Raw genomic sequence first — 57,671 nt, forward strand, 5'->3', positions numbered from 1 at the left:
TCGCTGAGCGTGATGTTCGACCACGATTTCGGCTCGGGCCTGACGCTGAGTTCCAATGCGCGCTACAGCAAGACCAATAGCGATTTCGGTTATGCCTATATTTCGTCCACGCCGACCAACGGTTCGACCATCGCCAGCCGCTCCTATTTCGGCAACGATACCGAGACCGAAAATTTCCTGATCGACACCCGACTGCAATACGACACGACGCTGGAAAGCGTCGAGAGCCGCAGCCTCGTCGGCGTTTTTTATAACGACTACTCGTCCGGCAGCAAAAACTACTTCGGCGCTGCGCCCGGCATCAACTGGATGAACCCCGTCTATACCGGCGCGCCCTCCTCGGTGCCGCTCTTCTCCAACTCGCTGACGGACCAGAAGACCAAGTCGATCTACCTGCAACAGGACCTGACCTTCTTCGACCGGCTGATCGTCAGCGCCGGCCTGCGCAACGACTGGATCGACACCGACCAGACCAACCGGCTGAACGGCACGACGGCGAGCGGCGACATCAGCGAACTGACCAAGCGCATCGGCGTATCCTACAAGGTCACCAATGAGATCGCGCCCTATATCAGCTATGCCGAATCGGTGGTGCCGGCATCGGGCCTCACCGTTGAACCGGAGCGCGGCGAACAGATCGAACTTGGCATCAAATACCGGCCGGAGGCTTTCCCCGCCCTGTTTACCGCCTCGATCTATGACCTGAAGAAAAACAACATCACCGTCACCAGCCCGATCACCAGCCTGCCCACCACCATCGGCGAAGTCCGCGTGCGCGGCCTCGATCTGGAAGCCAAGGCGGAAGTCACCGACAATCTCAGCCTGACAGCAGCCTATTCCTATCTCAACGCGGAAATCACAGAAAACGGCACGGGCGGCAATGTTGGCAACCGGCCGCAATTCGTGCCGGAACATCAGGCCTCGCTGTGGGTCAACTACACGCTTGAAGGCAACGACCACTTCGGCGACACGACCTTCGGCCTCGGCGGCCGCTACACCGGCTCCTATTATTTCGACAATGCCAACAAGGTCTCGACCGGCAGCAGCATCACCGTGGATGCGGCAGTAAGCTACAAAATCCAGGAAACCGCCTCGCTGGATGTCAACGTTTCCAACCTCTTCAACGAAAAACACGTTGCTTATGGTGGTTTCGGCGCTGATTTCTACAATCCCGGCCGGGCGTTTTCCGTTACGCTGCGCAAGACGTGGTAAACATCGAGATTAGCAATATTTTTCAATGCATTGCATAATTCTTCTAATGTTCAACGTCATCCTCGGGCTTGTCCCGAGGATCTAACCACATCTCATCAAGTCAGAAGGCAGCAGATCCTCGGGACAAGCCCGAGGATGACGTAGAGCGAGGCTTGTGGAATTGCGCCGAACCGCTGCGCATAGACGGCAAGGCGCGCCGGTTCACAGCAGCCTGTGCATGCGCCGCCAGGCGGCTGGCGTATCGCCCACCGAGTGGCGAAAGGCCTTGGTCAGATGGGCCTGATCCGAAAAACCCAGCTGCGCGGCGATATCGGCCACGGTCAGATCGCCCTCCAGCAGAAGTTTCTGGGCGGCATTGATCCGCCGCTCCAGCTGCCATTGCAGCGGCGTTTTACCCGTGGTCTGGCGAAACACGGTGGCGAACCAGCTTTCGGAAAGCCCGACAATATCGGCCATTTCGGCAACTGTCATGCGGTCGTCACCGCGCTTTTCGACCCGGGCGAGCAGCCTGTTCATCTGTGCCTGCGTCAGCCTGCCATTGGCCTGCTCGGGCGTCGGACCGGGAATGTCCAGCAGTCCAGCTACGATGCCGCCGACCAGGCTTTCGGCATAAAGCGGATGTTTCGAAGGCTCGGCCAGTTCATCGACAAGCAGGCCTGCCAGCGTTTCCACCGCGCCGATATCCTGTATCTCGACCGGACGGCGCAGCGCCGTCATGGCTGCCGAACCACCGACCGCCGGCGACAGGAAGCGCAAAAGCCGGTCTTTGTGGATATGCAGGTTGAGGTGCGAAAAGCGATGCGTGGCACTACTGCTCGTCCACATCGGCACGCCGGCCGGCACATAGACCGCCCGCGTCATTGGCCGTGAATGCTGCGAAAGCTCGCCATCGCGGTTGGAAATCCGGATCCGTGACGAGACATCGTTGAAGAAAATCATGATGCGGGGATCGGCGGCCAGATAATAACCCTTTGCCCCCATCTGGCTTTCGGCCTCCCAGAACGCGCTGACCAGCCCGTCAAACTGGCGCCATTTGACCGGCGCGGTAACGCTGATCCCTTCCGTGTGCCAGGTCATGGAATGCCAGAAACTCAATGCGGTTACCGTCCGGTTGTCGAGCCGAGGTTGGGGACGCGGGAAACGGCAAACGCCGCAACAGACATCGCGCCCACGCCAATAACATGACTTATCAATTCATGTTAATAGCAAAGATCGTTATAAAGAGAAACATTCACTTGCGCGGCACTTCTGGAACCTCCGCCCGCACTGCCCGTTAAATCCATGACAGGACCTCAACACGGGAGATGAACATGGATCGCAAGAAGGAAGCGGGCGATTTCGCCGACAAGAAACGCGAAGAACAGGGCCACGGCGTCATCGTTGCCGGGCCGGATGCGCACGAAAATGAAAAAGGCGGCAAGGCCCCCTCGGGCAAGGCCGAAAAACCAGGCGCTGACCGGCCGGTTTCATCATCCGACCGCCGCTGACAGTTTTTTTGACCCCGACCGCCGCCAGCCACGCATCCCCTCTTATGCGTCATCATTGGCTCACCCCGAGGACAACGCAGCGTCTGGATAGCTTTGGCAGAGTCAAAAAAAACCTCCCCGATCGCTCGGGGAGGTTTTGCTTTATTGAGTGGTCGCCTTTCCGCTCAGACGAGATCGAAACGGTCGGCGTTCATCACCTTCGTCCAGGCGGCAATGAAGTCGCGGACGAATTTTTCCCTGCTATCGTCCTGCGCATAGACTTCCGCATAGGCGCGCAGGATGGAGTTGGAGCCAATTACGAGATCGACTCGGGTCGCCGTATATCTGGCCGCTCCGGTCCTGCGGTCACGAATCTCGTAGAGATTGTTGCCGGTCGGAACCCAGGAATAGGCCATATCCGTCAGCGTCGTGAAGAAGTCCGTCGTTAGTGCACCCGGTGTCTGGGTGAACACACCATGCGCCGCACCGCCATAATTGGCGCCGATGACGCGCAGGCCGCCGATGAGGACGGTTAGTTCCGGCGCTGTGAGGCCGAGTAGCTGCGCCCGGTCGAGCAGCAGTTCTTCGGGGCTGACAACATAGTCCTTCTTGACCCAGTTGCGGAAACCATCCGCCAGCGGCTCAAGCGGGGCGAAGCTGTCGGCATCCGTCTGCTCGGCGGAAGCATCGCCACGACCGGCCGCAAAGGGCACGGCGATATCGAAACCGGCCGCTTTCGCCGCCTGTTCCACACCGTAATTGCCGGCCAGAACGATCACATCGGCGATGCTTGCGCCGGTTTCACGGGCAATCGGCTCGAGAACCGAAAGCACACGGGAAAGACGGGCGGGCTCGTTGCCTTCCCAGTCCTTCTGCGGTGCTAGGCGAATGCGGGCGCCATTGGCGCCGCCGCGCTTGTCCGAACCGCGGAAGGTGCGGGCGCTGTCCCATGCGGTCGCAACCAGATCTGCAACCGGCAGGCCGGAAGCGGCGATCTTCGCCTGAACGGCAGCCACATTGTAGCTCGTGGAACCCTCAGGCACCGGGTCCTGCCAGATCAGGTCTTCAGCCGGAACATCCGGGCCGATGTAACGGGACTTCGGCCCCATATCGCGATGCGTCAGCTTGAACCAGGCACGGGCAAAAACGTCAGAGAAGTGGTCCTGATCGTCCTTGAACCTCAGCGAAATCTCGCGGTAGATCGGATCGACCTTCAGGGCCATATCGGCATCAGTCATCATCGGGATGGTGCGGATCGAGGCATCCTCGACGTCGACAGGCTTGTCTTCTTCGGCGATGGTGATCGGCGCCCATTGCGATGCACCGGCAGGGCTGTGCGTCAATGTCCATTCATGCTTGAACAGCATGTCGAAGAAGCCGTTGTCCCACTTGGTCGGCTCGCTCGTCCAGGCGCCTTCGATGCCCGACACCACGGTGTCACGGCCAATGCCGCGGCCCTTGGTGTTGATCCAGCCAAGACCCTGATATTCCGGGCCTGCGGCTTCCGGATCGGGGCTGAGGTTGGCTGCGCTGCCATTGCCGTGCGATTTGCCGATGGTGTGGCCGCCAGCCGTCAGGGCAACGGTTTCCTCGTCGTCCATGCCCATGCGGGCGAAGGTCTCGCGCATCTGCGCCGCCGTCGCCAGCGGATCGGACTTGCCGTTCACACCTTCCGGATTGACGTAGATGAGGCCCATCTGCACGGCGGCAAGCGGGTTTTCCAGCGTCTCGGGCTTGCTCACGTCGCCGTAACGGCCATCGCTCGGCGCCAGCCATTCCTTTTCGTCACCCCAATAGGTGTCCTTTTCCGGCGCCCAGATATCTTCACGGCCGAAAGCAAAGCCATAGGTCTTCAGACCGGCAACGTCATAGGCGATGGTGCCGGCGAGCGCGATGAGGTCGGCCCAGGAAAGCTTGTTGCCGTATTTCTTCTTGATCGGCCACAGCAGACGACGGCCCTTGTCGGTGTTGACGTTATCCGGCCAGGAGTTGAGCGGTGCAAAACGCTGGTTGCCGGTGTTGGCGCCGCCACGTCCGTCCGTCACGCGGTAAGAGCCGGCAGCGTGCCAGGTGACGCGGGCCATCATGCCGACATAGCTGCCCCAGTCAGCCGGCCACCATTCCTGGCTATCGGTCATCAGGGCGCGCAGATCGGCCTTCAGGGCCTCGACGTCAAGCGTCTTCAGCGCTTCGCGGTAGTTGAAGGAGGTGCCGAGCGGATTGGTCTTGGTGTCGTGCTGATGCAAAATGTCGAGGTTCAGCGCGTTCGGCCACCATTCGGTCACCGATTTACCAGAGGCCGTATTGCCTCCATGCATGACGGGACACTTGCCAGCCGGTTTTGAAGTTGCGTCCATTTCGCCCTCCGATGGGTTTAGCAATTAAACGAAATAATCAATTCGACATGTGCAGCCTGTTGGGGCCAGCCCGCGGCAGGTTTCAGGAAACCATGCAGCGACGCTGGTGATCTTTCACAGCTACAGCTTCTTTCTGTCATGAAGATGACTAACAGCCGGGTTCCATAATTTCCAATTGTATATTCTAAAGGCTGCGATATGCTGAGCTTATGATTGGCCTCTCCATGAAACATCTCCGTTATTTCGACGCGCTCGCCAAGATCGGCCATTTCGGCCGGGCGGCGGAGGCATGTGCGATTTCCCAACCAGCACTTTCTCTGCAGATCCGCGAGCTGGAAGAGCTGATCGGCGCGCCGCTTGTCGAACGCGGCAGCCGCCAGATCCGGCTGACGGCGCTTGGTGAGGAATTCGCCGAACGCACCCGTTCGATCCTTCGCTCCGTGGATGAGTTGCAGGATCTGGCACGGGCACGGCATGGCCCGCTCAGCGGCCGCCTGCGCATCGGCGTCATCCCGACCGTCGCACCTTATCTTTTACCACAGGTCATCAAGACGCTCACCCGACATTATCCCGGACTGGAGACCCGCCCACGTGAGGCGGTGACGCAGAAACTCATCGAGGACCTGCTGGAGGCAAAGCTGGACATGGCGATCGTCGCCCTGCCCGTCTCGGAACCCTCGCTCGAAGAGGTTCCGCTGTTTTCGGAGGAATTCATTCTGGTCCGGCCGATGGAGGATGCAGGCCTGCCGGTGCCGAGCGCCGGCAAGCTGGGTGAAATGCGCCTGTTGCTGCTGGAGGAAGGCCATTGCTTCCGCAACCAGGCGCTTTCCTTCTGCAGCACCACGAATGCGCCGCCGCGCGTGCTGATGGAGGGCAGTTCGCTCTCGACGCTCGTGCAGATGGTCGGCGCCGGCATCGGCGTCACGCTCATTCCGCAAATGGCGGTGGATATGGAAACCCGCCAATCTACCGTCTCGGTCTTCCGGCTGGCAGAACCACGGCCGTCGCGCACCATCGGCATGGTCTGGCGCAAGAGCAATCCGCTTTCGGCACAGTTCGCCCATATTTCTGAGATCGTGCGCGAATGCGGTCTTGAGAAACTTGGCCTATCTCCGTAAAGGCGGCGGCCGGATTGCCGCGCGCCCAAGCTACGGTAAGGGCGGCTGATCCTATCGCGAAGCGGCCTTTGCTTGCTTATCCGTCCATTCGGGCGGTGCGCCGAACTTGTCGGCCACCATGCCCTGCAAACCCCGTGAGCGGCCATAGGCGTCGCATTCGGCGTATTTCGGTTTTCCGCCCAAGGCAGACCGGATTCGGTGCGCCGAAGGAATAGAAAGGTTCAGCCCATCAGAGACCTTGCCCGTCACCAGAATGCGCGCGAAATAATTGGAGAAATCGTCGGCGAGGCCATAAGCGTCGCCTATTTCTGAAACGCGGGGATTGTCGGTGATGGAATTCGCGCCCTTGGACCAGACGGCAGCCGCCCGCTGGACACCGACGTTATCGACGGCTTCCGCCTCGACAGCCAGACCACCGAGCCCGACGGGCAGGCGTGGCACGCTGACCGGCAGGACAAAGCTGCTGCCGAGCGAAACCGCCGTGGAGACCCCCGCCATGGTCTTATTTGTGGGAACCAGATCGGTGATGACCGTGCGGACGGTCATATCCGCTGGCTGGCCATGGGCGGCGATCCGGTATTTATCGCTGAGCGCCACGCAGATGGCTCGATCCAGCGCATTTGAGACGAGTACGCGGTCTTTTTCCGACGGGACACGCGAAGAGGCGGTGAAGGAAAAGGTGGTGGGCACAATGGCGACGGTTTTGACGGCAGCCAGCCCCTTGGCGTCAACGAAAGTCCGGGTCTTGGTGAATTTTCCCTTGGCCGGGCTGAGTTGTGCGTAGGATGTCAGCGTGCCACCTTCCTGCAGCGGCACGGAGGTACAGCCTGACATAATGAGAGCGAAGGGCAAAGCGGCGAAGGAGGCGCTGCGGCTGCGCACAACTCTGCTGCCGCTGGCCGTGACGAACGGATTCCGCTGGTGTTTCATTGCATGTGCTCCGGTTGGAAAGATTTCCTGTGCCCCGCACGCTACGACAGCTAAAATTGCGGCAGCATTACAATCGCAGTCCGCAGGCGCTGCAAAAATGGCGATCAGAAGCAGAGCCGGAATGTGCTTCCGAAGGCGGAGCTTTCCAGAAGGATACGTCCATTGTGGTCAGCGACGATCTGCTTGACGAGACTGAGACCCAGACCTGCTCCCGTGCTTCGCGGCGTCACGCGATAAAATGGCTCGAATATCCGCTCCTGCTGGTCTTCCGCTATGCCCTGCCCTTCATCGGAAATCGCAATTTCACCGTTTGCGAGAACCGAAACATGGATCATCCCTCTGTTTCCGCCATGGTCGATGGCGTTGCGCACGATATTACTGACGGCGCGCGGCAGGGCGAAGGGGTTGCCCTGCATCTCGTAGCGCGCGATCTGCGTGTCGAAGGAAATATCGTAACCCACAGACAGCGCCAGCGGCGCAAGATCGGCAACGACTGTACGGGCGATTTCGACGAGATCGACCGTCTCCCATCGGTCATGCACCTGATCGTTCCGCTCCACGGCCAGAAGCTGCTCGGCGGTTTCGCCGAGCCGTGCGACATCCTCCATCAGCCGCTGCCGGTCCGGCCCTTCCGGCAGGCCCTCTATCCGGGTCTGCATGATGGCGATCGGTGTCCTTAGCTCATGCGCCGCATCGATGAGAAACCGTTGCCGCGCCCGGAACTGCTGCTCTAGCCGTTCGAGGATGCTGTTGAAGGATACGATCAGCGGCACGACTTCCCGCGGCACGTCCTCGACGGGCAGCTTCGAGCCCGCCCGGCGCGGGTCGATCTCCGGTGCTTTCCGGACGACGGAACTGAGACCGGCGAGCGCTTGGCGCACGATGCGCGGCACGGAAAAGAACACCGCAGGCAGGATAACCGCCAGCAGCGGAACATAGATCGGATAGGTGCCGAGAAGAAGCGTCAGAAACGACGCGCTGATATGGGAGGTTCCGCCGAACATGACCCTCAGCGGGCCAGATGCCGTATCGAGACTTTCAGACAGCGCGACCTCGGATATGCCGGCACCGCCGCGAATATCAGCGTCCACCATCAGATGGGCGTAACGCGATAGCTCGGCATAGACCGCCGGCACAGCGCCATAGGTCACGGACCGGCCATCCAGCGTCGAGGCAACGAACCAGAGTTCTTCATTCTCCGCCTTGAGGGCCTTGAGCGCCGGCCCCTCGGTGATGACGAGCCCTTTCTGCGGATCGAGCGAAAGCGAGCCGTCGAGTGTCGAAGACAGATCCTCCCAAAGCCCGATATTGGGAGAGACCCGCATCACCCCGTAAATGCAGAGGCCGACGATGACGACCGCGATCATGGCGGAGACGACAATGCTGAGCTGCCAGCTCAGTTTCCACCACAGGGACGGATTGGGCTTGCCCTGCGCTTTCATGCCTCTTCCTTCAGCAGATAACCGATGCCGCGAATATTATGTACGCTCACCCCGGCCGAGGCGTCGATCAGGCGTTTGCGCAGTCGCGATATATGCGCATCGAGCGCATTGGACTGGATTTCCTCCTCGTAATTATAGACGTCCGCCTCAAGCGTAGAGCGCAGTACGGACTTGCCTTTTCGTTTGGCCAGCGCGACGAGTATCATGAGTTCGCGCCTTGGCAGATCGAACGGCACCGCATTGATCGTGACGCTGAGGTGAAGCGGATCGATCACGATCCGGCCGACGGTAACCTGCGTGGGCGCGACGCTTGCCGGCCGCCGCAAAACCGCGCGCACCCGTGCCAAAAGCTCCCCGACCAGAAACGGCTTGCCCAGATAGTCGTCGGCCCCGCCGTCCAGTCCTGCAATACGCTCCTCCGGTTCGTTCATCGCCGTCAACAAAATGATCGGCGTATCGATGCCGGCGCGGCGCAATTTCGGGATGAAAGTAAGCCCTTCACCGTCCGGCAGACGGCGATCGAGCAGGATGGCGTCATAGACATGCTGGCGCGTCAGCTCCATCGCATCGCCAAGCCACATCGTATGGTCGATGACGATGCCCTGCTTGCCGAGCGTTACCGACAGCGCATCCGCCATTTCCTTTTCATCTTCGATCAACAGAAGTCTCATTCGTCACCGTCCCTTCGCCATCTGTTGTCTGCCAGAAAGGTTGCGGCAGTATTGCGGCGAAGACGGTGCGGCAGGGTAATGCTGCTGCAATTATGGCCGCCTATCCAGATGCCATCAGCCTGCAAAAGGCGACGTGACCGTTCGGTGAGCGGCGACGGAAAGAGGTTTGCCTGGAAGGATTGCATTATGTGGGTGAAGAGAACCATCAAGGCCGGGATCGCGCTTGCGGGTTGCGCGCTCGTCGTGACTGCCCTCGACCCGGCGCGCGGCAACGTCGATGCGAATGAGCGCGTCAAGGGAATTGTCGAGGCCAGCACCCTCAGCCCGGCCGGCATTCCCTTCGAACTGACGGCGGCAGAAACGGCGAAGATCGGCACGCGCCTGATGGTGGAGAAGCTCAGCATCAGCGGCGAACTCCAGCCGATCAGCCGTGTTGTGATCCGCGCTCGCGAGGCCGGGAAAATTCTGGAGATGAACGTCCGGGATGGACAGGCGGTGCGGGCCGGTGATGTGCTGGTGCGCTTTGAAACTGAGGACTTGCAGTCGGCGCTGCTGCAACGGCAAAGCGACCGAGATGCGGCCGAGGCCGAGCTGACGCTGGCGATGCAGGCCCTGACGAGAACGGAACAGCTTGCCGTCAAAAACATCGCGTCGGCAGAACAGCTGGATAAGGCGAAAAGCGATGTCGTGGTGAAAACCGCAAGGGTTCAAAGCCTTTCGGCACAGACGGATATCGCCCGCCTTGCACTGAGCAATGCGGAAATCCGCGCGCCTTTCAGTGGCACGGTCACCCGCCGGCTGGCCGAGGCCGACGCGCGCGTCAGTGCCGATGGCGAGCTTCTCACACTGGTCGATACCAGCGTGCTGGAAGCGAAGGTTCTGGTCGCCACCCGCGATATTCCCCGTGTAAACCTTGGCCAGACGGCGGAACTGGAGATTGACGGCCTCGGTGGCCAGACCGTCAAAAGCACAATCGAGCGTATCAGCCCGGTTGCCGAGGATGGCACACGTTTTGTCGCCGTCTATCTGCGGCTTGCCAATCGCGACGGCCGGCTGTGGGGCGGAATGTTTGCCAGCGGATCTATCCTCGTGCGCGAAAAAAACGATGCGCTGGTGGTTCCCGCCATCGCGCTTCGCAAGGATGAGACCGGCTACCATGTGCTCAAGGTGACGGACGGTCATTTGCGTCGCCAGACGGTGGCGCTCGGATCGCGCTGGAACGACGGCAGCCTGATCGAGATCGCCACGGGCCTGAAGGATGGTGAAACGATCCTGACTGCACCGCTTCCGGAATTGCAGCCGGACATGGCCGTGACCATCGATAAGGCAGGCTGACATGTTTTTGACCCGCATATCCGTCTCCCATCCCGTCTTCGCCACCATGATGATGGTGACATTGCTGGTCATGGGCCTCTTTTCGCTGCAGCGGCTGGGGCTGGATCAATATCCCAATGTCGACGTGCCCGTCGTCGTCGTGGTCACCACCTATCCCGGTGCGACGCCTGAGACCGTGGAAACCGAAGTGACACGCCCGGTCGAGGATGCGCTGAACGCCATCGGCGGTCTGGATGAGATCACCTCGACCTCTTATGAGGGACGCTCCGTGGTCGTCGTGAAATTCGAGCTTGAGGTAGAAGGGGCCGCCGCCGCGCAGGATGTACGCGACAAGGTCGCCGCCATCGAGGCAAATTTGCCCGAAGACTCCAAGAAGCCGGTCGTCTCCCGTTTCGATCCCGCCGCCGAACCTATCCTCTCGCTGGCAATCAGTTCGACTTCGCTCGATGTGCCGTCGCTCACCACCCTTGCCGACCACAAGGTGGTGCGCCAGCTGACTACCGTTGAAGGTGTCGGACAGGCGACGCTGGTGGGCGGCCGCAAACGGCAGATCGACGTTGCTATGGACGAAACACGCATGCGGGCGCTCGGGGTCGGCGTCAACGAGGTGGTGAACGCGCTGCGCACCGGCAACGGCAACAGCCCGGCCGGCAGCATCGTCGACCCCGTATCCGAACGCACGATCCAGGTTCAGGGTCGCGTCGAGGAACCGCAGGCGCTGCTGGACATGGTCGTGGCGAGGCGTGGTGGCGCGGCGATCCTGCTGCGCGACGTCGCCACGGTTTCCGAAGGGGCGGTGGATGCCGAAAGCCGCGCCCTCTATAATGGCCAGACGGCGCTTTCGATCGATATCGTCAAGGTTCAGGACGCCAATACGGTTCAGGTCGTGACGGATGTGAGGAACCGCCTCCAGCAGCTCAATACCGAGCTTGCCACGCAGAATGTCCAATTGCGCATCGTCACCGATACCTCCACGCCCATTCGGGAATCCGTCAATCAGGTGCAGACGACGCTGATCGAAGGGGCAGCGCTCGCCATCGCCATCGTTTTCCTGTTTTTGAATTCCTGGCGCAGTACCGTCATTACCGGTCTGACACTGCCAATCGCCATCATCGGCACGCTTGCCGTCATCGATTTCCTTGGTTTCACCCTCAATACACTCAGCCTTCTGGCGCTCACACTCTCCATCGGCATTCTGGTGGATGACGCCATCGTCGTGCGCGAGAACATCACCCGTCATCTGCATATGGGCAAATCCCATATCCGCGCGGCGCTCGACGGCACCAACGAAATCGGCCTTGCGGTGATCGCGACAACAGCAACCATCGTGGCGGTCTTCCTGCCGGTCGCCTTCATGGACGGCATTATCGGCCGGTTCTTCTATGAATTCGGCGTCACCGTGTCAGCTGCGGTACTGATCTCCCTTTTTGTCGCCTTCACGCTTGATCCCATGCTTTCGAGCGTCTGGTACGATCCGGATGCACAACCCGATGCCAGACGCGGGCCGATCGGGCGGTTGATTATGCGCTTCGATCATGGTTTCGAATGGCTGGCCGAACAATATCGGCATGTGATCGGCTGGACATTGCGCCACCGGCTCATCACCCTGCTCACCACATCGGGCATCTTCATCGGCAGCCTGTTCATGGTGCCGCTGGTCGGCGTGGAATTCGTGCCTGCTACCGATGAAGGCCGCTTTCAGATTACCGTGACGGCCCCGGCCGGTTCCTCACTGGATTACACGACGGCAAAAGTACGGCAGGTCGAGAAGGCACTGAGGGCGTTCCCCGAGGTCGAAACGCTCTATTCCACCATCAATACCGGCGGCGCGGCGGGCAAGCAGCGCGCCACGGTGCTGGTGGGGCTCGTTCCGCTGACAATGCGCACGCAAACACCCGCCACGCTGGCCGAACCGATCCGCAAGCGCCTGTCCGCCATACCCGGCATAGAGGTTGCGATCCTCCAGGACGGCCTTGGCGGCGGCGAAAGCCCGGTGCAGCTCAGCATCCTCGGTGACGACCGGGCCATTCTCGAAAAAATCGCCACCGGTCTGGTCGAGGACATGAAAAAAATCCCCGGCCTCGTGGATGTGAATTCCAGCGCCCGCAACGTGACCTCGGTCCTTTCCGTGCGTCTTAAACGCGAGGCGGCGAGCGATCTTGGCATTTCCCGCTCCGATCTAGCCACTACCCTCTCCTCGCTTATTGGCGGTGAAGATGTTTCGAAATGGACGGATAGGAACGGCAACAGCTATGACATCGTCGTGCGCCTGCCCGGCGAACGTCGTTCCGACGCCGCAACCCTCGGCGAATTGATGATCGCGACCGGTCGCACGACGTCAAATGGCACGCCCGTGATGGTGCGTCTCGATCAGGTGGCCGAGATCGGCACCGCACCGGCACCGGCCGAAATCCGTCGCATCGACAATCGCCGCGAGGTGCTGGTTTCAGCCAATCTTGCAGGACGCACGCTTGGTGACGTGACGGATGCCCTCCAAAACCTGAGCGCTGCCCGCGATCTACCGGATGGTTATCGCATCCGCTTCGGCGGCGAGGCCGAGACGATGCAGGAGACCATCGGCCATATGGTGAAGGCGCTCATCATGGCGGTTATTTTCATCTATATCGTGCTTGCCTCGCAATTCGGCAGCTTCCTGCAGCCGCTCGCCATTATGGCCTCACTGCCGCTCTCGTTGGCCGGCGTCCTTCTGGGTTTGATGGTCGCCGGCAGCACGATCAACATGTTCTCGCTGATCGGCTTCATCATGCTGATGGGCCTCGTCACCAAGAATGGCATCTTGCTGGTGGACTTCGCCAATCGGGAAAGAAAACGCGGGCTTTCGCTGAACGAAGCGCTGGCGAACGCCGGCGTCATCCGCTTCCGACCGATCATCATGACGACGCTTGCGATGATCTTCGGCATGATCCCGCTTGGGCTGGCCATCGGCGGTGGCGGTGCGCAGCGCGCGCCGATGGCGCATGCGGTGGTCGGCGGTCTCATCAGCTCCACCCTCCTCACCCTGATCGTCGTGCCGACCATCCTGTCCTATATCGACAGCATCGTCAGGCGTTTTGCCCACCTTTTGCCAAAAGCGCCGGATGAAGCGGGAAAACCGGACACGGCAGAATCGGGCCAACCCCGCGAGGCGCAGCCCGTCTGAAAGCCCCTTGTTTCGCAAGGAAACCGGTTATTGACGGGAGAAGCGGCAACGCTTTTCCCATCAATGGGGCAACGGGTCTTACCGGAGCAGAAGTATGGTGGCCGGTCCCGCCAGAAGCACGGCAAAACGACGATGGGATGGATGCAGCGGCCAAGAAGCCGCATGGCGGCACGATATAAACGCATAATGCACCTGACGAAATTCATCCGGCAAATTGGAGTATGTCGTATTGCAACGGCATTACGGCGTTAGGTCTGGGCTCTCACGGAAAACATGGCGGCCCGTCAGGGTCTCTCACCCGCCCTGTCTTTCCTTTTGCCTTTGGGCTTGAAATCAACCAGCAACGATTTCAGTTCGATTTCCCGAACGCGCCTCGCTGCCTCATCCGGACGGACCCATTCGACCAGGCGTTCGCCACGTTCCTTGAAGCTTGTTTCCGCACCCGTCACCTCGATCTGGAACACATCGACCATGCACGGGACGACATCGCCATTGTCGAGCATCTTCAGATAGGTGTAACGGCCAATGGCGGCCTTTCTCACCCGGCCGCGCACGCCCGCCTCTTCCCATGCCTCGATCGCCGCCGCCTCATGCGGCTTCTTGCGTTTCATCGGCCAGCCGCGCGGAATGATCCAGCGCTGGGTGGTGCGCGACGTGACGAGAAGGATTTCGATATCGTCCCCGTTACCGCCGTAGCGAAAACACACGGCGGCATATTGCTGCCGAAAAGCGCCGGTGAAGAGCTTTTCGGGGACGGCAGCGAGTTGCTGAAGCAGCGTCAGGGGGCGCGCCGGACGGGTTTTCCGGCTTTTCTTGGAAGATTTCATTTGCGTTGATAGTGCCGATTTTCCGGGTTGCATCAATGCCCTGCCCGAATTTATGACAGTTTTATGACAGTTACCCCCTACAACATAAATGGCGCCATTGAGGGTCAATTCGCATGATGAGCATTTTCCGCAAGCTGATGCCGCGCGGGGATCGCTTCTTTGACCTGTTTAGCAAACATTCCGAAACCGTCTTCAAAGCGGCCGGTTCTCCGGATCAACTGTTTGTTGGCACAGGCGTCGAGAGGAATTGCGACCTGTCGTTGCCCTCTCCCGGAACAAAAGCCACCCTGTTGCTGTTTGATCCGCGAGACCAACGGCGACGAAACGGATCGCGGATCACATGGCACGGCAGGTTTTCTGGAAGGGTTATCTGAAGCTGTCGCTGGTGACCGCTGCCGTTTCGCTGACGCCCGCCACCACGGAAGGCAATAAATACCGCTTCCACATTCTCAATCGCAAGACCGGCAATCGCGTCGAAAGCCGCTATGTCGACAGCATCACCCACCGGCCGGTAGCGGCGAAAAACCAGGTGAAGGGTTTTCCCCGCGCCGAAGACGACTATGTGCTGCTAGAGGATGACGAGATCGATGCAGTGGCGCTGGAAAGCACGCGCACGATCGATATCAAGACCTTCGTTCCCACAGGTTCGATCGACTGGATCTGGTACGACCGCCCGCACTTCCTGCGGCCGGAAGACAAGATCGGCGCGGAAGCCTTCAGCGTTATCCGGGAGGCCATGTCGGCGAATGGCGTTGTCGGTATCGCACGGCTCGTTCTCTACCGTCACGAAAGAGCCGTACTGCTGGAGCCTTCCGGCAAGGGCATTATTCTTTGGACGCTGCATTATGGCGAGGAGGTTCGCGAGAGCATTGATGCGCTTGAGCCGAAAATGAAAATCGACAGGCCCCTGCTGGATGCCATGGAAAAACGCATCGGCAAACAGAAGACGGGCTGGAAGCCGACCCTGGTGCAGGACCCCATCCAGAAAAAGATCAAGGCGCTGCTGAAGACCAAAGGTGACGAAACCCCGTCCTCGAAACAGAAAACCGGCACGAAAGCCCGCACCGGTGGCAATGTCATCAACATCATGGACGCTCTGAAGAAAAGCCTTGCCGCCGACAAGCGACGCTAGGTGTTAGCCGGCCTTTTTCGGCAGCGGCCGGGCAGCGGCGAAAAATCCGTCCCATGGGTCATTCTTGAGGACTGAGAGACGCGCACCAATATTGGCGACGGTGAAATGCGCCGGGCCAATCTCGGCCGTGAGTTCCGACCATTCCAGCGGGGCGGAAATGGCCGCACCGGGCCGGGCACGCGTCGAATAGGGCGCGACCGCCGTATTGCCCCTGCCATTGCGCAGATAATCGATGAAAAGGCGGCCCCGGCGTTTTGCTTTCGTTGCCACGGAAAGATATTTATCAGGTTCCGCCGTCGACATATCGGCGGCCATCGCTTTCGAGAAAGCCTTTACGGCTGCCCAGCCTGCCTGCGGTTTCAGCGGCGCGACGACATGCAGGCCCTTGCCGCCCGAAGTCTTGACGAAGGCGACAAGCCCGGCGTCCTCGAAACGCCGTTTCAGTTCCATAGCCGCCTCGATCACCTCTTCCCAGGCCACGTCTTCGCCGGGATCGATATCCATGGTGATCATGTCGGGTTTCTCCCAGTTGGCGGTGGTGGCGCCCCATGGGTGAATTTCGAGCGTTGCGGACTGGACCAGAGCCATAAGACCGTCGAAATCGGTGATGCGGATGAGCGGTTCACCGCCCTTGTCCTTGGGATCCTTGATCTGCTCCACGGCCTTGTTGATGCCGCGCCAGGCGTGTTTCTGAAAAAACCGCTGCCCCTCTATGCCCTCTGGACAACGCAGCAACGCCAGCGGTCGATCGACAACGAAGGGCGACATATGCCGCCACACCTGCGCGTAATAATCGGCGAGCCCCTCCTTCGTCACACCGTCGTCAGGCCAGTAAAGCCGGTCCGGATGGGTGAATTTGATGGTGGATTGCGGCGCGCTGGTATCGCTCACGGCCTTCTCCTCACGTTCGATTTCTTCCACCGGCTTGTCTTCGCGCAGGCCCCGGAAGGAAGCGTGACGCAGATTGCCATCTCCAGACCAGGCTCGGAACTCCACTTCCGCCACCAGTTGCGGCGTGACGAAATGAAGGTCACGGCGCGCAAGCGCGGTGAGCTTGTCGCCAAACGGGCTTTCCTCACTTTCCAGCGGCTTCAGGCGGCCAAGCAGCATTTCCGCCACTTCGCCCGTGTAGCCGGTACCGACGCGGCCGACATGGCGCAGCTTGCCCTTTTCATAAACGCCAAGCGCCAGTGAGCCGATGGCGTGGTCCGATGTCGAAGAGAGCGTGTAGCCGCCGATGACGAATTCCTGCCGCATCGAACATTTGGATTTCACCCATTCGCCCTTGCGGCCGGAAACATATTGGCTGTTCTTGACCTTGGAGATAACACCCTCAAGGCTGAGACGGCAGGCGTGGTCCAGCACAAGCTCGCCACTCTCCTCGAAATGTTCGCTGTACCGAAGCTTGGGATCGCCCGCTGGCAGCAGCTTTTCTAGCAACGCCTTGCGATCGGTAAGCGCCGCCCCACGCAGATCGGAACCATCGAGATATAGCAGATCAAAGGCGTAAAAAACGAAACGATCACTCCGCCCCTCGCTCAGATCCTGCTGCAATGCCGAGAAGTCGGAGGCGCCGCTGTCGCGTTCCACCACGATTTCCCCGTCCATCAGCAGGGTTTCGGCCGGCAGGGCTTTCAACGCGCGTGCCACCGCATCGCCAAACTTCTCCGTCCAGTCCAGCCCGCTGCGCGTCAGAAGCTGGAGTTTGCCGTGATCGAGCCGCACCTGCAGGCGGTAACCATCGAATTTGATTTCATGCAGCCAGCGGGAACCAACTGGCGGTTTCGGCTTCAGCGTTGCCAACGCCGGCGGCACGAAAGACGGAAGCGCCTGTTTGCGTGCGCCCCTGGGCAAGGCATGCGCCTGCTTTTGGCCGGAAGAAGAGGCAGTTGCCTTTTTCGATACCGGCTTGGAATTCCACGTGTCCTTCGGTTTGGCCGCGACATCCTCGACGCTGCGTCCGGTCTTTACCGATTCCGGTCGTTCCTCCAGAATATCCGCTCCACCTTCATGGCGCGCTTCCTCATCATCACCCTTGATCAGCAGCCAGTTTTCCCTGTTCTCACCGGGTTTTCCGTGCATACGAACCAGGTGCCAGCGCCCTTTTAGCTTTTCGCCATCAAGTTCAAATTCGAGATGGCCCTTGCGATATCCTTTCCTGGCATCACCAATCGGCTGCCAGACGCCGCGATCCCACACGATGACCGTTCCACCGCCATATTGTCCCTTGGGAATGACGCCCTCGAAATCACCATAGCTTAGCGGGTGATCTTCGACATGCACCGCAAGGCGCTTGTCCTCCGGATCGAGGCTCGGGCCGCGCGTCACCGCCCAGCTTTTCAGCACACCGTCCATTTCCAGCCGGAAATCATAATGCAGCCGACGGGCATCGTGTTTCTGTATCACGAAACTCGACCCCTCCGCTTCGGCCCGCGTACCCTTCGGCTCCGGCGTCTTGTCGAAACTGCGCTTGGCGTTATAGGTCTGCAATCCCATGCATCAGCTCGCTTTCCCTGACATCTTGCGACCCGCCGTTCTGGTTTTCTTCCCGCCCTCGGCATTCGCACTGCGGCGAAGGGCCTCTTTCAGATCGATGACATTGTCTTGCTTCGGAGCGGGCCGCCTTTGGATTTCCCGGCCCTCAATCTTGGCCTTCACCAGCTCCGCAAGTGCATCATTATAGCGGTCGCTATAGTCGGAAGGATCGAAGGTGCCGGCGCGTGTTTTGATGATATGGCCGGCAAGCTCCAGCATCTCGTCATCGAACTGGATATCGGGAATGGACTTGAAGACGGTGCTCTCAGCGCGCACCTCGTAGCCGAAATTCAGCGTCGTGGCGACGAGAGCCTTGCCGCTTGGGCGGATCAGCAACATGCGATTGCGGCGGAAAAGCACCGCCTCGCCAAGAGCGACGACGTTTTCGTCCTCCATCGCCTTTGCCAGCAGCGTCAGCGCTTCCTCCCCGCCTTCCTGCGTCGGCGCAAGATAGTAGGGCTTATCGAAAAACAGCTTGTCGATCTCGTCGCATTCAAGAAAATGCCGGATACGAATGACCTTGTCACTCTCCGGCATCAGTTTCGCGATCTCGTCACCTTCGATGATAATGTAATCACCATTGTCGCGCTCGTAACCCTTGACCTGATCGTCACGCCCGACGGCCTCGCCGGTATCGCTATCGACATATTGCCGTTCCACCCGGTGGCCGGTCTTGCGATTGACGATGTTGAACGAAATCTTCTCCGTTGAGGTCAGCGCGGAATAAAGCCCGATTTCGCAGTTGAAATCGGCAAAGGCAAGATGGCCCTTCCAGCTTGCTCTCCTGTTCATGATGCCCGCCCGCGATGACTGTCGGGAGATCGCTCATCACCCCGGTCGGCAGCAAGAATACGCTCGATGGCCGGCACATCCGTTTCCGCCAGCACCGGCACTGGGTCGGATGCCATCGCCGCCAGCACCTCCGGAGAAAGGCCCTCATTACGGATGACCCATTCCATCGCCTCGCGGGTATGACGCTCCGCCTTCAGCTGCGCATAGAGCGCCAGTATCAGCCGGTCGCGGACGTCGAGGGCGTTTACCTGCGTATCTGAACGTTCTGCCTGCCGTTTCATGTCACATCCTCAAGACTGACGCATCACCCTCAGGCAATGCCCCTGCCACCGGTCACGCCGTAGACCTCGCCATTGATGAAGCTCCCATCCTGAGAGGCGAGCAGCACATAGACGGGCGCGAGTTCCGCAGGCTGCCCCGGGCGGCCAAAATCGCTGTCCTTGCCGAAATTGCGCACCTTTTCGTCGGGCTGGCCGCCGCTCGGCTGCAACACAGTCCAGAAAGGTCCGGGCGCCACCGCATTTGCCCGAACGCCTTTTTCGATCAGCTGTTTGGCGAGCGCTTTGGTGTAGGCGACGATGCCGGCCTTGGTGGTTGCGTAGTCGAGCAGGATCGGCGACGGCTCATAGGCTTGTATCGATGCTGTCGTGATCACCGACGAGCCCGGCTTCAGGTGTGGAACGGCAGCCTGGGCAATCCAGTGCAGCGCGTAGAGATTGGTCTTCATGGTGCGGTCGAAATCGTCGGTCGACAGCTCGTCTATGCCTTCGCGGTACTGCTGTCTCGCGGCATTGATGACAAGAATATCCAGCCCGTCGAGATCACCGACCGCCTTTTCGACCAGTTCCCCGCACCAGCCCTCATGGGTGATATCGCCGGGCAACGCCACGGCCACACGGCCTTCCGCCTCGATGAGCGCCACAACCTCCTCGGCATCGGATTCCTCTTCGGGCAGATAGGAGATCGCGACATCCGCCCCCTCGCGCGCAAAGGCGATCGCGACGGCACGGCCAATGCCGGAATCGCCGCCGGTTATCAGCGCCTTGCGCCCGGCAAGCTTGCCCGAGCCCTTGTAGCTCTTTTCGCCGTGGTCCGGAAAAGGCGTCATATTCGTCACCAGACCCGGCATTTCCTGTTCCGGTGTCGAAAATGGCGGACGCGGGTACTGGCTGCGCGGGTCCTGCGGCTCGAGGCGGTCTGTCATCGCGGTCTCTCCCATAGATAGATGTCCATCCGTGGTGCGTCCCGTGACAAGCGGATTTGTATCGCTCGATAACGCTGGCCGTCCGGTGCCGGATCTGGCCGTCGATGTGGACGCATCACACGTGACCCTAACGATCTGCGTCCACTCTCGTTCCATCATCTGGGGAACCGTGGGCAACGGCATCATGCCGCCGCACGTTCTTTCAAACGGAATATTTCTTCCGTATGGTCGTGCCCGCGGCCGCGGCGGGCGCCACATCCGGTTTGCCGAAGAGATAGCCTTGCGCCTGCGCGCAACCTTCATCGACGACCATGCGATATTGCGCGTCGGTTTCAATCCCTTCCGCCGTTACCGGCAGATCGAGGCTGCGGCCAAGGCCGATCACGGCGCGCACGATGGCGCGGGCATTGTCATCATCGCTCATGGCGGCAATGAAGCTGCGATCGATCTTGATCTTGTCGAACGGGAAACTCTGCAGATTGCTGAGCGAGGAATAACCCGTACCGAAATCGTCCATGACGATGGCGACGCCCAGCGCTTTCAACTGGTTGAGGATGATCAGCGTCGCCTTGCGGTCTTTCAGCAGCGCGGCCTCGGTGATTTCCAGTTCCAGCCGGCTCGGGGAAAGACCGGTCTGCATCAGCACCGTGCAGACGACATGGCCGAGATTTGCCAGAGAGAATTGCAATGGCGAGACATTGACCGCGATTTTCAGATGCGGCGCCCAGGTGCTCGCCTCACGGCAGGCCTCACGCAACACCCATTCGCCCAGCGAAATTATGATCCCGCTTTCCTCGGCTATCGGGATGAAAACATCCGGCGACACGACACCCCTTGTCGGATGTTGCCAGCGCACCAGCGCCTCGTAACCAACGACCTGACCACATTCGACGGATAGAACCGGCTGATAGTTCAGCAGCAACTCGTTGCGATTGACGGCAAGCCGCAAATCCGTTTCGAGCTGGCGGCGCTCACGCGCCTCCTGATCCATCAAAGGATCGTAAAAAGCCAATATGCCGCGCCCGCCGACCTTGGCGCGATAAAGCGCGAGATCTGCAGCGTGCATGATGCTTTCATCATCCTGACCATCGCGCGGGAAAACGGCAATGCCGATGCTGACGCCGACGGCGGTCGGGTCGTTGGCAACATTCATTTTCAGTGCGAACATGCCAAGGATGGTCTCGGCGAGCAGGCGCGCCTCATCCGCCTTGGTGTGCCGGGCAGTCAGGATCACAAACTCATCGCCGCCAAGGCGCGCGACCACGTCGCCTGCCCTTGCGCATTCATGGAGAATGGCGGCGACCCTTTTCAGCACGCGGTCACCCTCGGCATGGCCGAATATGTCATTAACCGCCTTGAACCGGTCGAGATCAAGCGCCAGCAGCGCAAATTCGTCCTCATCGTCGCAGTTTTCGATCTGCTGGCGAAGCCGGGTCTGGAACATCGTACGGTTCGAAAGACCCGTCAGCACGTCATGGCGTGCGAGATATTCGATTTCCCGTTGCGCCTCGCGCTTTTCCGTCAGGTCGCGAATGGCCATCACCTCGCAGGGGCGACCACGATATTCGATGGTTCGCACGGCAAGTTCGAACACCTGCTGCCGGTCGGCCCGCTCGCGGATCGCCTCAACCGGCGCGTGGCGGGGCAGATAAGCGGGTTGCCCATCGATGGCCTTGAACAGATCATCGGGATTTTTTCCGATGAGGGCTACCTCATCACTGCCAAGAAGTCCGGCAAAGCGGGTGTTAAGCTCAACGATACGACCATCGCGCACAACGGCAAGACCATCCAGCGTCGCATCGACAAGGCCCTTGAGATCGACAAGGTAACGATCCACCAGCGCCGCGGTGGCGGTCGCGCAAAGGATGAGGAACGTTACGCCGGACACGGCGCCGATCACCATCAGCCTTGCGAGGCTATCGGGATCAGGACCGGAAATGGAGGGATCCGGCGACAGCACCGTTGCCGAAACGGTGGTGAAGTGCAGCGCGCAGATTGCCAGTATCGAAGAGCCGGCCGGAAGGAGGATATGCTGTTTCCAGGAGCCGGGACGGCGAAACAGGAAAAAGGCCAGAAGAAAAAACACCCAGGAAACGGCAAAACCGCCAAGGACAGCACCCCAGCGATAGCTGACGGTGGCAGCGACATCCATTCCTGCCATGCCGACGAAATGCATGACGGCGACCGAAACGGTCACCAGCGTTCCGACGATAGCAGGGCTGTAGCCTGCCTGCGATGGAACCCGGAGCGCCAGCCAGAAACCCAGAACAGGAAGCGCCGCTGAAAGAGCCGTGAAGGAAAAATCAAACCCGATAGGGACCGAGCCCTTATAGGCGAGCATGGCGACGAAATGTGTGGCCCAGACGCTGAGCCCCCCGGCAAAGGCGGCAGTCAGAACCCAATAGGGCTTGCGGCCAACCGGACTTTCCTCGGCGCGCAACAACAGGTGAAAAAACGCGAGCATGCCGAGCAGGCAGATCAATGCCGCAAGAAGCACGACCGCCCGGTCGTGTTGTACCGCGACGCATTCCAGAACCGTGAACATGATGCACTCTCCCAGCCTCTGAAGAACCGCCCATGATCGCACTATGAATTTGGTTTATTTATAAATCTCTAATGCAACCATTGATAAATGGCGTCATCCGTTCTGCGCCGAGCAGGAAATGCACCGGACCGGCGCAAAACATTGCGCTCGGTCCGGCGACGTTAGAGAAAAAAGCCGTTATTTCCAGCTTCGATAGTCAGCCGCAGCACATCCAAAGGGCGCCGGGCCGTCGGCGAAGCGTTCCTGCAGACGGGCGCAACCCCATTCATTAAGGGCTGCGGGCATCATATTGTTGAGGTCCATGCCCGGCGAATTGAATTGCGACGGCGCGGCTGTGACATACCACAGCCAGTAACCGAAGACCGCGACAATGATGACGGCCACGATTGCGACGAAAGTGCCCACTCGCCGCAGAAGGCCCGGTTGTTTCTTTATCGCCGCACCGGCAGTGGAAGAGCCTTCCTGGGCCTGGCTCGCAACCATCGGTGCGATTGATGCCAGAGCCTGCGCCCTCTCCTCGTTCGACAGGTCGATCCGCTCCAGCTGGTCGTCGAGCAGAACCGGAAGCGCAGTATTGCCGTGCCAGACCGCCAGTGCAATATCGTGTTTTCCAGTGTGGCCAACGACGACAGGGATGCGTCCCCTTTCCAGATGGGTGAAGGACTGCCGCTTGGTCTTGGCGTCTCTGACCGTATCGGCATAGGTCACGAAAAGACGGCTGCGTTTTTCGGCGACTGCCGTCAGCGCCACGGGGATAATGGTTAAAGGGGCCGGATGCCGTAATTGCAGTCGGGCTCGCAGGACGCGAATAAGCGTAAACAGCATTGCCAGACTGCCGAAACCGAGCAGGGCGACAAATACACCGAGCGTGATGATGCGGTTCCAGAGCATATCGATGCCGAGGGAGATCGTTGCAAGCTCCGGGTTTTTCGCGGAAATGACCAGCCCGGTCTCATAGTCGCCGGAATGGAAATCGACGAACATAACCTCGACTTCCTTCGTGTAGCTCACGCCGGCGTGCTCATAAGAAAGGTCCGCCTCGCATGTCGTAAAGATTGCCTTGCGTGTCTTGCAGCTGCCGTTGATATCACCGCTTTCAATTTCCAGCGGATCTTTACTGATCTGGTAGTCGCGCAATATGCCCGGGCCCTCAGCCACAAGCATCACCGCCAAGATTACCAGAAGCACCGGAATGGAAAAATAATAGGCTGCCGGCACCGAAATGACGCCACGCTTGAGGCTCAGCGGCCGCGACGGAAGTTTTATCTGGACAAGGTTCATGATCGTCAACGTATTTTACGGGAGGTTGATGAGCGGAGTTTGCGACTCTCGCCCAGCGGAAGGAATGGTCGTCACACGGTCTAATCCGATGAAGTCCTTGAGAAAACCCCCGAAATTTCGGGATGATGACGATAATCGCCTGAAACCAACGGTTTGCCCTAAAACATCGCGCTGCAACTGCCCAAAAAAAACGGGCGGTAAGACCGCCCGTCACAGGTTTTCAGATGGTATGTGGTTTTACCGTTAGTCCTTCGTCACCTTTTCCAGCCGTGTCGTCTGGCTTGGATGGCCGACATAGTCCTTCACGCGCGCATTCAGCACGATGGGTTCGAACCGCTCGAACATCGGCAGCACGGCCGGCTTCTGCGCAACGAACTTTTCCTGCATCTCGGTGTAGATTTCGCCGCGCTTCTTGGCGTCCGGCTCAAGCGAAGCCTTTGCCGTCAGGGCAGTCAGTTCCGGAATGTCCCAGGCCGAGCGCCAGACGAAATTGCCGGCGTTGTTGGCGGCAAGCGAATTGTCGGGGTTGCTGGAAAACTGCTCCATGGAACCCAGCACATTCGGCATATAGGCGCCGGTCTGCGGAATGAGCAGATCGAAATCACGGGCGCGGTGGGCGGCGATCACATCCGAGCCGTTACCCTGCTGGATGTTGACGGTGATACCGATCTGGCTCAGCGACGCCTGGATCGCGGTAGCGAGGTCGATACGCGGCGTCTGCGCAATCGTCTTCAGATTAAGCGTAAAGCCGTTCTCGTATCCGGCCTCCTTCAAAAGCGCCTTGGCCTTCGGAACATCAAGCTTCCAGTCCGGGCTTGCAATGGCATATTCGAAGTTTTCCGGCACCGGCACCGTGCGCGCCCGGCCATAAGGCCCCATGATGGTCTTTTCCATGCCCTTGTAGTCGATGCCGTAGGCGATTGCCTCGCGGACCTTGGGGTTGGACAAAGGCTCCTTGCCGGCATTCATCGACAGGACATAGAAACCACCCGTCGGCACGCGCTGGATCTGAAAACCTTCCTTGTTGTTGAAGATGGCAAGGTCGGCCGCCGTCAGCGCGCTGGCGATGTCGATATCGCCGCGCTCCAGCATCAGACGCTCGACCTGGCTTTCGGGCACATGCCGCACGATGACGCGGCGCATTTTCGGGCTGCCGGCCACATAATCCTTGTTGGCCTCGAGAATGATGATCTCGTTGGGCGACCAGCGATTGAGCGTGAAGGGTCCGGAACCGGCGGAATTCGTTCTCAGCCAAGCATTGCCCCAATCATCATTGACCTCATGGGACTTGAGTTCCTTGCTGTCGACAACGCTGGCAATGACCATGGCCAAGCGATAGAGCAGCAGTTCGGACGTGGTTTCACCGGAAAGTTCGATGCGCACCGTTTTTTCATCCGGCGCGCTCACCAGCTTGTCGACATTGTCAGCATTGTAGCCAACGCGTTTAAGGTTGGCGGCGGCCGCCTGGTTCATCTTCAACAGACGGCTGAACGAATAAACCACATCCGCAGAGGTGACAGGATTGCCGGAGGCGAATTTAGCCTCGCGAAGATGAAACGTGATGCCCTTGTCATCTGTCTCCCAACGTTCCGCCAGCTGCGGCGAAACCTTGCCCGAACCATCCACCGAAATCAGGCGATCATAAAGATTGGCCATGATTTCGTTGGCCTTGGCTTCGGTTGCCTGATGCGGATCAAGCGACAGAACCTGAGCCAGCGACGTTGCGATGATGAGCTGGTCGTTGGGGGTTTTTGCCAGACTTGGCGCCGCGGGCACCAGCATGGCTCCCAGAACGGTGGTGAATGTGAGACGGATCAATGATTTTCTCATACCTGCTCCTCCTACAGATCGGTAATTATGGATGTGAAACCGGCGGCGCGGACCTGCGCCGACCGGCCTGAAACAGTCAAAGATGTTTGTTGTTGAGCGCTTCCAGAAGCGCGGCGATGTAGCCGTAGCAGAAGCTGAAGGCGACACCGACAGGGTCACGGCCGGCAATTGTCGGCACATGATCGGGCATTATCATGTAGCGATAGCCCAGTTCATGGTAGAGCTTCAGCGAACGCACCATGTCCATGTCGCCCTCGTCTGGGAACGTCTCCATGAACGACAACTTGCCACCGCTGATATTGCGGAAATGCACGTTGAAAATCTTGTCGCGGCTGCCGAACCAGCGGATGATGTCGTCGATCTCCTCGCGCGGATTATCGAGCATCTCGCCAATCGATCCCTGGCAGAAATTCAGACCGTGATAGGGATTTTCGCGCATCTGCACGAACTTCTTCAGACCTTCGACAGTGCCAAGCACACGCGTGACGCCCTTATAGCCCGGCGGCGTATAGGGATCATGCGGATGGCACGCGAGGCGCACCTTGTTGCTTGCCGCGACCGGCACCACGCGCTCGAGGAAATAGTCGATGCGTTCCCAGTTCTCGTCCTCGGACAGAACGCCGGCCAGACCCGGATCGGCATTGTGGTCGGCCTTGTCCCACCGCCACGCTTCATTGAGCGAACCGCCGCGGCCAAGTTCCATTTCGGTGCGCGGAATACCGATGAGGTTGAGATTGTATTTCGCGGCCGGAATGCCGGCCTTGGCAATATTCTCGATCATCGTGCAGACGGCGTCGATCTGCCGGTCACGCTCCGGACCGGCAAGCAGGATATCCGGATACGATGCCTGTTCGATCGGCCGGGAAGGCAGGGGCAATTGCACCATGTCCAGTACCAGACCGAAACTTTCGACCTTGTCGCGCAGACGCTCGAAGTCATCCAGAACCCAGCTCGCGGGCTTTCCGGGCGGGTCAGCGCTTATGTTTTTGACGCCGAGCTGCGCCCAAACCTTGAAATCCTCATCATCGCGTGCAGCAACCTGGGTGCCGACATACATCGATTCTCTCCTCTCTCCATGCAAGTCATCATATGACATCGCACGAAATAAGATGAGTGTCGAGATGCTATTGCGCCTCCGAAAGCAGGCGATATCGACGCTGGCTCGCAAGCATATGTTCGCGCATGGCTTTTCGCGCCGCATCCGGGTCCTGTTCGACGATGGCGCGCAGGATTGCATCGTGTTCCGCCTGCACTTTGCGAAGATAATTCGCATCCCCCGTTTCCGGCAGCGTTGGAAACTGACCGCGCGGTATCGAGCGTGAGCCGAACTGGCGCAGAGCCTCCAGATAAAAACGGTTATTCGTGGCAATCGCGATGGCCGTGTGAAACTCGTAGTCGGCGTCAACAGTGGTTTCGCCGGCATCTATGGCGCGGGCCATTTTCCGGTGCGCGGCCGAGATTGCGGCTTCCTGCTGGGCCGTCCGGCGATAGGCTGCAATGGCTGCCGCCTCCCCCTCCGTTGCCAGCCGGAACTCCAGCATTTCCAGCGTTTCCGCAATGGTGCCAGCTTCTGATTGGGTCAGCTTCACCCCGTCCCACTCACTGGTATTGCTGACAAAAACCCCCTTGCCCTGGATGGGAACGACATAACCGGCGGAACGCAAATCCGCGATCGCTTCGCGCACCACCGTTCGGCTCACGCCATAGGTGCGCTCAAGCTGCGGTTCCGTGGGAAGCTGGTCACCATTTCTCAGTTTACCGCTGCGAATTTCCGCGCTGAGATTGTCGATGATCGGTTGCGCCCGCCGCTCCCGCGGTTTTGTCATATCGTCCCTCATGCCACTCTTCCCTCTTGCGGAATACGAATCCCTTCGTTACTCATATGATGACCTTGTGTTACGTCATATGTTTTCATGTTAGCTCAGGGAGGAGTTGGGATGAAGTACCATCAAGAGTTTTTGCAATGGAGAATTGCGCGCCTGTGGCGAGCAGCTCACCCTGCCATGACCACTGAAGAATTCCTTCCACGGAAGTGCGGCCAAAAATGACGGAAATTTCTCTACGTGGGCTTGGACATCGTTTCCTGCAACTTGTCGTCAGCCTCTTCATTCTGCTCTGCATCACGTTCATCATTGGACGCGTCATGCCAACCGATCCGGTTGGCGCAATCGTTGGGGAGCTTGCGGACCCCAAGGCCTATGAGGCCATGCGGGCGCGGCTCGGACTTGACCTGCCGCTCTACCAGCAGTTTTTCCTCTATCTGCGCGGCCTGCTACATGGCGATTTCGGGATAGCGATCCTGACCGGCAACCCGGTGACCCGGGATCTGGCGCAGGCTTTTCCGGCGACGCTGGAACTGGCGACGCTGGCGATCATCATTTCCACCGTCATCGGCGTCCCGCTTGGCCTCGCCGCCGCGCTGTTTCGCGATACATTCATCGACAAATTTGCGCGTGTCTTCGCGCTAGTGGGGCATTCGATCCCGGTCTTCTGGTTCGGCATCGTCGGGCTGGTGATTTTCTACGCCAATCTCAACCTCGTCGCAGGCCCCGGCCGTGTCGACGTTTTTTATGAAGGCCTCGTCGAGCCGAAAACGGGACTGATGCTGGTCGATACCCTGCTTGCCGGCGAGACCGAGATTTTCTGGAATGCGCTTTCGCACATCCTCCTGCCGGCGATCATCCTTGCCTATATGGCGATGGCCTATATCACGCGCATGACACGCGCCTTCACGCTGGAACAGCTGAGCCAGGATTATGTGATGGCAGCGCGCGCCAAGGGCGTCAGCCCGGCACGCACGATCACCCGTCACGTGCTGCCCAACATCGCCGTACAGCTCATCACCGTTCTCGCCATCTCCTATGGCAACCTTCTCGAAGGTGCCGTGGTGACGGAAATCGTCTTCTCCTGGCCGGGCATCGGCCAATATATGACGAACGCCCTGCTCATCGGTGACATGAATGCCATTCTCGCGGCCACCATCGTCATCGGCTTCATCTTCATGATGCTCAACTTCCTGGCAGACGTGGCCTATACCACGCTCGACCCGCGCACACGGGAGGTCGCTCGATGACCGATATCACCCAGAATAATACTGTTCATGGCCGCAGCGCCCTGTCGCGGATATCCACAACGACGTTCCGGACACTCAGAAAGCTCGGTGACGAGCCGCTTGGAATGTTCGGTTTTGCCATCCTTGCCATCCTGGTTCTCGTCGCGATTTTCGCACCGCTCATTGCGCCATTCGATCCGGCGCGCCAAGCGCTCGACAATGCGCTTCAGCCGCCCAGCTGGCTGCATCTGGCCGGAACCGACGAATTCGGCCGGGATATTTTCAGCCGGCTTGTCTATGGCACCCGCATCACCATCCAGACCGTCTTGTCGGTCTCGGTTATCGTCGGCCCCATCGGCTTGGCGATTGGCGTCATGGCCGGTTTCTTCGGCGGCAGAACCGACGCGATCCTGATGCGCGCCACCGATATCGTTCTGTCCTTCCCATCGCTCGTGCTGGCGCTTGCCTTTGCGGCCGCCATGGGTGCGGGTCTCGGCACGGCGATCATCGCGATCTCGCTGACCGCCTGGCCGCCAATCGCGCGTCTCGCCCGCGCCGAAGCTCTCGTCGTGCGCAATACAGACTATGTCGCCGCCGCGCGCCTTTATGGCGCCTCGCCGCTGCGTATCCTGTTTTTATACATTGCGCCGATGTGCATTCCTTCGGTCATCGTCCGCCTGACACTGAACATGGCTGGCATCATCCTCACTGCCGCTTCGCTTGGCTTCCTCGGTCTGGGCGCTCAGCCGCCGCTGCCGGAATGGGGAGCGATGATCTCCAGCGGCCGTAAATTCATGCTCGACTACTGGTGGGTTGCCGTCATGCCCGGCATCGCCATCCTGCTGACGAGCCTTGCCTTCAACATCGCCGGCGATACGCTGCGAGACCTGCTGGATCCGCGCCATGCCCGTTCCTGATAGCTCCCCCATTCTCTCGGTCCGCGACCTCAACGTTCGCTTTGGCCGCAACTCCATTCCCGCCGTTTCCAATGTCAACTTCGACGTCGGGCGCGAGCGTGTCGGCATCGTCGGCGAGTCCGGCTCCGGCAAGTCCACGACCGGCCGCGCCGCCATGCGGCTTCTGCCAAAAAGCGCCACCGTGACGGCGGAGCGCATGGATTTCCTCTCCGAACCGCTGCTTACCAGATCCGAACGCCAGATGGGCGCGATCCGCGGCAGCGAAATGGCGTTGATCATGCAGGACCCGCGTTATTCGCTCAATCCGGTCCTGCCGATTGGAAAACAGGTGGCGGAAGCGGCCGAACTGCATCTGGCTCTCTCCGGCAAGGCAGCGAGAAACGCAGCGCGGGATATGCTGATACGCGTGCGTATCAATGATCCGGACCGTGTGATGGGGCTTTACCCACACCAGATTTCCGGCGGCATGGGGCAACGCGTGATGATCGCCATGATGCTGCTCGCCAAACCGAAGCTCGTTATCGCCGACGAGCCGACCTCGGCTCTCGATGTCAGCGTCCGCAAGGATGTGCTCCTGCTTCTGGACGAGATGGTGCGTGAAAACAATTCGGGCCTCATTCTCATCAGCCATGACATCCGCATGGTTGCCGCCTTCTGCGAACGGGTGCTGGTCATGTATGGCGGGCGCGTGGTGGAAACGCTGACCAAGCTGGAAGATGCGCAACATCCCTATACACGCGGCCTGATCGCGGCGATGCCCGATCCCCGCAATCCGGTCAGGCGTCTCAAGGTACTGGACCGACAGGCAATCGATGCGGAGGTGATGCGATGATCACGGTAGACAAGCTCGACGTTGTCTATGGCGCGAAGGAAAACCGCAATCACGTCGTTCGCGGCGTCAGCCTCAAGGTCAACAAGGGTGAAACGCTCGGTATCGTCGGCGAAAGCGGTTGCGGCAAATCGACATTGCTGCGGTCGCTTGCGGGTCTGGAATCGGTCTGGACCGGATCGATCGGCTTCGACGGCAAGCCGGTCGGTAAGGTGCGAAGCCGCGAAGAACTGAAGCTGGCGCAGATGGTGTTTCAGGACCCTTACGGTTCACTGCACCCGCGCCATCGCATCGGCCGGGCTCTGGCCGAACCCATCCGCGCGATGGGGCTCGGCGATGGCTGGTCGAAAGTCCCTGATGCCCTGCAACAGGTCGGCCTGCCCGCACATTTCGCCGAGCGGTTTCCGCATGAACTGTCCGGAGGCCAGCGCCAGCGTGTGGCAATCGCCCGCGCGCTGATCCTCGAACCGCCGATCCTGCTGCTCGATGAGCCGACATCCGCGCTCGACGTGTCCATTCAGGCGGAAATCCTCAACCTGCTTGCCGATCAGCGCGAGGAACGCGACCTCACCTTCGTTCTCGTCAGCCACGATCTCGCGGTCATCGCCCATATGTGCGACCGCGTTCTCGTAATGCAGAACGGCGTTTTCGTCGATGAGTTGACCAGGGCCGACCTTGAAGCGGGCGTTACCCACGCGGCCTATTCAGGCGAACTGTTCGAAAGCAGTTTCCTTTAGATCAACATCCAGCCTCTAGAGACAACCGTCCGGCGGAAGCGCCGGGCGGCTTTGTTTGTGATTGGCTCAATCAGCAATCCGGTGAAACTCAGGGAGAAGACGGCGCTTTGACCTCAGCGAGCTTCTGTTCGAGAAGCCAGGTCCACATCGCCTCATCCTTAAGCACTTTTCCCTCCACCGCCTGGTGGTTCGTATCCTCGAACACGGTGAGCCGAACATTGCGTTTCAACTCCTGAAGGCGTTGAACGAGAACCACGGTGTCGGACAACGGTATCACCTCGTCATTTGCACCATGAAAAGCCCAGAAGGCGGTCTTTTCATTGGTGCGGTTGAGATAATGCCGGATACCGCCGCCGGCGATCGGCACGACAGCCGCAAAAGCTTCCGGAAACTGTTCGGCCATTGACCACGCCCCAAATCCACCCCGGCTATAGCCGATCAGGTAGATGCGGCTGCGGTCTACCCGATGATCGGCCACCACCGACTGAAGAGCGGCTGCGACACGCTCGATCGGGTAAAGCAGCTCCTCACTGGGGTTTTGCGGCGAGAACACCAGAAAAGGAAAATCACGCCCCTCTTCGATCATTTTCGGCAGACCGCTTGTCCGCAGCTTTTCGACATCACTGCCACCCTGATCACCGCCATGCAGCCAGACAACGAGAGGGTAAGTCTTTTCCGAACCGGCATAGTCCTTCGGGGTGTAGAGCAGGTAATTGATGTCAGAGGCGATTGTGACATCGGATTTCACGGCTTTCTGCTCGGCCGAGGCAAATGTCGAGGTGGCAAGGGCAGCTACGGCGATCAGGCAGAATTTCAGATTTTTCATTTAGTCCTCCCAACAGACAGACCTCATTCCCGAGGCCGATGATTGAACTCGCAAGCCTCCGGCCTGGTTCAAGCCTTTCCAAGTCGAAACCGCTAACGCGAAAGAAACGACAATAAATGATTATATATTTCAATTAAGTACGAGATTTTCCTCATTACTATTCTTATCGTGATGGGAAAATCAGATCCTCTCGACCCATCGCCACCCGGGCCGACATATCGGCCTGGATTACCAAGTCGGGGCGTTCATTATTTGTTCTGGATTGGTGTTTGAGTCTTTGCTAATCATTGCAGGAACGGTGGAAATGGCCAGCCGATGCCTCGACGGCTGGCCATTTCCACCGCTATCCACGGACAGACAACCACATATCAAGGATTGCAGGCATGGCGGTTGCCTATCTGGACAAGTTGAACGAACAGCAACGTAAGGCCGTGGAACACGGCGTCGGGCTGACAGAAGGACAGACGGCCGGACCGCTCTTGATCATTGCCGGCGCCGGTTCCGGCAAGACCAATACGCTCGCCCATCGTGTCGCGCATCTGATCGTCAACGGCGCCGATCCCCGCCGCATCCTGCTGATGACGTTTTCCAGACGTGCGGCCTCGGAAATGTCGCGGCGTGTCGAGCGTATCTGCAAACATGTTCTCGGCAGCAATTCAGGCGCTCTGACCGATGCGCTGGCATGGTCCGGCACGTTTCATGGCATCGGCGCCCGCCTGTTGCGCATCTATGCCGAACAGATCGGCCTCAATATCGATTTCACCATCCACGACCGTGAAGACAGCGCCGACCTGATGAACCTCGCCCGGCACGAACTCGGCTTTTCCAAGACCGAAAGCCGCTTCCCGACCAAGGGAACATGCCTTGCGATCTATTCGCGCGCGGTGAATTCACAGACGGCGTTGAAGGAAATCCTGCGCCAGCATTATCCTTGGGTCGCCAACTGGGAGAGCGAACTCAAGCAACTATTCGCGGCCTATGTCGAGTCCAAGCAGGTTCAGAACGTGCTCGATTACGACGATCTTCTGCTCTATTGGGCGCAGATGGTGAGCGACCCCATTCTGGCAGACGATATTGGCAACCGTTTCGACCATGTGATGGTCGACGAATATCAGGATACCAACCGGCTGCAGGCCTCGGTGTTGATGGCGCTCAAACCCGGTGGCCGCGGGTTGACGGTGGTGGGTGACGATGCGCAGTCGATCTATTCGTTCCGCGCTGCGACGGTGCGCAACATCCTCGATTTTCCGGCATCGTTCAGCCCGGCGGCGGATATCATCACGCTTGATCGCAACTATCGCTCAACGCAGCCAATTCTTGCCGCCGCCAATGGCGTCATCGATCTGGCGCGTGAGCGTTTCACCAAAAACCTGTGGACGGAGCGGCAGTCGCTCGAACGCCCGAAGCTGGTGACGGTGAAGGATGAAACCGAACAGGCGAATTTCATTATCGATCAGGTCCTTGCCAATCGCGAGACCGGTATGACGCTGAAACAGCAGGCCGTGCTGTTTCGCACCTCCAGCCACAGCGGCCCGCTCGAGGTGGAACTGACCCGCCGCAACATCCCCTTCGTCAAATTCGGCGGCCTGAAATTCCTCGACAGCGCCCATGTGAAGGACATGCTGGCGGTCCTCCGTTTCGCGCAGAACCCGCGCGACCGTGTCGCCGGCTTCCGGCTGCTGCAGATGCTGCCCGGCATCGGACCGAAGAAAGCCGGCAACATTCTCGATACGATCGCGGCAGACCCCGAGCCGCTGCTTGCCCTTGCCGAAATTCCGCCGCCGCCGAAGACTGGCGATGACTGGACGGCTTTCACGCAAATGCTGGTGGGGCTGCGGCGTGGCCAAAACGGCTGGCCGGGCGAAATCGGGCAGGCAAGGCTATGGTACGAGCCCCATCTCGAACGCATCCATGAAGATGCCGATAGCCGCAAGGCCGATCTGCTGCAGCTCGAGCAGATCGCCAGCGGTTATCCCTCCCGCGAACGATTTTTGACCGAGCTGACACTTGATCCGCCTGACGCCACCAGCGATCAGGCGGGCGTGCCGCTGCTTGACGAGGATTACCTGACCCTGTCGACCATCCATTCGGCAAAAGGCCAGGAATGGCGTTCCGTCTTCATCCTCAACGTCATCGATGGCTGCATCCCGTCCGACCTTGGCGTCGGCACCACCCAGGAACTGGAGGAAGAGCGACGGCTGCTCTATGTCGCGATGACCCGCGCCAAGGACGGCCTGTCGCTGATCACGCCACAACGCTTCTTCACCGGCGGCCAGAGCCAGCAGGGCGACCGGCATGTCTACGCCTCAAGAACCCGCTTCATACCGGCAACCCTGCTGCAATTCTTCGAAACCACAACCTGGCCGATTGTATCGGCCGCCGCTTCCGAGCGTAGCGCGCAGCAGATCAGGATTGATGTGGGCGCGCGGATGCGGGCGATGTGGAAGTAGAAAGCCGGGGTTCAGGTAGCTCTTTCGTACAGGCGTCGTTTGCAATTGGATAAAAACCATTGGGAGGCTACCGACAATATCGGCCTGCACGACGAGTAAACGGACAAAGAGCAGATTGTCGAACCTGTCGCAGCTTCGACTTGCCGCCTTAGGTGGCCGCTCGCCTCTCGTTGTTATCCAATTCATGAATCGCACGAAGTATGTCTGACGCAACATCCTGCCATGTTCGCATTTGTGGTTTGAACTCGGCTATCTTCGTTTTCAAGGCAGCATACTTATCGGGTTCCAACAACAATACACGAACCAAATCCGCCAACTCATCTGGTTTCTCAGGATTGAAATAAAGGGCCAGCGTCCCGCCGGCCTCTCTCAATGCCGGTACATCCGCAGCAAACGCCGGGGTACCGCACCACAGGGCTTCGCTGATCGGCAAGCCCCATCCCTCCATCCTGCTCGGTAAAACGAGACCGTAAGCGTTTTCATAGAGCAGACGCAATTCCGCCTGGTTCGGATTAAGGACAAAGTGAAACTTGTCGACTATCGGACGGAATTTTTCCAGTTTTAAAAATTTTTCAACCCTTCTGCGCCTCGCGCCTGCCAACACCAACGCGGGGGGAACGACGCCGGAAGCCTGCAACAGAAGCATAGCTTCAACAACACATTCCAGGTTTTTACGGCCATTATAGATACCGACACCCAGAAGGTAACGGCCTTGTGGCGGCCTCTTATCAATCGGCTCAACTGTTGGCCGAAGCTCGTTACAAAGTGGTATAGCCACAACGTCCGGCACGGGCGGCAATGTTCCGATATTAGAAAAATGCTCTACTTCCCGCGCCGTAAATTCTGAATTCGTCAAAATCAACGCCGCGGCCCCTATGGCGACCTTGTTATCGTGAATGAAATTCCTCGGGAACGAAAATTGATTCCGGTGGGTGAAATTATGCAACGGGATCATGTCATGGAGCATCGGAATAAAGGTGGCTTTTTCGCCCCGTTCATTCAACGCCATGATGTAATCTGACATAATTTTAGGCCTCCCAAGCGAGACCAGAATCTGCCCGTCTAGATCAACCTCTCGAACTGCACCCGCCGGAATAGTTGCCCAACGTTTGCGATTGCGATGCTCAACTACCGTCCGCACCGCCCTGTAGAACAAAGACTTCAAAAAGTTCGTATCAAACAGATTCTGTCTGAGGCGCAGTGGCGTCGCGCTTGAAGGAACATTCGGATCCAGAACACCGGTTGGCGATGCATCCCCTGTCCGCGGAAAAACCTCGAAAAACCGACGATGCAACGGCGAATAGATTACATACCTTACTGATTTATCAGCCAAATTCAGTTCATAAGCGACTTCCATTACGGTTCGCGCGATTCCGTAATATTTAAACTTCACTCCCGAGTTCAGGAACAGTTCCGACAGATCAAAAAAGACTTGGGGCATTTACCGTCCTGCCTGACGGACACTTCCGTCATAAAACAATTAGATTGCAAAAACTTACGAGCTTATATGCCACGCCGTTGTCGATAGCCCACCATTGAGTTTGGCATATAGATTTTGGACAGAGCATTTGTCAATGTTGAGAACCTCTCGGTGGCGCAAAACTACACATTTCCGCCTAACAACTAAAGCGCGAATTGCCTCATATTCTGCTCCTGGCAAAAACGGCGGTTCGTGGCTTCCTCACTAGAGGGAGATTGACACTTAGCGATCACCCCTTTAAGTGCACTAAACCAATTTTGGATTAGACGTGCCTCGGCATTTGGGACCAGTGTTAAGCTTTGAGTTTTCTGAGCATGAAACTTGAGCAGATCATATATGAGCGTTACACACAGAACATCACTCCGCTAGTTTGGGTTTGTTCATCTAACGTGATAACACTCACCAAATGTAGTTTCTGCACCAATTTAGGAATATCGCTGTGATCGGATCATTTTTGTCGCAAAACGACAAGAAGCTGCTGGTACGACTGTTCAAAGAGAACTTCAAAAAGCACGTTAGCTGGTACTCGATGGCAATCGCGGCAATGGTTGTCGTCGCTGCAACGACATCTCTCAGCGCCTGGATCATGCGCGATATCGTTAACAGCGTTTATCTGAAACGTGGTTTTGATGTCGTTCTTCAGATTGCGTTTGCTGTCGCCGCAATATTCATCGTCAAGGGCCTCGCCACGTTCGTTCAGAGCTATTATCTGAGCAAAGCAGGCAACAGCATTGTCGCGGAGCAGCAACGCAAAATTTATGATCGCCTGCTGAAGCAAGGCGTATCGTTCTTTCAGAACCTGCCATCGTCGGAATTGCTAATTCGAGTAACCTACAATGCACAGGCTGCCAGAAGCGTTATCGATACGATCGTCACGTCGTTTATACGTGACCTGCTTTCGCTCATCGGCTTGATCGTGGTGATGTTCGCCCAGAATTTTCTTCTGAGCGCGATTTCAATGATTATAGGACCCATCGCAATCTTCAGCGTCCGTCTTGTCCTGCGTCGCGTGCGCAAGATCATGGAAGCGGAACTTGCTTCGCTTGGCGAAATCGTCAACGTCGTGCAGGAAACCAGCATCGGCGTCCGCGTGATCAAAGCGTTTTCGCTTGAGAAACTTATGCGTCAACGTATGAACAAGGCGGTGTCTGACGTTGAGCATCGCGCCAATGGTATTGCGAAGCTTGAAGCGGCGACCAGCCCGATCATGGAAACACTGTCCGGCCTCGCGATTGCCGTCGTCATTGCCGTTTCCGGTTATACTGTTCTGGAAAAAGGCGGTTCTCCTGGCGATCTGATGGCCTTTATAACCGCTCTGCTTCTTGCTTACGAACCGGCAAAACGTCTGGCGCGTATGAGAATCCAGATCGAAAGCGGCATGATCGGGGTCCGCATGATGTTCGAGGTTCTGGACGCCCCTTTGACGCTTGACGAAAAAAAGGACGCTCAGCCTCTCCCCAAGGCAAGTGGCGATGTGGAACTGAAGAACGTCAGCTTCGAATATGTTTCAGGCCAGCCGGTTCTGAAGGATGTCAGTGTGCTCTTTGAGGGCGGCAAAATGACCGCACTGGTAGGTCCTTCCGGCAGCGGAAAATCCACCATTATCAATCTTATGATGCGCCTTTACGATCCTCAAAACGGTTCCGTTGAAATCGACGGCATGGATTTGCGTGATGCTTCCTTTGCGAGCCTGCGCGAGCATGTATCTTATGTCGGTCAGGAAACTTTCCTGTTTTCGGGCACCGTAAAGCACAATATTTCCGTTGGCCGTGACGACGCGACAGAAGAAGAAATCATAGCTGCTGCCAAGGCTGCCAATGCGCATGACTTCATCATGAAGATGCCTGACGGCTACGACAGCAAGCTCGGTGAAAATGGCTCAGGCCTATCCGGCGGCCAGAGACAGCGTGTGGCGATCGCTCGCGCCATGCTGAGAGATGCCGACATTTTGATCCTCGACGAGGCGACCAGCGCCCTGGATTCAGAATCCGAAGCCCTCGTAAGGGATGCACTTGAGCGCCTGACCCTGAACAAGACGTCTATTGTCATTGCTCACCGGCTTTCAACAATCAATCGAGCCGACAAGATCGTCGTTATGGATAATGGACAGGTCGTAGAAGAAGGCAGTCGGCGTGAACTGCTTGCAACGGATGGCCTTTATAAACGCCTGCACAGCATCCAGTTCGATGCGGACGTAGCATAATCCTGATCCTTTATCAGGCCGCATTGGAAAGGTTTTATTGTGAAGGAACACTCTCGAAAGATCACGCCGGTTCTTCTTGCTGGCGGTGCGGGCTCGCGGCTCTGGCCTGTTTCGCGTGACCAGTTGCCCAAGCAGTTCCAGCCGCTGGTCGGCAATCTTTCGACCTATCAGCAGACGCTGATGCGGGTGGGTGACAAGGGGCTGTATGCCGAACCGCTTGTCATCACCAACGAGGATTTCCGTTTCTTCGCCCGCCGTCAGGCGGAAGAGATCGATCTGCCGGCAACGGTGGTGCTTGAGCCCGCCCGCCGCGACAGCGCCGCCGCCATGGCCGCCGCCGCCGTGCTGGCGGAGCGGCGTGAGCCGGGATGTCTGGTACTGGCGCTTGCCGCCGACCATGTGGTGCTGGATGCCGACAAGTTCTCCGATGCCGTGAAACTCGGCGCCAAGGCCGCCGATCAGGGTAATATTGTCGTCTTCGGGCTGGTGCCGACCGAGCCGCGCACTTCCTATGGTTATATCAAACCGGGCCAGGCGATCGATGGCGAGGAAGATTTGAGCACCGTCGATGCCTTCGTGGAAAAGCCGGATGTAAAGACGGCGATTTCCTATCTTGAAAAAGGTTATCTGTGGAACTCCGGCAACTTCCTGTTCCGCTCCGACGTGATGATCGCCGAACTCAAGGCCTTCGCGCCGGAGATTCTGGCGGCGGTAACGCAGGCGGTCGAGCAATATGAAAGCGACCTTGGCTTTGTGCGCCTGCATCAGGCAAGCTTTGAGGCCTCGCCGAAAAACTCCATCGACTATGCGGTGATCGAAAAAACCAAACGCATGGCGGTGGTGCATGGCCATTTTCGCTGGTCGGATATCGGCAGCTGGGACGCGATCTGGGAGATCGCTGAGAAGCGCGGCAACGACAATGCGCTGGAAGGCGATGGCGTGTTCATTGATTCCGAGGGCTGCCTCATTCACTCCACGCAATTGCTGACGACGGTGGTGGGCGCCAAGGATCTGGTGGTGGTGGCCACCAAGGATGCGGTTCTGGTGGTGCCGAAAAACCGGGTGCAGGATGTCAAGGGGCTGGTGGAGACGCTGAAGGACAGCGACCATGCGCCGCGAACGCAAGCGCACAAACGTGTTTATCGCCCCTGGGGATACATCGAACACATGTATGTGGATGAGCGCTACCGCGTCGGCCACATCACGGTTGATCCCGGCCACCGCATCTCGTTCCAGAAACATTATCATCGCTCGGAACACTGGATCGTCGTCAAGGGAACGGCGACGGTGACGATTGGCGAAGAGACGAAGTTGCTGACGGAAAACCAGTCGGTTTATATCCCGATCGGCCAGCCGCACCGGCTGGCCAATGAGGGGCAGATCCCGCTCGAACTGGTCGAAATCCAGACCGGGGCCTATATCGGCGAGGATGATGTCATTCGCATCGAGGATGATTATAAAAGGGCGTAATTGACGAATGCTCCTCATATAAACGGAGCATTCGGATTTACAGTCGATAAAGAGATGTCATTTGACCAGAATGCGCTGCCAGCCCCTCTTAATTTTTCGGCGGCGGGGCTAGCGCCAGGTCAAGCTCCCGCAGCCAAGCATCCGCTGACGCATCTGATGGCATACGCCAGTCGCCGCGTGGAGACAAAGAGCCGCCTGAACTCGTTTTAGGACCGTTAGGCACGGCACTTCGTTTGAACTGGCTGGTTTGAAAGAAGCGCCTGATAAAAACTCTTAGCCATGATCGAACGGTTTCCAAATCGTAGTCCCGTCGATCAGCGTCTGCGAAATCCGGCGGCCAGCTACCCGTTTTGACATTTCGCCAAGCGTGCCATGCAAGAAAAGCCAGCTTGGACGGCCTCAAGCCATATCTTACCGTATAAAAAAGATTGAAGTCTTGAAGCGCATAAGGTCCGACGAAATCTTCAGTCCTCTGGCTTGGCGCATCCGCATCACCCGGTACCAATTCTGGACTGATTTCTGTCGACAATATATTCCGAAGAACGGCAGATGCCTCTTCACCGTAAAGTCCGCGTGCCGCTACCCATCGAATAAGGTGCTGAATAAGCGTTTTTGGGACCGAGCAATTGACATTGTAGTGGCTCATGTGATCACCGACGCCATAGGTCGCCCAACCAAGAGCGAGTTCAGAGAGATCACCTGTGCCTAGAACAATCGCATTATGACGGTTTGCCAGTCGGAAAAGGAGCGACGTTCTAGCCCCAGCCTGGACGTTCTCGAAGGTAATATCATAAACCTTCTCTCCCTCTGCGGCGGGATGGCCGATATCCCGCAACATTTGCATTGAAGCCGGGCCTACATCGATCTCGTCCGCAGTCACTCCCAACGCCCGCATAAGTCGCCAAGCATTCGATTTCGTCGTATTTGAGGTCGCAAAAGCCGGTAAAGTCCACGCTAGGACATTTGAACGGGGAAGTTTCAGCAGATCCATGGCGTGGAGCGCAACCAGCAGGGCGTGCGAACTATCCAATCCACCCGAAACACCAATGACCACACGCTCGATGTTACTCGCCTTTAAACGACGAGCAAGACCTTGAGATTGTATTTGGAAAGCTTCTTCGCAAAGAACGTCAAGCTGACCTTTGTCATCCGGAACGAATGGAAAGCGAGCAACCTTTCGACGCAGGCCTATGTCATTTGCCGGAGGCTGAAGATGAAAGCGAATGTGCCTATAGGCTTTCGGCGCAAGATCGCGCCGATTTGCAACAAGGCTGCCGTTTCGTAGCCGTTCAGCTGCCAGAAGTTCCAGATCGACATCCGTAACGATCATACCGGCACTTGTAGAAAAGCGCTCGGATTCAGCCAAAAGAGTTCCAGCTTCATAGACCATTGCATGGCCATCCCAGGCAAGGTCAGTCGTCGACTCACCGAAACCGGCCGCCGAATAGAGGTAAGCAGCATTGCAACGAGCAGATTGCACACGGCAAAGCGCATGACGTTCGGCCGACTTACCGATAATAGCATTGGACGCAGAAAGATTTGCGATGACTGTCGCGCCGGCAAGGGCAGCCATGGATGAGGGCGGCGTTGGCACCCAAACGTCTTCGCAAATTTCAATCGCCAGCACAAAATTTTCTATATCCTGCGCAGTGAACAAAAGGTCCGTACCGATTGGAACCTCAGTTCCCAACATTTCTATCACGGCACCCTTTTCAACTATGGCACCCGATGCGAAGTGCCGCGCCTCGTAGAATTCGCGATAATTGGGCAGATAGGTTTTCGGTACAATACCTAGAAGCCGACCTCGATGCAGCACTACCGCGCAATTGAGAAGGTGTCCCTGCCAGCGGACCGGCATTCCAACGAGGACCACGGGCATTAGCGTCTCGGTACGCTTTCGCAGCAGTTCAAGAGCAGACTCTGTTTCATCAAGCAGCGTTTGCTGATGCAGAAGATCATCAATCGCGTAACCGGTCAGACCAAGTTCGGGCAGGACAAGAAGGCCCACCGACTGCTCGTCTGCCGTTTCCAGTAGCGGCGTAGTTGCCGCAGCATTGGCCAATGGCGAAGCAGGAGTAACCAAATGTGAAGCAACGGCACAACGAAGAAAGCCTTGCGCGTAAGCCGAGGTGAAAGTCGCGGATGTAACCTGTTTATTGCGTATCATTGTCTTCACTTGCACTCACGCCGCCATCAGCAACCACCCCGACCAGAAGCCATGAGGGTCTTACCCAAAATAAGGATGAAAAGCGCGGACGCCACTCTTTCCAGTTCAGCAGCACGGCTTCAACCACGCCCTGAGCAGCATTTTGTTCGGCTACGATCAAGGGATCAGGACAAAAATCATGCCACATGACAAGTCCGCCCGGACGAACCACCTGCAAGGCCTTTTCGGTATCGTTGGTGACTACATCGGCCGTATGGCCACCGTCGATCAGGATTGTATCGAAGAAATTCGGACCGAAAGCAGCTGTGTCGAACTCCCGACTGTCCATCAACATCTGGGTTACTCGCCCGGCCAATCCAGCTTCGCGATAAAGTCGTCCGATCCGGTTTCCACCATCAGTGACGCCGGATGCGTCTGAATACAAAGGACGCCCCTCATCATCCTTTTCCCCTTCAGGAAGGTTCAGCGTCCAGACGAGAGCTTCGGAGTTTTGCAGGCAAAGCCGCGCACCAAACCCCTCCCAGGTCCCAAACTCCAGATGATGTTTTGGTCGAAACGCACGGTATAGCTGTCCCAATATCTTCGCGTCATGGACTTCCATACGGAACTGGGTAAGCGGCATATTAACGAGATTAATCGGAGCTCGGAACGAGTAGTCCAAGCCAAGGCGTTCTCCCAGCATATGAGCGTCAACGATTTCGAGCCGGTTTTCTGGCACATCAAAAGCCAATGATGAGAGCCCTTGCGCGGCATCACTCAAGTTGGTCTCTTTTTGAGCCGGGTTCATCGAAAGCGGCGGGGTAACATTACGCCGAGCTTCCGCCTGCAAGACAACCGGCTCATTGAAACGTACTCGAGCCACACCAGATAGCGTCGGGCCTCTTCTGATAACAATCCCACGCAGGTCCTCGACCTGCTCAAGCGCTATCTCGACCGTAGTTTCTCCGCCCGGCAGTATAAAAGCTTCCGATCCAATGATATCCGAAAAACCCTCCCTAACGCAAAGAACTCCGATATCCGCTCCAGAGACGCCAACGGACAAACGTACGATTGCCGGTCCTTCACAGATTGGTTGCACTTTCCAGATCAAGCCATAGCCCCAGGCTGGTGCATTGATAACCAGATCACCGGTTTCTTCATCCAGAACACCAGTACTAGGTAGTTCGAATACTGCAGCAACGTTAGCCGCCTGTGCTTCCGTCGCCACAAGAACAGGTGCAACATAGACAGGCTCCCGTTCATGTATGAGCCTCAAGCCATCAACGGCAACCGGCGCGCCCTCAGGACGACGCAAAAGGAAATTCTCGCCGTCCATCACGAGAGCATCTTGGTAACCTACCGATGCCAACCATTCGAGCGCCTGAGATACGCTCTGCTTTCTTTCCGCCAAGGCATGATTAAGTTCGACGAGAATCCATGGGTTAAATTTGTCGAGTGTCTGAAGAGAGCCTTTCAACACTTCGAGATCGAAGCTATCGACATCAACCTTAAGAAGATCAAGCCTGTCCCATTCCAGACGCCGCATTTCCGCGTCCACTGTCGAGAAAGGAAACTCCTCCACTTCCGCGGGACTGCCCCAGACGCGGAATATCGCATCACGACGGTTACCTTCGGCCTCCCCCATTGCAATCTGCTGGACTTCGACATTTGAAATGCCGTTGAGCTCAAGATTGTGCCTAAGCATACGATGCGTTTCCGTCGGTTCGAATGCAACAACCCGGCCTTCAGGTGCGCAGCGACCAAAAAGTGCGGAGTAATATCCGATATTACCCCCGACATCAAAAATACGCCAATCGCGGCCGATGTTGCGGACACACCAGCGTTTGGTTTGCATCTCACAATAAGGATAGTAGCCCCGCATGTGGGCGTAGTACGCGCCAAGCCGAATTGGCTCTGCCTCTGGAACCATGGTCCAGATCGGAGCCAGATCGAGCTGGACAGCAGGAGCCGGAGCGTGAACGGTCAGACCTGTTTCATGTTCGGCCAGTCGCTGATCGTCAGAACCCGAAATGTGCTCTGGTCGCGAGCCAGACGGCGAGCTGAGGAAGGATTGCACAATGTCCCTGATCGATCGCCGCATTTATTTCCTCCACTGTCATAACTCTAAGATCGAAAGTTTCAAGATCGTCGTGATCGGCGACGCCGGCGGGACAACAACCCGTCAGGGCGAAAAGATGCGCACGCCCACAGCCCTGATTGCCACTAACGGCATAACTGCCAAAGCTAACCGCATTCTCAGCCACATAGCCGGTTTCTTCTCGCAGTTCCCGCAGCATCGCCTCAACAGCATCTTCCCCGGGCTCCACATGGCCAGCGGGAAAGGTCATGGAATAGCATCGAGCACCATGTTTATATTGCCATAAAGTCAAAATACGACCATCGGCGAGAATCGGCACGGCAATCGAAAAATCAGGCAAATGAACTTGATGATAATCGTCGACAACGCGCCCATCCGGCAACTCGACCATTTCAACCGAGAGCTCCAAAAATGGTGGAGCGTCGTAAATGGCATGAGTTTTAAGCACCTTCCAAGGCGCTCTATTTCCGATTGCACCATTTGAGTTCATAGCTGGGCTTTCACGCTTAGTTGAGACCCGCAGCAAACGTCACCGTTGCTTTTCGTTTCAAAGCAAGTGCGCTTAAGGTTCCTGTCTTAAACTCTGTATCCTTAAGAACAGAAGGCGGGAGTGGCAGGTTCCCGTTCTTCACCCGAGCAGCAACGTTGCGAATATCCTGCCCATCGGCATTCAATCTTTCGACTTCTGATACCAATGGATCACAACCAACCGCACGAAAACTCGCAAACCTATGGCGAAAAGCAGATAGCGTCATATCGACCAATCCTCAGCAAGTTTAGAGGTACGTTTAACTACGACATTTTCGAGTGTTATACGTGCCTTACCAGATGAGTGGAGGCGAATTTGTACGGGAAGCAATATGTCGCGAGGGGCAACATGCAACGATAGCTTGGCAGTTACCTTCCCTCGGAGAAGGTTTACTTTCTTTTCGTAAAGAACCTTGTCGCCTTGAAGCAGATCGAGGTTGAGCCTGCATTTCAACGGGTGATCCCATCGGCGCGATAGAGTCAAATCTATACGATAGTCACCGGGTGCCAAATGAGCGTAAGGCCCAAAAAAAATGTGCCCAACTTCACTGTTGGAGCGGATGACATCCTTCTCCCGAACACCTGCCGCACCGGCACGCATTTCTGGCGTCCAGTCGTCAACGTCCTTAAATATGGACTGAAGAAGATAACCGTGGCGAAGCCGCGCGGAAAAGGGCGTACGTCCGCACCCAACGAACCGCTGCATAATAGATTCAAAGCGATTATGAACCGCATTAATGCCAATGAAGCGTCTCGGCTCCCCCTTTTTTGCCAAATGCCGACGTTCATCAACTATCGCAGCAAAAAATCCGTTTAGAACTTCGGCAAGAGCCTCGCCTTCAGCCTTATCAGGAAGCCCGAAATTGATTACGAAAGCATCCGCCTGAGCAAGCGTGGCCGAATGCTCCGGGCCCGCTTGCCAAACTGTCACGCGATTAGAGAAACCAAGACTATCCCAACAACGGGTAAAAAGGTTGAACATGCGATCCAGAGGACCAATCCAGACGACCTGCGTGTTCCGTGGGGCATTCGCAAAAAGATCAACGAGAAACGGCAAGACGTGTTCTGGACTGCCGGTTTCATTGTCATAAGACTCTGCTCGATATCTTGCTTCCAGCGGACGAGTAAGCGGTGTCTCTATCGCTTCAGAAAGGGAAAGACGATAAGCCATATTGACGGTATTCGTCAGGCTGATTTCTTCCAGTTCTATTCCGTTGAGCCCCCAAACTTCCGCTTGATCGGGAATGTCAGGCCTCTTCACCCCGTCGATAAATTCTTCTGGATTATTCTCCACGCTTTTATGTGCGTGCATTGGTGTCGTCTGACGCGTGTGGTCGCAATGATAACCAAAAACTGCGGGTACAGCGTCGCTAACTTTTCCGTGAAGCATTACAAGGCGCTTAGAAATATTCGAGTCAACGTGCCAACCCAGGAGCATCCGCTCATCGAACCCATGGATGGCAAAAAGATCTTCGCGTCTCATGAGCTGGAAGTCACCCGGCGCATCATAAAGAATTGAATCAGCGCCGTAGACAATTTCATTGAGATGAAGGGTCTCTCCCATCGCGCGCGTTTCAGCAATAACTCCAGCCGGATCAAGCCGATCAAAGCTCTCCCACAGCGTCTCGGGTATCTCGAAACGAGGAGCGCAATAAAATCCGTCCTTCAGTCCGGCCAACTGTTCAGATAAGGACTGCGACCCGCGTGGTACAAAGATCATGTCCGTATTGGTCGACAATATCCAGCGGTTCGCAGGATTGGACCGCCTGACGGCAGCGTTACGTGAAATCGGCTCAAGAGCCTTCAGATGCGTACGAGACGCGAAGAACTGATTATGAACGCTTGGCCTTATGCGAATGATCCGCAAAAGGCGTTTCGCACGATCTGTCAGCGTGTCGCAGATCGCCTCCGGGAAGGTCGGAAAATCATCCGGCGTGTTGTAGTCGACGAAAAGAATTTCATCATTTTCGTCGGTCAGCACTTCCGCCATACAATTCAGGCTGAGAGCAGCCCTCTTGTGGAGGTTATAACCGTAACTGTCGTTCCTTCCATAGAGGACGATCGATATCATGACATTACCCGGTTATGTTTCGCTGCGGCGGCATCCGAGAGCCAATCGCCCATACCGGGTCTGATCAACGTTATGGCAGCCGAAAGCTTTGCAGCGTCGACTACTCGCCACGGATCAATAACCGCCTTCGGCCCAGCCGCCGCAATGTCGAGATTGCGGTAGACTTTCCAAGGCGTCACAATCGCGACCACATCTGCTCCCGCCATGGCGCTGTCCGCATCGACCTTAATCACGATCCCATCGGCGATCTGATCCGGAAGACTGACGAGCGCCTGCGGGTCCGTGATCCGCACACGATAGCCGATGCTGACCAGTTTGTGAGCGAGCGCTAATCCCTGGCTTTCCTCAATCACCGGCGTTTCCGGCTTGTAAGACAATCCGAGAATTGCAACCTGTGCTCCGGGATCAGCAGATGCCGCTATAGCCCTCACAAGACGTTCGGTCTGGTGATCATTGATGACATCCGTCGCTTCGGCGAGATCCGTGCGCGCGCCAAGGCTCCGTCCGAGCGCCGCGAATGCCTTGTTATCACGTGGGAAACAGGGACCACCATAACCGATGGCACCCTTGATGTATTTCTTCCCTATCCGGCTGTCGGCACCGAGAGCATCCGTCACAACATCCGCATCTGCACCGTCGAGGTGATCACACATGTCGGCGATCATATTCGCGTAGCTGATCTTTGTAGTCACGTAAGTATTAACGGCAATCTTGCAAAGTTCCGCATTGACCCAGTTCATTCGCTGGAACTCAGGATTGCTCTCTGTCGAGCCACGATAGACGCTTTCGAGCAAATCGCCCGATTTAGGGTCGCTTTCGCCGATAAGAATCATATCTGGATAAAGCATATCGCGGACCACAGTGCCGAGCGCTATGAATTCCGGATTATAACACAAACCAAGATCCGAGCCCACGGTTCGACCGGATGCGCGCTCAAGCGTCTGTCGCAGAATACCACCTGTAGAGCCAGGCATGACGGTGGAGGTGATAACGACATTGTGGTAGCCGCTCTTGTCGTGCAATGCCGCGCCGATGCTCTCCAGCGCAGAGATCACATAGTCATTGCGGAAAAAACGATCCGGTCCACTTGGGGTCGGAACGATGATGAAGGTCACGTCCGAGGAAAGCACCGCTTCGCGGATATCGGTCGTAGCGCGAATGCGCCCGCCGTGCTCCGTGATCAACTCCTGGAGTTGCGGCTCAGGAACCGGCGCCACACCACGATTGATTGAATCCACAAATGCGGAATTCAAATCCATACCAATGACGTCAAAGCCCTTTTTGGCAAAGACGGCAAGCATGGGCGCACCGAGTTTGCCCAGGCCTATAACAGAGAGTTTCGGCTTCATCATAATATCTCGCTACAGATCGGGCCGCCGGCCGTCACTTGTTTTTTCCACGTGCAAGCTCGGCCTGACGAGCAATCCAGGGATAGGTACGGGCCAGCCCCTGCTCAAGCGTAAGGCTTGGCTCCCATCCCAGCTTTTCTCGAATAAGGTCATTGTGGGAGTTACGACCACGTACACCTTGCGGGCCTGGAATATTGTGAATTTCGAGATCCTTGCCAGCCACTCGCATGGTGATCCTGGCGAGTTCGTTGATCGAAACCATCTCTTCAGAGCCAATATTCACCGGTCCGGCAAAGGTTTCACATCGCGTCAGCCGCAGAGTGGCCTCAAGGCACTCATCGACAAAGAGAAACGACCGCGTCTGCAGACCATCGCCCCAGATCTCGATCGCTCCACCGGCTTCAGCCTCCGCGACTTTACGGCAGAGTGCTGCCGGCGCCTTCTCGCGTCCTCCAACCCAGGACCCTTCCGGGCCAAAGATGTTATGATAACGCGCAACACGGCATTCCATCCCGTGATTGCGATTATAAGCAAGATAAAGACGTTCGGAAAACAGCTTTTCCCAGCCATATTCGCTGTCCGGATTTGCCGGATAAGCGCTGTCTTCCCGCGTTACGGGAGCACTCGGGTCGGTCTGGTTATGCTCGGGATACATACAGGCTGAAGAGCTGTAAAATACCCGCTTTATGTTGCGACGGTAGCAGGCATCCAAAACGTTGAGATTGATGGTGGCCGAATTGTGCATGATATCAGCATCATTCTCACCCGTAAAAATATACCCCGCACCGCCCATATCGGCGGCGAGCTGATATACCTCATCGAACCTGCGATCAATTACTGCTCGACAGTTAGCCTGCTCCCGCAAGTCTGCGATAACGAAATCGTCAGCCTCAGTTGCAGCGTATTCTGGGAACTTGAGGTCGACGCCTCTCACCCAGAAACCTTCGCGTTTCAGGCGCTTGACCAGATGTGCGCCAATAAATCCACCTGCTCCGCAGACGAGTGCCGTTTTCATGTGTCTCTTCCCAACAAGCAAAATCCGCAATTATGCGCCCGCAGCAGCTATCAGATTATGTTGGAAGTTTTCAATAGCTTTCGAATTATTTCCGATCTTTTCAAAATGTTTCTGCGCTAACCGGTCATCAATCGATTGCGTGACCGAGCCCTATACGTTAGGACGCCCTAAAAAAGGATAACGAGGCTCTCTGGCGTCCGCGGCGGAGTAACCGCTTGATAGCGCCCTTACATATCCGGGCTCCGCCACAACAAAAAAACGCATGACGAAAGAGCGATGAACCGTTGAATTTCGATACCCGAAAAATGCTGGTCGTTGACTTGGACGGAACCCTTCTCCGCACCGACATGCTATACGAAAATTTCTGGTCAGCCTTTGGCTCGAATTGGCGCTGTCTTTTCAGTGCAGTTTCAGCGCTGTCACATGGGCGCGCTCACTTGAAACGTCACCTCGCCCGCGCGGCAACCGTAGATGCAAGTGTGCTTCCTTATAACGATAAAGTACTGGCTTATATCGAGGAATGGCGAAGCGCCGGTGGTCGTGCCGTTCTTGTTACAGCCTCTGATCAGCAAGTCGCACAAGCAATAGCGGATCATCTCGGTATCTTTGATGAGGTACACGGCTCCGACGGCACACGTAATCTGAAAGGTGCAACTAAAGCTGCGTTTTTGCAAGAGCGCTTCGGAGAAAGTGGCTTTTTTTACATGGGGGACACCGCGGCCGATTTGCCCGTGTGGGAACGTGCGGAAAAAGCAATCACAGTCGATGTACCAAGAAAAGTGCGCGCGAAAGTCGAAGCACTTTGCGACACCGTGGAACACCTTCAGAGCGAAAAAGATTCTATAAAACCATATATCAAGGCACTCAGGCCTCACCAATGGTTAAAGAATCTCCTTGTATTCGTACCGATGCTTGCCGCACATCAGATAGATGGAGCAACCGTCGTCGCGTCGATAGCGGCATTTGTGTGCTTCAGCCTGATAGCTTCAGGCGTATATGTCTTGAACGATCTGCTCGATCTTTCTGCAGACAGAGCGCACCCGCGAAAACGAAAACGGCCGTTTGCCGCAGGCACCGTTCCCATCACACATGGCACCTTAATGGCGGGAACGCTTGTAGGTCTCGGTTCTTTTTTCGCGTTTTTTATAAGCTGGAAATTTCTGGTAGTCATGATCGGCTACTATCTGTTGACGACCGCTTATTCGCTCTATCTCAAGAGGTTGATTGTCGTTGATATCTGCATGCTCGCTGCACTTTATACGATAAGGATTTTTGCCGGTTCCGTGGCGACGTCGATTGGCATATCAATCTGGCTGCTAGCGTTCTCCGTTTTCTTTTTCTTATCGCTAGCAGCCATCAAAAGGCAGGCTGAGTTAATCGACAGCGCAGAGCGGGGAAATTTGAAACCAAGCGGCAGGGGTTATCATGTCGATGACTTGCCTATAATTTCAATGATCGCGATCGCTGCTGGCTACGTCTCCGTGCTCGTGATGACGCTTTATGTCAATTCCCCTGCAGTGATGGAGCTTTATGCACGCCCGGAGGCGCTTTGGGGGGTCTGTGCGATTCTCCTTTACTGGATCACCCGCGCTGTCATGATCGCGCACCGCGGTTTGATGCATGACGATCCGGTCGTGTACGCAGCTAAAGATGGCACCAGTCAAATATGTGCATTGATAATCTTGGCCTTCACACTGGGAAGTGCACTATTATGACACCAGGCACGCTGACTTTTAGGTATGCTATATTCGCTGCCGTAGCGACTTTTGCAAACCTGGCCACGCAACGGATTGTTCTTCAGACTGGAAGCACCGGTACCCACTTTATTGCCGCCATAGGAATGGGAACGCTTGTAGGTCTCGTCATAAAATATGCACTCGACAAGCGATGGATTTTCTATGACCAAGATATGGGAGTGAAAAACAACACCCGAAAATTCACGCTATACACAGTAATGGGCATTCTAACCACTCTGATATTCTGGGGAGCCGAGACCACGTTTTGGCAAATCTGGCAAACCGATCTTATGCGGGAAATCGGCGCCATTATCGGGTTGGCGATGGGATATGTCGTTAAGTACAATCTCGACAAGCGGTTTGTCTTTAACGACAAACGCGGAGAGCTCGCGTTATGAAAATATCTGGCTGGGGTCGATACCCTTCGATAGAGACCCAACTTTATTTTCCGCGCGATGTGGAAACACTGTGCGATTTGGTGAACTCCAAGCATAGTGTAATAGCCCGTGGCAATGGCCGTGCCTATGGCGATAGTGCGATTAATCCATTCAGCACTATTTCAATGAAATATTTCAATCGCATGCTCTCTTTCGAAAAGCAGACTGGTCAGCTTGTCGCGGAATCTGGAGTACTGCTGGGCGACATCATCAAGGCATTTCTACCTAGTGGTTGGTTCCCCATGGTCACGCCGGGAACGAAATTCGTTACTCTAGGTGGCATGATTGCTGCGGATGTCCATGGTAAAAACCACCATAAAGAGGGCAGTTTTAGAACATGTGTCGACTGGATAGATGTCCTGGACTTCAAAGGAGAGACTATCCGATGCTCCCACAAGACGAATATTAATCTCTTCGAACATACATTGGGCGGCATGGGTCTGACCGGGATCATTCTACGCGCGGCGTTCCGCCTCAGACGCGTCGAGACTTCGTGGATCCGGCAAACAACTGTCCCGGCTCCGAACCTGCGGACAGCAATTGAAATCTTCGAAAAATACAAGGACGCGACGTACTCAGTCGCCTGGATCGATTGCCTCGGGCGTGGAAAGGATTTAGGGCGTTCTCTAATCATGTTAGGCGAACATGCCTCGATATCCGATCTCCCAGCGAGACATGCCAACGAACCGTTCGGGCAGCCTGATAAACGGGTAGTCAGATTACCTATCACTTTGCCATCCGGTATTTTGAATCGAATAACCGTAAGCCTGTTCAACAAGCTATACTACAAAAAAGGGGTCAGCAAAACTGGAGAGCATCTCGTTGATTGCGATTCATATTTCTACCCGTTAGATTCGGTACTGGGCTGGAACCGGATATATGGTCGAAGCGGGTTTGCGCAATTTCAGTGTGTACTGCCGCTTGATCGTTCAGAAAAAGGAATTTCGGCCCTGCTTGAGGCTATTTCCCTTGCCGGAGCTGGCTCTTTTCTGGCCGTTCTTAAAAGACTTGGCCCGCAGGACAGCAAATTTTCCTTTCCCATGGAAGGCTACACTCTTGCGCTTGATTTCCCAATCTCAAGGAAAACCCTTCGTTTACTGAACCATCTGGACGAAATTGCCGTCGAGAATGGCGGGCGCTTTTACTTGGCGAAAGACAGCCGTATGTCCGCTCGCACGTTACGGGCCTCAGATCCACGCGTAGAAAAATTCATACATTCTCGGGACGAAAATGGCTGGAAAAGCCGCTTTATTTCGTCTCAGGCAGAAAGGCTCTCAATATGACGAAACCGGCTGTCCTTATTATTGGTGCTCGGTCGGACATTGGCAACGCTGTAGCCCGTAAATTTGCCGCAGAAGGATACGCTATCCAACTGGCAGCGCGCAATTCGGAAGGTCTCGACATCGAGAAACGTGATATCGAACTCCGTTACGGTGTCGAGGTCACATTGCATGAATTTGATGCACTCTCGATTGATACACACGAAGAATTCCTGAACAACCTTCCCCGTCTGCCCGAAATTGCAATCTCCACCATCGGGCTGATGGGTCGACAGGAGGAAAGCGAACGCAATCCTATTGCCGCGAGCCAAGTTATGCGCAGTAATTATGAAGGCCCAGCAAGTATCCTGGCACTTCTCGCCAATCGCTTCGAACAACGGGCATCGGGTACGCTTGTCGGGATCAGTTCCGTTGCCGGCGAGCGCGGCCGCGCAACTAATTACGTCTACGGTTCCGCCAAAGCTGCTTTTACCGCATTTCTCTCTGGCCTACGCAACCGCCTCGCGAAGCGCGGTGTCCATGTGGTTACAGTTTTACCGGGGTTTGTTGCAACCAAAATGACAGAGGGGATGGATTTACCGGCGGCACTGACAGCCGACCCAAAAGAGGTTGCGGTTGCGATTGAACGCGCCGTTCTACGCAAAAGAAACATCGTCTATGTACGTCCTGTCTGGCAGTTGATCATGTTGATCATTCGAAATATTCCGGAGCGCTTCTTTAAAGTGATGAAAATATAAAGATTTTATATTTTTCCGCTTCTGCGTGAAGAAACGTGCCTGATCGTGATCACGCCGATACCGGCGCAGCACTTGCATAGTAATTTAAGAGATCGTCGCGAAAACGGCGACAGAGAAGCAACAAATGGGAATGATTTGCCAGACACTTGAACCGACAGCGCCGAGGCTCGCACTAGTGAAGGAAAGCATAGCTGTGCTCCTATCCTTTCTGGTGCCGTTTCTAGCCGGTTTCAGCTTTGTGATGAACCATTTCTATGTGTCGGGTGGCTATCTACACGATAGCGGCTGGTTTGCGGCGCTGATGTGGCGCCCACAGGATTTCAACCTGACCAACCCATCCGTTATCGACAACAATCTTTTCTATAGCACACATCTGTCGCCAATCCTTTACGCCACTGGCCTGCTAAGCTTTTTCTGGCCATGGGGACCGATAACATGGTTTGCCAGCTTCCAGGGCGTAGTTCTCGGGGGCAGCGGTTTATTGGCGTGGATTGCTCTGCGCAGAATACCCTGCTTTGCAGAAAGACCGCTTTGGCAGGCCCTTCTGGCGTTGGCTTTTGCCTTCAACGGTCTGGCCATGTTTATCCTGGCATACCCCCATATCGAAGCGTTGGGTGCGCTAATGGTCTGCGCCTGCCTCGCCGCCTTCTTTAGCGGCAAACGGCGATTGGCGGCATTGTTTTTAATACTGGCGCTTTCGGTGCGCGAGGATATGGGCTTCCATATCGTTGCGCCGCTCGGACTGTTATGGGTCTGGACCATGTGGAGCAGCCGTCGTGTGACAGCTGGGAGCAATATACTGACGCTGCTACTGCCGGCCTTCTGTCTGTCGCTGGCAGCCGTGCTGATCCGCAGTTCGCTGTTTCCAGCTGATGGCGCCTTTACTCGCATCTACACTGGTGTCCCTCCTTATGCGCACCTGACGTGGTCACTGATGCAGGAGCGGCTCGCCATCTTGTTTACGCAGCGCCTCTATCTCGTGCTGCCCGCCGCAATTGCTTTGCTGGCGACGATCATTTGGCGCAATCCCATACCTTTTTTCGGCTTCCTGGCTTATATTCCATGGTCACTCCTCAACTTCACCGCCTTGAGTGATGCTGCCGGCCAAATGGACGTGTATTATCCCTTTCCCTTTCAGATCGCTATTTTCTGGTTTCTATGGTGGAGCGTAGCGCCGCAGATATCACATCTTAAGGAACCTCGTACGCTCCGGCGACAGGCGGGCATACAGATATTGCTTCCAATATTTATAATCGCCGGTATTTCCATCAGTTTTCCTTGGAGTACCCTTCTACCGGCCTGGAACAGCAATGTGGTGAGAGACACCGACAGGGCAGCGGACAATATAGAGCAAAACCGACATTTCTTGGGACGCATCAAGGCTGACCCGGCACTGCTTTCACTGCGTCCGCGCGCCTTTCTGCAAGAAGACGACCTCGATAATCCAAATAGCGATAACGGCCCACCCGAAACACTGGTTTGGCATACTAACAGTATCAGCCTTGCCAACGTACGCCAGCAATTGGCAAATTTCGAGGCCGATTCGCTGTATCGGATTGCTGGTACTCCATTCTATCTCGCTTCACACCTGCCGCGTGCGCAACTCGAAAATGCCGGTCTCGCCCTGTTGCCCGTGATCGACAGCAACCTGCTGCCGGAAATGAGAACACGGTACGGTCAGGTGAATACCTCTATTCTCGATCTGGCCGGTACTGGCGGTAAACACAAACTCTATGGTCCCGGCATGGTGCTGCCGCCGGGAAAATACCGCGTTGAAATAGACGCACGAATTTTCGACGAGCGCGCGGACGAAGCCACAATTGAGGTATATAATACCGTAACCGGTCCAGCCACATCCACGCTCCTGCAACGCGGGTTAAGCGGAAAGACCGCTACGACCAGCCTCGAATTCACTATCGGGCAGCAGGAGCTTGGCAACTGGGAATTTCGCATTGCCGGCAATAACCTGCACGGCATCCGTATTACTGGTGTCCGGCTCCACTCGACGGGTCAAGACGGCAGGAATTGACCTGCAACTGAGACTTTCCTCGTGAATGGAGAAATTGCGGCAATCCCGTCGCCACCCATCAAGACATCAGGTGGCGGGGTTTTCTGCATCAAAACGCACGGCAAATGCAGGCAGGTATAGTACACCTCGCCGCGTCACAAAGCGTTGTGAAAACCTCGTGTCACGTCACCTGCAACAACCGTGGTCGTTTCAGCGTTCAACATCTTTAAGTCTGCCAAGCACAGATAAAAGCAAATCCGTTGACCTTGCCCAATTGAACTGGCGCCGAAGTTCACTTGCTACTTGACTTCTAACGTCCATGTCCGGTGGGAAATTAGCCAATTGATGCATGGCATTCGCCCAATCCTGCGGTTTATCCGGATCACAAAAAACCACCACGCCAGGCAGTAACTCTGTCATGGCAGGTCTCGTGCTGCATATGCAGGGAACTTCAAGCATCAACGCCTCTAACGGAGGCAAACCAAAGCCTTCATATAGACTGGGGAAAAGTAATCCTCTGGATCGTTTTAATACTCTCGCCAACTGCCCGTCTGTCAGGCGACCGACTGGATGTATCTTTCCCGCGCTACTGGAGGTCAACTCCGCAGAAAACCCTTTTGGTGATTTTCCAACAACGACCAAATGATAGTCATCTGCGTTGCTGTAGCCCATCGCCTTGATCACGACGTCGATATTCTTATGGTAATCGTTGGAACCTATACAGACGAAATAAGGAGCGTCGGGTGTGAGAAAATCCACACTTTTGTCTTCCTCCCAGTCCAGAACATCGACACCATTATAAACGACGTGAATCTTTTCTTTCGGGATACCAATAATCCGCGAGATATCGTCCGAACTGCTTTCACTAACGGTTACAATAAGGTCGGCGTTTCTGATTGTATGAATGTATCTCTGCTTCCATTCGCCGACAGTTGATTTGTGGAATATGTCCTCAAACAGCAAAGGAATAACGTCGTGCACCATAACAACAGAGCGAGGAGGCAGCTCTGAGGGACACCAATGAACAGAAGGGAAAAAATGAATAGGCTTTTCGCAGGCTGATCCAACCGTGAGGGTCGCGAGCGCCTCTCGCCTTATTAGTTCCTTCAATATCTCACGAGCAACTCTGCCAACACCTCGCCTGTCAACTAAAGTTCCGGTACTATATTGGATGTTGAGACCCTGAACATATAAGGGAAAATATTCGGGACAATCGAAAGCTTCCCGCGACTTCGAGACCGTTCCCTGTTTTGAAAACCGCTTCCGTAACGCTCTTCGTATCAGACGCTCAGGATTAAGCGAACGGAGTGTCGCGCGGAAGCCACCTCTATCATTTTTCACTTTTCCATCGCCAACCCGATCTCCATTCAATTGTGTTGACATGACATCCTTTGCAACACGATTGACCACCTCCTGAGCATATTTTGAAGCTAACAGGGAGTTGAGTTCTTTAGCAATCTTCAGCTCATCTTCGTGGTTCAGCAGATCAAGGGCCATTACGTGCCTTTCGAAAGAGTGACCATAGTTTGATGCCCCACCTTGTCTTTTTAACTGGCTGACAGAGCAAAAGCACTATCCCATTTTAAACATGGGAATAAAAAAACTGGAAAATGAACCGAGCCAATTCAGAAAGCAGTCCCTGCTATTCCTCTTCGACGACTAGCATCATTTTCAATTCATCCGCTGACCGCCAGCACGGTCTCGGCCTCATAGATGGCGCAGACGATGTGATAGAACGTGCTGGCTGGCGCCGGTTCGTCGAGCATCGGCCTGTCGGCCGGCCATTTGTCGAACCACAATCCCCTGACCGGTGTGTCGAGGAAGGGTTGCAGCGCGCCGATGGCCCGCAGACCCGATGCGAGGTAACGCTGCCGTTCCTCGCCAGACGTGACGCTGGCAAGGCGCACCGCCGCCTTCAGCCATTCCGTCTGCGGCCACAGCCGCGCCAAGGCGTCATGCACTGAAAAATCGTCGTAAAGGCTCATGACCGCCACCTTGCGCCGCGGGCAGATGCCGTGCTCTTCGCCGATCTCGAACATGCGTTTGGCTTTTTCGATCGCCGCGCCGTTCTTGCGCAGGCTTCCCCAGCGCACCAGCAGCCACGCCCACTCGAACTGGTGGCCCGGCTCCATGATCCGACCCTTGTCGCTCTTGTGCGGCGTCCAGTCATGCTCGAAGAATTCTCGCAAGCCGCCATTGCCGCCATCGATGAAGCGCGTAAGCGCCAGATCGGCGATCTCGTCGGCCAAAGCCGCCCACGGGCCTTCCGGGTCCTGCACCTCCCAGGCCAGCATCGCCTCGAACAGATGCATATGCGGATTGGAGCAGAGCGGCGTGCGCGGCGGGTTTTCCTCCTCGAAACCGGCGACGGGATGTTTGTAGTCGCGCTTGAGGATGGCAAGAATATCCAGCGCCCGGCCGCGCATCTCGTCCTTGCGCTCGGGCAGGCTTGCGGCGGTCTGTGC

The 57,671-nt window shown here is 56.7% G+C and carries 44 protein-coding genes and 1 pseudogene (2 of these 45 cut by a window edge); 19 read left to right on the forward strand and 26 right to left on the reverse strand.

Going from position 1 to position 57,671, the window contains the following annotated elements; translation table 11 throughout:
• Window positions 1–1,212, forward strand: the 3' portion of a protein-coding gene (locus tag JZX89_RS24875) for a TonB-dependent siderophore receptor (RefSeq protein WP_207135659.1). 909 nt of this gene lie to the left of the window's left edge; 1,212 of the gene's 2,121 nt are visible here — the last part of the coding sequence; the start codon falls outside the window, past its left edge; the stop codon is at window positions 1,210–1,212.
• Window positions 1,213–1,413: 201 nt separating this feature from the next.
• Here JZX89_RS24875 and JZX89_RS24880 read toward each other — a convergent pair whose 3' ends face one another.
• On the reverse strand, window positions 1,414–2,307 hold the full coding sequence (locus JZX89_RS24880) for a helix-turn-helix domain-containing protein (protein ID WP_207135660.1): 894 nt from the start codon (window positions 2,305–2,307) through the stop codon (window positions 1,414–1,416).
• Between the two features lie 215 nt (window positions 2,308–2,522).
• On the opposite strand from JZX89_RS24880, the gene JZX89_RS24885 reads away from it, so the two are divergent.
• On the forward strand, window positions 2,523–2,699 hold the full coding sequence (locus JZX89_RS24885; RefSeq protein WP_207135661.1) for a hypothetical protein: 177 nt from the start codon (window positions 2,523–2,525) through the stop codon (window positions 2,697–2,699).
• Between the two features lie 164 nt (window positions 2,700–2,863).
• Here the strand turns inward: JZX89_RS24885 and katG are convergent, their stop codons facing one another.
• Window positions 2,864–5,035 carry a catalase/peroxidase HPI gene (gene katG / locus JZX89_RS24890; protein ID WP_207135662.1) on the reverse strand — a complete coding sequence of 724 codons (2,172 nt, stop codon included), beginning with the start codon at window positions 5,033–5,035 and terminating at the stop codon, window positions 2,864–2,866.
• Window positions 5,036–5,244: 209 nt separating this feature from the next.
• On the opposite strand from katG, the gene JZX89_RS24895 reads away from it, so the two are divergent.
• Window positions 5,245–6,153, forward strand: coding sequence for a hydrogen peroxide-inducible genes activator (locus JZX89_RS24895; RefSeq protein ID WP_207135663.1), 909 nt, complete (start codon window positions 5,245–5,247; stop codon window positions 6,151–6,153).
• 51 nt (window positions 6,154–6,204) lie between these two features.
• Here JZX89_RS24895 and JZX89_RS24900 read toward each other — a convergent pair whose 3' ends face one another.
• The 3 genes from JZX89_RS24900 to JZX89_RS24910 form a co-directional block, all read right to left on the reverse strand.
• On the reverse strand, window positions 6,205–7,083 hold the full coding sequence (locus JZX89_RS24900) for a DUF3313 domain-containing protein (RefSeq protein ID WP_207135664.1): 879 nt from the start codon (window positions 7,081–7,083) through the stop codon (window positions 6,205–6,207).
• Between the two features lie 104 nt (window positions 7,084–7,187).
• Window positions 7,188–8,525: a sensor histidine kinase gene (locus JZX89_RS24905; RefSeq protein ID WP_207135665.1), complete on the reverse strand. Its 1,338-nt coding sequence runs from the start codon at window positions 8,523–8,525 to the stop codon at window positions 7,188–7,190.
• The gene (locus JZX89_RS24910) at window positions 8,522–9,196 is read right to left on the reverse strand and encodes a response regulator transcription factor (RefSeq protein ID WP_207135666.1); all 675 of its coding nucleotides are present in this window, start codon (window positions 9,194–9,196) and stop codon (window positions 8,522–8,524) included. The genes JZX89_RS24905 and JZX89_RS24910 overlap by 4 nt, the downstream gene beginning before the upstream one ends.
• Window positions 9,197–9,382: 186 nt before the next feature.
• Between JZX89_RS24910 and JZX89_RS24915 the strand changes: the two genes are divergently transcribed.
• Window positions 9,383–10,531: an efflux RND transporter periplasmic adaptor subunit gene (locus JZX89_RS24915; protein ID WP_207135667.1), complete on the forward strand. Its 1,149-nt coding sequence runs from the start codon at window positions 9,383–9,385 to the stop codon at window positions 10,529–10,531.
• 1 nt (window position 10,532) lies between these two features.
• Entirely contained in the window at window positions 10,533–13,691 is a 3,159-nt protein-coding gene (locus JZX89_RS24920; protein WP_207135668.1) for an efflux RND transporter permease subunit, read from the forward strand.
• Between the two features lie 284 nt (window positions 13,692–13,975).
• Here JZX89_RS24920 and JZX89_RS24925 read toward each other — a convergent pair whose 3' ends face one another.
• Complete coding sequence (locus JZX89_RS24925; protein WP_149900948.1) at window positions 13,976–14,518, reverse strand: NUDIX hydrolase; 543 nt, start codon at window positions 14,516–14,518, stop codon at window positions 13,976–13,978.
• 113 nt (window positions 14,519–14,631) lie between these two features.
• On the opposite strand from JZX89_RS24925, the pseudogene JZX89_RS24930 reads away from it, so the two are divergent.
• Window positions 14,632–14,775, forward strand: a pseudogene (locus JZX89_RS24930) (nuclease PIN); the annotation flags it as partial.
• 83 nt (window positions 14,776–14,858) lie between these two features.
• Window positions 14,859–15,650, forward strand: coding sequence for a non-homologous end joining protein Ku (gene ku / locus JZX89_RS24935; RefSeq protein ID WP_153516029.1), 792 nt, complete (start codon window positions 14,859–14,861; stop codon window positions 15,648–15,650).
• A gap of 3 nt (window positions 15,651–15,653) precedes the next feature.
• Here ku (JZX89_RS24935) and ligD read toward each other — a convergent pair whose 3' ends face one another.
• From ligD to JZX89_RS24980, 9 genes are all read right to left on the reverse strand, one after another.
• Complete coding sequence (gene ligD, locus JZX89_RS24940) at window positions 15,654–18,146, reverse strand: DNA ligase D (protein WP_207135669.1); 2,493 nt, start codon at window positions 18,144–18,146, stop codon at window positions 15,654–15,656.
• 3 nt (window positions 18,147–18,149) lie between these two features.
• Entirely contained in the window at window positions 18,150–18,977 is an 828-nt protein-coding gene (ku, locus tag JZX89_RS24945) for a non-homologous end joining protein Ku (RefSeq protein ID WP_149900945.1), read from the reverse strand.
• Entirely contained in the window at window positions 18,974–19,258 is a 285-nt protein-coding gene (locus tag JZX89_RS24950; RefSeq protein WP_207135670.1) for a hypothetical protein, read from the reverse strand. Before JZX89_RS24950 ends, ku (JZX89_RS24945) begins: the two co-directional genes overlap by 4 nt.
• A gap of 29 nt (window positions 19,259–19,287) precedes the next feature.
• On the reverse strand, window positions 19,288–20,181 hold the full coding sequence (locus JZX89_RS24955; protein WP_207135671.1) for an SDR family oxidoreductase: 894 nt from the start codon (window positions 20,179–20,181) through the stop codon (window positions 19,288–19,290).
• Between the two features lie 202 nt (window positions 20,182–20,383).
• A complete protein-coding gene (locus tag JZX89_RS24960; protein ID WP_207135672.1) occupies window positions 20,384–22,726 on the reverse strand; it encodes a bifunctional diguanylate cyclase/phosphodiesterase in 2,343 nt (780 codons plus the stop codon).
• A gap of 177 nt (window positions 22,727–22,903) precedes the next feature.
• On the reverse strand, window positions 22,904–24,007 hold the full coding sequence (locus tag JZX89_RS24965; protein ID WP_207135673.1) for a hypothetical protein: 1,104 nt from the start codon (window positions 24,005–24,007) through the stop codon (window positions 22,904–22,906).
• A 243-nt stretch (window positions 24,008–24,250) separates the two neighbouring features.
• Complete coding sequence (locus tag JZX89_RS24970) at window positions 24,251–25,837, reverse strand: ABC transporter substrate-binding protein (RefSeq protein WP_207135674.1); 1,587 nt, start codon at window positions 25,835–25,837, stop codon at window positions 24,251–24,253.
• Window positions 25,838–25,913: 76 nt separating this feature from the next.
• Window positions 25,914–26,894 carry a mannonate dehydratase gene (locus tag JZX89_RS24975; protein ID WP_153516022.1) on the reverse strand — a complete coding sequence of 327 codons (981 nt, stop codon included), beginning with the start codon at window positions 26,892–26,894 and terminating at the stop codon, window positions 25,914–25,916.
• A 67-nt stretch (window positions 26,895–26,961) separates the two neighbouring features.
• Window positions 26,962–27,675: a FadR/GntR family transcriptional regulator gene (locus JZX89_RS24980; protein WP_149900940.1), complete on the reverse strand. Its 714-nt coding sequence runs from the start codon at window positions 27,673–27,675 to the stop codon at window positions 26,962–26,964.
• Between the two features lie 206 nt (window positions 27,676–27,881).
• Here JZX89_RS24980 and JZX89_RS24985 point away from each other — a divergent pair, with 206 nt between their 5' ends.
• The 4 genes from JZX89_RS24985 to JZX89_RS25000 are packed head-to-tail and all read left to right on the forward strand — an operon-like array spanning window position 27,882 to window position 31,372.
• Window positions 27,882–28,910 carry an ABC transporter permease gene (locus JZX89_RS24985; RefSeq protein WP_207135675.1) on the forward strand — a complete coding sequence of 343 codons (1,029 nt, stop codon included), beginning with the start codon at window positions 27,882–27,884 and terminating at the stop codon, window positions 28,908–28,910.
• Entirely contained in the window at window positions 28,907–29,806 is a 900-nt protein-coding gene (locus tag JZX89_RS24990; protein WP_153516021.1) for an ABC transporter permease, read from the forward strand. Before JZX89_RS24985 ends, JZX89_RS24990 begins: the two co-directional genes overlap by 4 nt.
• Window positions 29,793–30,638, forward strand: coding sequence for an ABC transporter ATP-binding protein (locus JZX89_RS24995; protein WP_153516020.1), 846 nt, complete (start codon window positions 29,793–29,795; stop codon window positions 30,636–30,638). The genes JZX89_RS24990 and JZX89_RS24995 overlap by 14 nt, the downstream gene beginning before the upstream one ends.
• On the forward strand, window positions 30,635–31,372 hold the full coding sequence (locus JZX89_RS25000) for an ABC transporter ATP-binding protein (RefSeq protein WP_207135676.1): 738 nt from the start codon (window positions 30,635–30,637) through the stop codon (window positions 31,370–31,372). Before JZX89_RS24995 ends, JZX89_RS25000 begins: the two co-directional genes overlap by 4 nt.
• Before the next feature lie 88 nt (window positions 31,373–31,460).
• Here the strand turns inward: JZX89_RS25000 and JZX89_RS25005 are convergent, their stop codons facing one another.
• A complete protein-coding gene (locus JZX89_RS25005) occupies window positions 31,461–32,198 on the reverse strand; it encodes a carboxylesterase family protein (protein WP_174375012.1) in 738 nt (245 codons plus the stop codon).
• Between the two features lie 383 nt (window positions 32,199–32,581).
• Between JZX89_RS25005 and JZX89_RS25010 the strand changes: the two genes are divergently transcribed.
• Window positions 32,582–34,648, forward strand: coding sequence for an ATP-dependent helicase (locus JZX89_RS25010; RefSeq protein ID WP_207135677.1), 2,067 nt, complete (start codon window positions 32,582–32,584; stop codon window positions 34,646–34,648).
• 148 nt (window positions 34,649–34,796) lie between these two features.
• Here JZX89_RS25010 and JZX89_RS25015 read toward each other — a convergent pair whose 3' ends face one another.
• Window positions 34,797–36,089 (reverse strand): glycosyltransferase family 4 protein, encoded by a 1,293-nt coding sequence (locus JZX89_RS25015; protein ID WP_207135678.1) that lies wholly within the window; start codon window positions 36,087–36,089, stop codon window positions 34,797–34,799.
• 478 nt (window positions 36,090–36,567) lie between these two features.
• Here JZX89_RS25015 and JZX89_RS25020 point away from each other — a divergent pair, with 478 nt between their 5' ends.
• Entirely contained in the window at window positions 36,568–38,331 is a 1,764-nt protein-coding gene (locus tag JZX89_RS25020) for an ABC transporter ATP-binding protein (RefSeq protein ID WP_207135679.1), read from the forward strand.
• Window positions 38,332–38,370: 39 nt separating this feature from the next.
• Window positions 38,371–39,801, forward strand: coding sequence for a mannose-1-phosphate guanylyltransferase/mannose-6-phosphate isomerase (locus tag JZX89_RS25025; RefSeq protein ID WP_207135680.1), 1,431 nt, complete (start codon window positions 38,371–38,373; stop codon window positions 39,799–39,801).
• 88 nt (window positions 39,802–39,889) lie between these two features.
• Here the strand turns inward: JZX89_RS25025 and JZX89_RS25030 are convergent, their stop codons facing one another.
• The 7 genes from JZX89_RS25030 to JZX89_RS25060 are packed head-to-tail and all read right to left on the reverse strand — an operon-like array spanning window position 39,890 to window position 49,008.
• Entirely contained in the window at window positions 39,890–41,968 is a 2,079-nt protein-coding gene (locus tag JZX89_RS25030; protein WP_210348626.1) for an NAD(+) synthase, read from the reverse strand.
• Window positions 41,955–44,048 (reverse strand): class I SAM-dependent methyltransferase, encoded by a 2,094-nt coding sequence (locus JZX89_RS25035; protein WP_174375328.1) that lies wholly within the window; start codon window positions 44,046–44,048, stop codon window positions 41,955–41,957. The genes JZX89_RS25030 and JZX89_RS25035 overlap by 14 nt, the downstream gene beginning before the upstream one ends.
• The gene (locus tag JZX89_RS25040; RefSeq protein WP_153517158.1) at window positions 43,966–44,535 is read right to left on the reverse strand and encodes an NUDIX hydrolase; all 570 of its coding nucleotides are present in this window, start codon (window positions 44,533–44,535) and stop codon (window positions 43,966–43,968) included. Before JZX89_RS25040 ends, JZX89_RS25035 begins: the two co-directional genes overlap by 83 nt.
• A gap of 16 nt (window positions 44,536–44,551) precedes the next feature.
• A complete protein-coding gene (locus JZX89_RS25045; RefSeq protein ID WP_153517159.1) occupies window positions 44,552–44,800 on the reverse strand; it encodes a hypothetical protein in 249 nt (82 codons plus the stop codon).
• On the reverse strand, window positions 44,797–46,644 hold the full coding sequence (locus JZX89_RS25050; protein WP_207135682.1) for a hypothetical protein: 1,848 nt from the start codon (window positions 46,642–46,644) through the stop codon (window positions 44,797–44,799). The genes JZX89_RS25045 and JZX89_RS25050 overlap by 4 nt, the downstream gene beginning before the upstream one ends.
• Window positions 46,641–47,996 (reverse strand): UDP-glucose dehydrogenase family protein, encoded by a 1,356-nt coding sequence (locus JZX89_RS25055; RefSeq protein WP_153517161.1) that lies wholly within the window; start codon window positions 47,994–47,996, stop codon window positions 46,641–46,643. Before JZX89_RS25055 ends, JZX89_RS25050 begins: the two co-directional genes overlap by 4 nt.
• Before the next feature lie 31 nt (window positions 47,997–48,027).
• Window positions 48,028–49,008: an NAD-dependent epimerase/dehydratase family protein gene (locus JZX89_RS25060; RefSeq protein ID WP_153517162.1), complete on the reverse strand. Its 981-nt coding sequence runs from the start codon at window positions 49,006–49,008 to the stop codon at window positions 48,028–48,030.
• 284 nt (window positions 49,009–49,292) lie between these two features.
• Here JZX89_RS25060 and JZX89_RS25065 point away from each other — a divergent pair, with 284 nt between their 5' ends.
• The 5 genes from JZX89_RS25065 to JZX89_RS25085 all read left to right on the forward strand — a co-directional run bounded on the left by JZX89_RS25065 (window position 49,293) and on the right by JZX89_RS25085 (window position 55,227).
• Window positions 49,293–50,723, forward strand: coding sequence for a UbiA family prenyltransferase (locus tag JZX89_RS25065; protein ID WP_207135683.1), 1,431 nt, complete (start codon window positions 49,293–49,295; stop codon window positions 50,721–50,723).
• Window positions 50,720–51,142 (forward strand): GtrA family protein, encoded by a 423-nt coding sequence (locus tag JZX89_RS25070; protein ID WP_207135684.1) that lies wholly within the window; start codon window positions 50,720–50,722, stop codon window positions 51,140–51,142. The genes JZX89_RS25065 and JZX89_RS25070 overlap by 4 nt, the downstream gene beginning before the upstream one ends.
• A complete protein-coding gene (locus tag JZX89_RS25075; protein ID WP_207135685.1) occupies window positions 51,139–52,464 on the forward strand; it encodes an FAD-binding oxidoreductase in 1,326 nt (441 codons plus the stop codon). Before JZX89_RS25070 ends, JZX89_RS25075 begins: the two co-directional genes overlap by 4 nt.
• Window positions 52,461–53,198 carry an SDR family oxidoreductase gene (locus tag JZX89_RS25080; RefSeq protein WP_153517166.1) on the forward strand — a complete coding sequence of 246 codons (738 nt, stop codon included), beginning with the start codon at window positions 52,461–52,463 and terminating at the stop codon, window positions 53,196–53,198. The genes JZX89_RS25075 and JZX89_RS25080 overlap by 4 nt, the downstream gene beginning before the upstream one ends.
• Window positions 53,199–53,373: 175 nt before the next feature.
• Window positions 53,374–55,227 carry a glycosyltransferase family protein gene (locus JZX89_RS25085; RefSeq protein WP_207135686.1) on the forward strand — a complete coding sequence of 618 codons (1,854 nt, stop codon included), beginning with the start codon at window positions 53,374–53,376 and terminating at the stop codon, window positions 55,225–55,227.
• A 189-nt stretch (window positions 55,228–55,416) separates the two neighbouring features.
• Here JZX89_RS25085 and JZX89_RS25090 read toward each other — a convergent pair whose 3' ends face one another.
• A complete protein-coding gene (locus JZX89_RS25090; protein WP_207135687.1) occupies window positions 55,417–56,703 on the reverse strand; it encodes a glycosyltransferase family 4 protein in 1,287 nt (428 codons plus the stop codon).
• Between the two features lie 179 nt (window positions 56,704–56,882).
• On the reverse strand, window positions 56,883–57,671 hold the 3' portion of the coding sequence (locus tag JZX89_RS25095; RefSeq protein ID WP_246746794.1) for an AGE family epimerase/isomerase. 396 nt of this gene lie beyond the right edge of the window; 789 of the gene's 1,185 nt are visible here — the last part of the coding sequence; its start codon lies beyond the right edge, outside the window; the stop codon is at window positions 56,883–56,885.

Source organism: Agrobacterium burrii, assembly GCF_017313405.1.
Classification (GTDB): Bacteria; Pseudomonadota; Alphaproteobacteria; order Rhizobiales; family Rhizobiaceae; genus Agrobacterium; species Agrobacterium burrii.

Coding starts and splice junctions, on each gene's coding strand:
- JZX89_RS25060 (WP_153517162.1), bottom strand. CDS start 49,008: ATGAAAACGGCACTCGTCTGCGGAGCAGGTGGATTTATTGGCGCACAT.
- JZX89_RS24910 (WP_207135666.1), bottom strand. CDS start 9,196: ATGAGACTTCTGTTGATCGAAGATGAAAAGGAAATGGCGGATGCGCTG.
- JZX89_RS25000 (WP_207135676.1), top strand. CDS start 30,635: ATGATCACGGTAGACAAGCTCGACGTTGTCTATGGCGCGAAGGAAAAC.
- JZX89_RS25040 (WP_153517158.1), bottom strand. CDS start 44,535: ATGAACTCAAATGGTGCAATCGGAAATAGAGCGCCTTGGAAGGTGCTT.
- JZX89_RS25090 (WP_207135687.1), bottom strand. CDS start 56,703: ATGGCCCTTGATCTGCTGAACCACGAAGATGAGCTGAAGATTGCTAAA.
- JZX89_RS24975 (WP_153516022.1), bottom strand. CDS start 26,894: ATGTATGTCGGCACCCAGGTTGCTGCACGCGATGATGAGGATTTCAAG.
- JZX89_RS24925 (WP_149900948.1), bottom strand. CDS start 14,518: ATGAAATCTTCCAAGAAAAGCCGGAAAACCCGTCCGGCGCGCCCCCTG.
- JZX89_RS25080 (WP_153517166.1), top strand. CDS start 52,461: ATGACGAAACCGGCTGTCCTTATTATTGGTGCTCGGTCGGACATTGGC.
- JZX89_RS24915 (WP_207135667.1), top strand. CDS start 9,383: ATGTGGGTGAAGAGAACCATCAAGGCCGGGATCGCGCTTGCGGGTTGC.
- JZX89_RS25045 (WP_153517159.1), bottom strand. CDS start 44,800: ATGACGCTATCTGCTTTTCGCCATAGGTTTGCGAGTTTTCGTGCGGTT.
- JZX89_RS25075 (WP_207135685.1), top strand. CDS start 51,139: ATGAAAATATCTGGCTGGGGTCGATACCCTTCGATAGAGACCCAACTT.
- JZX89_RS24980 (WP_149900940.1), bottom strand. CDS start 27,675: ATGAGGGACGATATGACAAAACCGCGGGAGCGGCGGGCGCAACCGATC.
- JZX89_RS24905 (WP_207135665.1), bottom strand. CDS start 8,525: ATGAAAGCGCAGGGCAAGCCCAATCCGTCCCTGTGGTGGAAACTGAGC.
- JZX89_RS25030 (WP_210348626.1), bottom strand. CDS start 41,968: ATGATACGCAATAAACAGGTTACATCCGCGACTTTCACCTCGGCTTAC.
- JZX89_RS24965 (WP_207135673.1), bottom strand. CDS start 24,007: ATGAACCTTGTCCAGATAAAACTTCCGTCGCGGCCGCTGAGCCTCAAG.
- ku (WP_149900945.1), bottom strand. CDS start 18,977: ATGAACAGGAGAGCAAGCTGGAAGGGCCATCTTGCCTTTGCCGATTTC.
- JZX89_RS24920 (WP_207135668.1), top strand. CDS start 10,533: ATGTTTTTGACCCGCATATCCGTCTCCCATCCCGTCTTCGCCACCATG.
- JZX89_RS25035 (WP_174375328.1), bottom strand. CDS start 44,048: ATGCGGCGATCGATCAGGGACATTGTGCAATCCTTCCTCAGCTCGCCG.
- JZX89_RS25010 (WP_207135677.1), top strand. CDS start 32,582: ATGGCGGTTGCCTATCTGGACAAGTTGAACGAACAGCAACGTAAGGCC.
- JZX89_RS24885 (WP_207135661.1), top strand. CDS start 2,523: ATGGATCGCAAGAAGGAAGCGGGCGATTTCGCCGACAAGAAACGCGAA.
- JZX89_RS25005 (WP_174375012.1), bottom strand. CDS start 32,198: ATGAAAAATCTGAAATTCTGCCTGATCGCCGTAGCTGCCCTTGCCACC.
- ligD (WP_207135669.1), bottom strand. CDS start 18,146: ATGGGATTGCAGACCTATAACGCCAAGCGCAGTTTCGACAAGACGCCG.
- JZX89_RS24900 (WP_207135664.1), bottom strand. CDS start 7,083: ATGAAACACCAGCGGAATCCGTTCGTCACGGCCAGCGGCAGCAGAGTT.
- JZX89_RS24970 (WP_207135674.1), bottom strand. CDS start 25,837: ATGAGAAAATCATTGATCCGTCTCACATTCACCACCGTTCTGGGAGCC.
- JZX89_RS24995 (WP_153516020.1), top strand. CDS start 29,793: ATGCCCGTTCCTGATAGCTCCCCCATTCTCTCGGTCCGCGACCTCAAC.
- JZX89_RS25070 (WP_207135684.1), top strand. CDS start 50,720: ATGACACCAGGCACGCTGACTTTTAGGTATGCTATATTCGCTGCCGTA.
- ku (WP_153516029.1), top strand. CDS start 14,859: ATGGCACGGCAGGTTTTCTGGAAGGGTTATCTGAAGCTGTCGCTGGTG.
- JZX89_RS24955 (WP_207135671.1), bottom strand. CDS start 20,181: ATGACAGACCGCCTCGAGCCGCAGGACCCGCGCAGCCAGTACCCGCGT.
- JZX89_RS24985 (WP_207135675.1), top strand. CDS start 27,882: ATGACGGAAATTTCTCTACGTGGGCTTGGACATCGTTTCCTGCAACTT.
- JZX89_RS25055 (WP_153517161.1), bottom strand. CDS start 47,996: ATGATGAAGCCGAAACTCTCTGTTATAGGCCTGGGCAAACTCGGTGCG.
- JZX89_RS24990 (WP_153516021.1), top strand. CDS start 28,907: ATGACCGATATCACCCAGAATAATACTGTTCATGGCCGCAGCGCCCTG.
- katG (WP_207135662.1), bottom strand. CDS start 5,035: ATGGACGCAACTTCAAAACCGGCTGGCAAGTGTCCCGTCATGCATGGA.
- JZX89_RS25015 (WP_207135678.1), bottom strand. CDS start 36,089: ATGCCCCAAGTCTTTTTTGATCTGTCGGAACTGTTCCTGAACTCGGGA.
- JZX89_RS24960 (WP_207135672.1), bottom strand. CDS start 22,726: ATGTTCACGGTTCTGGAATGCGTCGCGGTACAACACGACCGGGCGGTC.
- JZX89_RS25050 (WP_207135682.1), bottom strand. CDS start 46,644: ATGATATCGATCGTCCTCTATGGAAGGAACGACAGTTACGGTTATAAC.
- JZX89_RS24895 (WP_207135663.1), top strand. CDS start 5,245: ATGATTGGCCTCTCCATGAAACATCTCCGTTATTTCGACGCGCTCGCC.
- JZX89_RS24950 (WP_207135670.1), bottom strand. CDS start 19,258: ATGAAACGGCAGGCAGAACGTTCAGATACGCAGGTAAACGCCCTCGAC.